Annotated in this window: 37 protein-coding genes and 30 pseudogenes (1 of these 67 running past the window's edge); 33 read left to right on the top strand and 34 right to left on the bottom strand. The window is 70.2% G+C overall.

The window, feature by feature from the left end; all coding sequences use genetic code 11:
• The 3 genes and pseudogenes from FF86_RS51830 to FF86_RS51845 form a co-directional block, all read left to right on the top strand.
• Positions 1 to 507 (top strand): DDE-type integrase/transposase/recombinase (locus FF86_RS51830; protein ID WP_242419025.1); only part of this gene is annotated, 507 nt, incomplete at both ends.
• Between the two features lie 39 nt (positions 508 to 546).
• Positions 547 to 663, top strand: a pseudogene (locus tag FF86_RS51840) (IS3 family transposase); the annotation flags it as partial.
• Position 664: 1 nt separating this feature from the next.
• A pseudogene (locus FF86_RS51845) lies at positions 665 to 1,032 on the top strand (integrase core domain-containing protein); the annotation flags it as partial.
• Here FF86_RS51845 and FF86_RS62720 read toward each other — a convergent pair.
• The 3 genes and pseudogenes from FF86_RS62720 to FF86_RS51855 form a co-directional block, all read right to left on the bottom strand.
• A partial coding sequence (locus FF86_RS62720) for a hypothetical protein (protein ID WP_255355841.1) occupies positions 1,029 to 1,113 on the bottom strand: 85 nt, incomplete at its 5' end. The pseudogene FF86_RS51845 and the gene FF86_RS62720 sit on opposite strands and share 4 nt — an antisense overlap.
• A gap of 1 nt (position 1,114) precedes the next feature.
• Positions 1,115 to 1,460: pseudogene (locus tag FF86_RS51850) on the bottom strand (reverse transcriptase domain-containing protein); the annotation flags it as partial.
• Position 1,461: 1 nt separating this feature from the next.
• Positions 1,462 to 1,959 (bottom strand): annotated as a pseudogene (locus FF86_RS51855) (reverse transcriptase domain-containing protein); the annotation flags it as partial.
• Positions 1,960 to 2,757: 798 nt separating this feature from the next.
• On the opposite strand from FF86_RS51855, the gene FF86_RS18495 reads away from it, so the two are divergent.
• From FF86_RS18495 to FF86_RS18515, 7 genes and pseudogenes are all read left to right on the top strand, one after another.
• Positions 2,758 to 4,041, top strand: coding sequence for an IS4 family transposase (locus tag FF86_RS18495; RefSeq protein WP_044886163.1), 1,284 nt, complete (start codon positions 2,758 to 2,760; stop codon positions 4,039 to 4,041).
• Between the two features lie 279 nt (positions 4,042 to 4,320).
• Positions 4,321 to 4,612: pseudogene (locus tag FF86_RS66950) on the top strand (VapC toxin family PIN domain ribonuclease); the annotation flags it as partial.
• Entirely contained in the window at positions 4,598 to 4,942 is a 345-nt protein-coding gene (locus FF86_RS18500) for a hypothetical protein (protein ID WP_236705849.1), read from the top strand. The pseudogene FF86_RS66950 and the gene FF86_RS18500, both read left to right, overlap by 15 nt.
• Positions 4,943 to 6,807: 1,865 nt before the next feature.
• Positions 6,808 to 7,677: pseudogene (locus FF86_RS51860) on the top strand (hypothetical protein); the annotation flags it as partial.
• Between the two features lie 1,545 nt (positions 7,678 to 9,222).
• On the top strand, positions 9,223 to 11,166 hold the full coding sequence (locus FF86_RS66955) for a CHAT domain-containing protein (RefSeq protein WP_396229941.1): 1,944 nt from the start codon (positions 9,223 to 9,225) through the stop codon (positions 11,164 to 11,166).
• Between the two features lie 64 nt (positions 11,167 to 11,230).
• Entirely contained in the window at positions 11,231 to 11,587 is a 357-nt protein-coding gene (locus FF86_RS18510) for a hypothetical protein (RefSeq protein WP_128423332.1), read from the top strand.
• Positions 11,584 to 12,207, top strand: coding sequence for a hypothetical protein (locus FF86_RS18515; RefSeq protein ID WP_044886161.1), 624 nt, complete (start codon positions 11,584 to 11,586; stop codon positions 12,205 to 12,207). The genes FF86_RS18510 and FF86_RS18515 overlap by 4 nt, the downstream gene beginning before the upstream one ends.
• 65 nt (positions 12,208 to 12,272) lie before the next feature.
• Here the strand turns inward: FF86_RS18515 and FF86_RS18520 are convergent, their stop codons facing one another.
• Positions 12,273 to 12,554 carry a hypothetical protein gene (locus FF86_RS18520; protein WP_242419026.1) on the bottom strand — a complete coding sequence of 94 codons (282 nt, stop codon included), beginning with the start codon at positions 12,552 to 12,554 and terminating at the stop codon, positions 12,273 to 12,275.
• Positions 12,555 to 12,710: 156 nt separating this feature from the next.
• Here FF86_RS18520 and FF86_RS18525 point away from each other — a divergent pair, with 156 nt between their 5' ends.
• On the top strand, positions 12,711 to 13,187 hold the full coding sequence (locus FF86_RS18525; RefSeq protein WP_082121999.1) for a MarR family winged helix-turn-helix transcriptional regulator: 477 nt from the start codon (positions 12,711 to 12,713) through the stop codon (positions 13,185 to 13,187).
• A 30-nt stretch (positions 13,188 to 13,217) separates the two neighbouring features.
• On the opposite strand, the gene FF86_RS51865 is transcribed toward FF86_RS18525, so the two are convergent.
• The 6 genes and pseudogenes from FF86_RS51865 to FF86_RS51890 all read right to left on the bottom strand — a co-directional run.
• The coding region (locus FF86_RS51865; protein ID WP_242419027.1) for an MMPL family transporter at positions 13,218 to 14,158 on the bottom strand (941 nt) is incomplete at its 5' end.
• 1 nt (position 14,159) lies between these two features.
• Positions 14,160 to 14,369, bottom strand: a pseudogene (locus FF86_RS51870) (hypothetical protein); the annotation flags it as partial.
• A gap of 1 nt (position 14,370) precedes the next feature.
• A pseudogene (locus FF86_RS51875) lies at positions 14,371 to 14,824 on the bottom strand (MMPL family transporter); the annotation flags it as partial.
• Between the two features lies 1 nt (position 14,825).
• Positions 14,826 to 14,874 (bottom strand): annotated as a pseudogene (locus FF86_RS51880) (hypothetical protein); the annotation flags it as partial.
• Between the two features lies 1 nt (position 14,875).
• Positions 14,876 to 14,930, bottom strand: a pseudogene (locus tag FF86_RS51885) (hypothetical protein); the annotation flags it as partial.
• A 1-nt stretch (position 14,931) separates the two neighbouring features.
• Positions 14,932 to 15,488, bottom strand: a pseudogene (locus FF86_RS51890) (MMPL family transporter); the annotation flags it as partial.
• Positions 15,489 to 16,891: 1,403 nt separating this feature from the next.
• Between FF86_RS51890 and FF86_RS36085 the strand changes: the two are divergent.
• The 8 genes and pseudogenes from FF86_RS36085 to FF86_RS18545 all read left to right on the top strand — a co-directional run.
• Positions 16,892 to 18,118, top strand: a 1,227-nt coding sequence (locus FF86_RS36085) for a DUF4062 domain-containing protein (protein WP_242419029.1), incomplete at its 3' end; no start/stop codon positions are given.
• 1 nt (position 18,119) lies between these two features.
• Positions 18,120 to 18,536: pseudogene (locus tag FF86_RS66960) on the top strand (NACHT domain-containing protein); the annotation flags it as partial.
• Positions 18,537 to 20,062: 1,526 nt separating this feature from the next.
• Positions 20,063 to 20,190: hypothetical protein (locus FF86_RS66965; RefSeq protein WP_396229942.1), on the top strand; the 128-nt coding region annotated here is incomplete at its 3' end.
• Between the two features lies 1 nt (position 20,191).
• Positions 20,192 to 20,926: pseudogene (locus FF86_RS36090) on the top strand (HEAT repeat domain-containing protein); the annotation flags it as partial.
• Between the two features lie 243 nt (positions 20,927 to 21,169).
• The coding region (locus tag FF86_RS66970; protein WP_396229943.1) for a HEAT repeat domain-containing protein at positions 21,170 to 21,638 on the top strand (469 nt) is incomplete at its 3' end.
• A 210-nt stretch (positions 21,639 to 21,848) separates the two neighbouring features.
• Positions 21,849 to 22,031: pseudogene (locus tag FF86_RS66975) on the top strand (HEAT repeat domain-containing protein); the annotation flags it as partial.
• Position 22,032: 1 nt separating this feature from the next.
• Positions 22,033 to 22,391, top strand: a pseudogene (locus FF86_RS66980) (hypothetical protein); the annotation flags it as partial.
• Positions 22,392 to 23,228: 837 nt separating this feature from the next.
• A complete protein-coding gene (locus FF86_RS18545) occupies positions 23,229 to 24,101 on the top strand; it encodes an NYN domain-containing protein (protein ID WP_044886157.1) in 873 nt (290 codons plus the stop codon).
• A 182-nt stretch (positions 24,102 to 24,283) separates the two neighbouring features.
• On the opposite strand, the gene FF86_RS66985 is transcribed toward FF86_RS18545, so the two are convergent.
• From FF86_RS66985 to FF86_RS67000, 4 genes and pseudogenes are all read right to left on the bottom strand, one after another.
• The coding region (locus FF86_RS66985) for a LuxR C-terminal-related transcriptional regulator (protein ID WP_396229944.1) at positions 24,284 to 24,435 on the bottom strand (152 nt) is incomplete at its 5' end.
• Between the two features lies 1 nt (position 24,436).
• Positions 24,437 to 25,057 (bottom strand): annotated as a pseudogene (locus FF86_RS66990) (helix-turn-helix transcriptional regulator); the annotation flags it as partial.
• Positions 25,058 to 25,280: 223 nt separating this feature from the next.
• Positions 25,281 to 26,940: pseudogene (locus tag FF86_RS66995) on the bottom strand (AAA family ATPase); the annotation flags it as partial.
• Between the two features lies 1 nt (position 26,941).
• A pseudogene (locus FF86_RS67000) lies at positions 26,942 to 27,340 on the bottom strand (ATP-binding protein); the annotation flags it as partial.
• A 361-nt stretch (positions 27,341 to 27,701) separates the two neighbouring features.
• Here FF86_RS67000 and FF86_RS34850 point away from each other — a divergent pair.
• The 6 genes and pseudogenes from FF86_RS34850 to FF86_RS67025 form a co-directional block, all read left to right on the top strand.
• Positions 27,702 to 28,310, top strand: coding sequence for a hypothetical protein (locus FF86_RS34850; protein ID WP_199865758.1), 609 nt, complete (start codon positions 27,702 to 27,704; stop codon positions 28,308 to 28,310).
• A 788-nt stretch (positions 28,311 to 29,098) separates the two neighbouring features.
• Positions 29,099 to 29,797: a VWA domain-containing protein gene (locus tag FF86_RS67005; protein ID WP_199865759.1), complete on the top strand. Its 699-nt coding sequence runs from the start codon at positions 29,099 to 29,101 to the stop codon at positions 29,795 to 29,797.
• A 14-nt stretch (positions 29,798 to 29,811) separates the two neighbouring features.
• Positions 29,812 to 29,978 (top strand): protein phosphatase 2C domain-containing protein (locus FF86_RS67010; RefSeq protein WP_396229945.1); only part of this gene is annotated, 167 nt, incomplete at its 3' end.
• A gap of 36 nt (positions 29,979 to 30,014) precedes the next feature.
• Positions 30,015 to 30,222, top strand: a pseudogene (locus FF86_RS67015) (hypothetical protein); the annotation flags it as partial.
• Between the two features lie 22 nt (positions 30,223 to 30,244).
• Positions 30,245 to 30,427: pseudogene (locus FF86_RS67020) on the top strand (protein phosphatase 2C domain-containing protein); the annotation flags it as partial.
• Position 30,428: 1 nt separating this feature from the next.
• Positions 30,429 to 30,870, top strand: a pseudogene (locus FF86_RS67025) (hypothetical protein); the annotation flags it as partial.
• A gap of 2,366 nt (positions 30,871 to 33,236) precedes the next feature.
• Here FF86_RS67025 and FF86_RS18580 read toward each other — a convergent pair.
• Positions 33,237 to 33,410, bottom strand: a pseudogene (locus tag FF86_RS18580) (YciI family protein); the annotation flags it as partial.
• Between the two features lie 388 nt (positions 33,411 to 33,798).
• Here FF86_RS18580 and FF86_RS18585 point away from each other — a divergent pair.
• The 4 genes and pseudogenes from FF86_RS18585 (at position 33,799) to FF86_RS67030 (ending at position 37,310) form a co-directional block, all read left to right on the top strand.
• Positions 33,799 to 34,917 (top strand): NADH:flavin oxidoreductase, encoded by a 1,119-nt coding sequence (locus tag FF86_RS18585; protein ID WP_044886183.1) that lies wholly within the window; start codon positions 33,799 to 33,801, stop codon positions 34,915 to 34,917.
• Positions 34,918 to 35,235: 318 nt separating this feature from the next.
• The coding region (locus FF86_RS51895) for a TauD/TfdA family dioxygenase (protein ID WP_242419030.1) at positions 35,236 to 35,517 on the top strand (282 nt) is incomplete at its 3' end.
• A gap of 1 nt (position 35,518) precedes the next feature.
• Positions 35,519 to 36,024 (top strand): annotated as a pseudogene (locus tag FF86_RS51900) (TauD/TfdA dioxygenase family protein); the annotation flags it as partial.
• A 797-nt stretch (positions 36,025 to 36,821) separates the two neighbouring features.
• Positions 36,822 to 37,310, top strand: coding sequence for a hypothetical protein (locus FF86_RS67030; RefSeq protein ID WP_396229946.1), 489 nt, complete (start codon positions 36,822 to 36,824; stop codon positions 37,308 to 37,310).
• Positions 37,311 to 38,374: 1,064 nt separating this feature from the next.
• Here the strand turns inward: FF86_RS67030 and FF86_RS18600 are convergent.
• Both FF86_RS18600 and FF86_RS18605 read right to left on the bottom strand, forming a co-directional pair.
• Complete coding sequence (locus FF86_RS18600) at positions 38,375 to 38,899, bottom strand: GNAT family N-acetyltransferase (RefSeq protein WP_082121995.1); 525 nt, start codon at positions 38,897 to 38,899, stop codon at positions 38,375 to 38,377.
• A gap of 238 nt (positions 38,900 to 39,137) precedes the next feature.
• Entirely contained in the window at positions 39,138 to 40,037 is a 900-nt protein-coding gene (locus FF86_RS18605; RefSeq protein WP_044886149.1) for a class I SAM-dependent methyltransferase, read from the bottom strand.
• Positions 40,038 to 40,170: 133 nt separating this feature from the next.
• Between FF86_RS18605 and FF86_RS18610 the strand changes: the two genes are divergently transcribed.
• Positions 40,171 to 40,746 (top strand): nucleotidyltransferase domain-containing protein, encoded by a 576-nt coding sequence (locus FF86_RS18610; protein ID WP_055867844.1) that lies wholly within the window; start codon positions 40,171 to 40,173, stop codon positions 40,744 to 40,746.
• A 362-nt stretch (positions 40,747 to 41,108) separates the two neighbouring features.
• On the opposite strand, the pseudogene FF86_RS51905 reads toward FF86_RS18610, so the two are convergent.
• Together FF86_RS51905 and FF86_RS51910 are read right to left on the bottom strand one after the other, a co-directional pair.
• Positions 41,109 to 41,560, bottom strand: a pseudogene (locus tag FF86_RS51905) (bifunctional 5,10-methylene-tetrahydrofolate dehydrogenase/5,10-methylene-tetrahydrofolate cyclohydrolase); the annotation flags it as partial.
• A 1-nt stretch (position 41,561) separates the two neighbouring features.
• Positions 41,562 to 41,975, bottom strand: a pseudogene (locus tag FF86_RS51910) (tetrahydrofolate dehydrogenase/cyclohydrolase catalytic domain-containing protein); the annotation flags it as partial.
• A 201-nt stretch (positions 41,976 to 42,176) separates the two neighbouring features.
• Here FF86_RS51910 and FF86_RS18620 point away from each other — a divergent pair.
• Positions 42,177 to 42,950: a class I SAM-dependent methyltransferase gene (locus FF86_RS18620; RefSeq protein WP_313954357.1), complete on the top strand. Its 774-nt coding sequence runs from the start codon at positions 42,177 to 42,179 to the stop codon at positions 42,948 to 42,950.
• Between the two features lie 86 nt (positions 42,951 to 43,036).
• On the opposite strand, the gene FF86_RS18625 is transcribed toward FF86_RS18620, so the two are convergent.
• From FF86_RS18625 to FF86_RS18635, 3 genes are all read right to left on the bottom strand, one after another.
• Positions 43,037 to 43,606 carry an adenylate kinase gene (locus tag FF86_RS18625; protein WP_044886145.1) on the bottom strand — a complete coding sequence of 190 codons (570 nt, stop codon included), beginning with the start codon at positions 43,604 to 43,606 and terminating at the stop codon, positions 43,037 to 43,039.
• Positions 43,607 to 43,742: 136 nt separating this feature from the next.
• Entirely contained in the window at positions 43,743 to 44,870 is a 1,128-nt protein-coding gene (locus FF86_RS18630) for a PHB depolymerase family esterase (RefSeq protein WP_236705844.1), read from the bottom strand.
• A gap of 222 nt (positions 44,871 to 45,092) precedes the next feature.
• Positions 45,093 to 45,995, bottom strand: coding sequence for a phospholipid scramblase-related protein (locus tag FF86_RS18635; RefSeq protein ID WP_044886144.1), 903 nt, complete (start codon positions 45,993 to 45,995; stop codon positions 45,093 to 45,095).
• A 364-nt stretch (positions 45,996 to 46,359) separates the two neighbouring features.
• On the opposite strand from FF86_RS18635, the gene FF86_RS18640 reads away from it, so the two are divergent.
• Complete coding sequence (locus tag FF86_RS18640; RefSeq protein WP_044886143.1) at positions 46,360 to 47,568, top strand: RNA-guided endonuclease TnpB family protein; 1,209 nt, start codon at positions 46,360 to 46,362, stop codon at positions 47,566 to 47,568.
• A 36-nt stretch (positions 47,569 to 47,604) separates the two neighbouring features.
• On the opposite strand, the gene FF86_RS18645 is transcribed toward FF86_RS18640, so the two are convergent.
• Positions 47,605 to 49,183, bottom strand: a 1,579-nt coding sequence (locus FF86_RS18645) for an ABC-F family ATP-binding cassette domain-containing protein (protein ID WP_242419032.1), incomplete at its 5' end; no start/stop codon positions are given.
• A 147-nt stretch (positions 49,184 to 49,330) separates the two neighbouring features.
• Positions 49,331 to 50,431, bottom strand: coding sequence for an Rv2578c family radical SAM protein (locus FF86_RS18650; RefSeq protein ID WP_044886142.1), 1,101 nt, complete (start codon positions 50,429 to 50,431; stop codon positions 49,331 to 49,333).
• Positions 50,432 to 50,592: 161 nt separating this feature from the next.
• On the opposite strand from FF86_RS18650, the gene FF86_RS18655 reads away from it, so the two are divergent.
• Entirely contained in the window at positions 50,593 to 51,084 is a 492-nt protein-coding gene (locus FF86_RS18655; RefSeq protein WP_044886141.1) for a TIGR03668 family PPOX class F420-dependent oxidoreductase, read from the top strand.
• A gap of 85 nt (positions 51,085 to 51,169) precedes the next feature.
• Here FF86_RS18655 and FF86_RS67035 read toward each other — a convergent pair.
• The 10 genes and pseudogenes from FF86_RS67035 to FF86_RS67055 form a co-directional block, all read right to left on the bottom strand.
• Positions 51,170 to 51,242: pseudogene (locus FF86_RS67035) on the bottom strand (DUF402 domain-containing protein); the annotation flags it as partial.
• A 1-nt stretch (position 51,243) separates the two neighbouring features.
• Positions 51,244 to 51,994: pseudogene (locus FF86_RS64210) on the bottom strand (DUF402 domain-containing protein); the annotation flags it as partial.
• Positions 51,995 to 52,030: 36 nt separating this feature from the next.
• Complete coding sequence (locus FF86_RS18665) at positions 52,031 to 52,669, bottom strand: dephospho-CoA kinase (protein ID WP_236705841.1); 639 nt, start codon at positions 52,667 to 52,669, stop codon at positions 52,031 to 52,033.
• Positions 52,670 to 52,761: 92 nt separating this feature from the next.
• The gene (locus FF86_RS18670) at positions 52,762 to 53,301 is read right to left on the bottom strand and encodes a GNAT family N-acetyltransferase (RefSeq protein WP_044886178.1); all 540 of its coding nucleotides are present in this window, start codon (positions 53,299 to 53,301) and stop codon (positions 52,762 to 52,764) included.
• A gap of 24 nt (positions 53,302 to 53,325) precedes the next feature.
• Positions 53,326 to 53,829: a hypothetical protein gene (locus FF86_RS18675; protein ID WP_044886140.1), complete on the bottom strand. Its 504-nt coding sequence runs from the start codon at positions 53,827 to 53,829 to the stop codon at positions 53,326 to 53,328.
• 78 nt (positions 53,830 to 53,907) lie between these two features.
• Positions 53,908 to 54,258 (bottom strand): hypothetical protein (locus FF86_RS31185; protein WP_242419033.1); only part of this gene is annotated, 351 nt, incomplete at its 5' end.
• A 1,297-nt stretch (positions 54,259 to 55,555) separates the two neighbouring features.
• Positions 55,556 to 55,914 (bottom strand): annotated as a pseudogene (locus FF86_RS67040) (hypothetical protein); the annotation flags it as partial.
• A 1-nt stretch (position 55,915) separates the two neighbouring features.
• Positions 55,916 to 56,420, bottom strand: a pseudogene (locus FF86_RS67045) (DUF7008 domain-containing protein); the annotation flags it as partial.
• Between the two features lies 1 nt (position 56,421).
• Positions 56,422 to 56,980, bottom strand: a pseudogene (locus tag FF86_RS67050) (DUF7008 domain-containing protein); the annotation flags it as partial.
• Between the two features lie 246 nt (positions 56,981 to 57,226).
• The coding region annotated (locus FF86_RS67055) for a rhomboid-like protein (RefSeq protein ID WP_396229939.1) crosses the window boundary (this coding region is incomplete at its 5' end): on the bottom strand, positions 57,227 to 57,671 show 445 of its 734 nt. Its footprint extends 289 nt past the window's final position.

Below are 57,671 nucleotides of genomic sequence, written 5' to 3' on the forward strand. Positions count from 1 at the left end.
CAGGTGACCGAGGAAGCGCTCGAACAGCTGATCCCGAAAGTCGGGGCCGTCGCGGCGTGCCGGGCGGTGGGCCGGTCCCGGGCGACGCATTACCGGCGGCACCGGAAAAGCCCTGCTCCGCCGCGGCCGGCACCGATTCCGCACAAGCAGCGCCGCCAGCCCGCGGCCCTGACGGCCGAGGAGCGGGCGAGGGTGCTGGAGCTGTTGCACTCGGAGCGGTTCGTGGACGCCTCCCCGGACCAGGTCTGGGCGGCGCTGCTGGACGAGGGGATCTACCTGGCGTCTCCCCGCACGATGTACCGGATCCTCGCCGAGCACGGAGAGACCGGGGAACGCCGCCGCCAGGCCACCCACCCGGCTCATGTCAAACCCGAACTCGTCGCCGAAAAGCCCAACACCGTCTGGTCGTGGGATATCACAAAACTCCGCGGCCCGAAGAAATGGACTTACTACTACCTGTACGTCATCATCGACGTGTACAGCCGCTATGTTGTCGGGTGGATGGTCNCCGACGCCGAATCCGCGGCCCTCGCCGACGATCTACTNCGCGCCACCTGCGAGAAACAGGCCGTCAACCCTGACCAGCTCACGATCCACGCGGACCGCGGCACGTCCATGACCTCGAAAACCGTCGCACTGCTCCTCGCCGATCTCGGGGTCACCNGTTCCCATTCCCGCCCGCGGGTCTCCAACGACAACCCGTATTCAGAGGCCCACTTCAAAACGTTGAAGTACCGGCCCGACTTCCCGGCGTCGTTCGAGACCCTGCAGACGGCTCGCGCCTGGTGCCGACAATTTTTCGACCACTACAACAACCAGCACCGCCATTCCGGGATCGGCCTGCTGACCCCGGCGGTCGTGCACCACGGCCAGGCCGACACCGTCCACCAGGCCCGCGCCAGCGTGCTCGACGCCGCCTACGCCGCACACCCCGAACGGTTCGTCCGCCGACCCCCGACCCCACCCGAGCTCCCCAAGCCCGCGTGGATCAACCGGCCCGACGACCAGGACACCGATCAGCAGGCCAACTAATTTTCTGAAGCGCCTGACTCAAACAGCTTGACGGATTCCGCCACGCCCCCCATCTTCTTGAGGGCGTCCCGACTCACTGCCNGCAGGAAGCTGGAGAACATCTGCCCGTCCTTTCTGCGGGCACCTCTCATCCGGAACGTGTACCCGAGGAACGTGAACGACGTGTTGTCATATTCCTCACGCCTGTTTCCGTTCTTGCAGTCCACTATCCTGGTCTTGTCGGGATGCAGGCGCAGCCCGACCTCCCTCATCCGCTCCGCGAGTTTTGCCCTTACATACCGGGCCTGCTTCTCGCTCGCACAGTGCACGACCGCGTCGTCGGCAAAACGCTCGAACGGCAGGGTTGGAAACTGCCTCTCCATCCAGGCGTCGAAGGCATAATGCAAGAACAAGTTAGCCAGCACGGGTGAAACCGCGGACCCTTGATGNGTACCCCGATCCCGCTCGACCATCCTGCCATCGGGCCATTGCATCGGAGCTTTCAGCCACCGCTGGACGTAGAGCACCACCCATTTCTGCTCAGGGGTAGTGTTCGCCTCGACCGCCTTGACTACAAGGTCGTGATCGACGGAGTCGAAGAACTGGGAGATATCAAACTCAAGTACCCAGCTCATTCGCCAGCACCTTTCGCGGCACTTTCCGAGCGCCATCAACGGCGACCGCCCCGGCCGGTACCCGTACGAGTCGTCATGAAAGATCGACTCGGTGCGGGGTTGCAGCGCAAGGGCGACCACGGTCTGGGCGACCCGGTCAGCCACGGTGGGCACACCTAAGATCCTCGTCCCTGGGCCGTGTGGCTTCGGTATCTCCACAGCCCGCACCGGGGGCGGGAAGTAGCTCCCCGAGGACATCCGCACCCAGACCTTGTACAGATTGTTCTTCAGGTCCTTCTCGAAGTCCTCGATGGACTGCCCGTCGACCCCGGCGNCACCCTTGTTCCGCCGGACCTGCTGATACGCCTCCCACANAAGCGTCTTGGAAATCACATACGGTCTCTGTTTCGGACCTGAATTGTCCACTCGACTCCTCCCGGGTTTACACCCGGTTGCTCGGCGAACTCCTCTGGATGAGCCGGCCCCTTCGCTCCACCCCCATTACAGGGGCTTCAACACTAGTACGAGCCGGTCCGCCGGCGTTGCCGCATCGGTACTCCCGCCTCCCGGTTTCAGCCGCTCGGCGCACTCCCTCTCGCCCGGCCACAGGGGCCGGGGCAGTATCGGCGAACNCCTTCCCCCGTTCCGCACGGACGCCGCAGCCCAGGCTCGCGCCACCTGCATGCCGGACACCACCAGGCCAATAGACGGGCACCCGCCTGGCTCATCCCGGAGCAGCATTGATACCCCGGTTCCGGTGTCACCTCATAAAGTAACGGCACTTCAGCGGTGGTTCACTTTCGTTCGCCTTCCTGGACCCTGTCTGACGACTCTTACGCCGCCTTTTCTCCGACGCTCAGCACGACAGGCTTCAACTAACGCACCTCGGAGTGACTTGACGCCTCCCCCCGCAGGGCGACGCCGGGGAGCCGGACGGAACCCTTACCACGGGGCNCCGCCTCCCCCATCGTCCGTGCAGCACGCACGTGTCAAGAACTGACCTGCCTACCTTCAGACAGCTCCCTTCCTCGCGCTCGGGGCGCAACAATGCCACTTCCACTAGTTGGATCTTGGGGGTCGTTGGTGTGTTGGTTGTGGTGGTTCTGTGCGGGTAGCGGCATGATCGAACGCTGTGGCGGACACTCGGGTGGTGGCGGACCGCCGGCTGACGGACTGGATCTCGCTGGGAGTCCTGACGTCGTTCGTCCCGCGTGACGCGGTCGACGAGGCCATCGCGGCGACCGGGAGAGGCGCCCGGCGTAGCGACGTGACGATCCCGCCGCATGTCGTGGCCTACTTCGTGATGGCGCTGGCACTGTTCGCCGAGGACGACTACGAGGCGGTCGCGCGCCGGCTCGCCGGGACGTTGGACGATCTCGATGTCACCGGGCCGGTGTGGGACCCGAGTTCGGGTGGGCTGACCAAGGGCCGCCAGCGGCTCGGCGCGGCGCCGATGGCCGCACTGTTCTCCCAGGTCGCGGCGCCGGTCGCGGACCTGGACACGGTCGGGGCGTTCCGCGGGCCGTGGCGGCTGATGAGCATCGACGGGCTGGAGTGGGACGTGGCGGCGTCCAAGGAGAACATTGCCGCGTTCGGCCTGCCGGCCGGCCGCGCCGACGCGCCGGGAGTGTTACCGAAGGTCCGGGCGGTCACCGTGTCGGAGTGCGCGTCGCACGCGGCGGTGCTCGCGGCCCTCGGCCCGGCCGGCGGGGCGAAGGTCGCCAGCGAGCAGGCCCTCGCCCGCCAGCTTTACCCACGTCTCGAGTCCGGCTGGTTGTTGCTGGCAGACCGGAACTTCTACTCCTGGGCGGACTGGTGCACGGCCGCGGACACCGGCGCGGCGCTGCTGTGGCGGGCGAAAGCGAACCTGCGGCCCCCGCCGCTGCGGGCACTGCCGGACGGTTCCTACCTGACGGTGCTGGTCAACCCGAAGGTCACCGGCGCGGCGCGTGAGGCGCTGCTCGCCGCCGCGCGGGCTGGCACGCCGCTGGACCCGGCGAAGGCCCGCTACGCCCGCCTCGTCGAGTACGACGTCCCGGACCGTGAGGGCGACGGGAAACACGAGATCATCGGACTGATCACCACGATCTGTGACCCGCGGGAGGCGACCGCCACCGCCCTGGCCGGGGCGTACCAGCAGCGGTGGGAACACGAGACCGGGAACAGGCAGCTCAAAACCTACCTACGCGGTCCGGGCCGGGTCCTGCGCTCGAAGCATCCCGACACCGTCTACCAGGAGATCTGGGGCTACCTGCTCACCCACCACGCGATCAGTGCCCTGACCTGCCAGGCCGCGACCGCCGCCGGGATCGACCCCGACCGGATCAAGTGCAAGCGCACCGTCAGGATCATCCGCGACCGGGTCACCGACCCGGCTTTTCCCCCCCTGACCAGCGCCGCCGGACCCTCGACCTGATCGCCGCCGACATCACCCGGCCGACCAGGCTCAACACCCGCCGCGAACGCACCTACCCCCGCGCCGTCCGCCGCGCCCGCCACAACCAGTACCCCGTCAAGAAACCCGGCCAGCACGGCGTCCGCCACAACACCCCAGCCACGATCAGACTCGCCAACCCCCTGAAATCCCAGGTCGCAGCTTGATCCAACTAGCGGAAGTGGCATTGGGCTATGACCTGACCGACAGGCGTGTTCAACAGCACCGCCGCGCGTCTCTGGGCCCGTTATTAGTCTCCGTAGCGGCCTGGTCGCCGCGGGGACCTACTCGGTGCTCACCAGGCTGCCGGGCGACGCGCGGCTGTCCGCGCCGGACGCCGCACACCTGCTCGACGCGAGGTGGCGCCGCTGACGCTGAGCGGCCCGCCCGCCAGGAGGTCCAGACCACCCTGAGTCAGCTCGGCATCGCCGGCAGCGCCGGGTACGACGGGCTGGTCGCGCTCGCCGCCAAGGAGCACGGCCTCGCCCTCGCGACGAAGGACGCACGCACGCGCGGGACCTACGACGCGGTAAGTGTCATGATCCTGGCCGGGGTGAAGTACCTCGGGTCAGCAGCACCGGACCGGACGGCCACCGGTGCTGACCCGGGACAGCACCCCACCGCTACGCGGAGCGACCAGCGTCCCCGCCGGCTTGTCGCCTGCGCGCGGACCTTCACCCTCGTCTCCTACACACGGGCCGGCGCCATGCTCGCCGAGGCCAGACTTCCCACGAAGAAACGGCCCGACGTCATCGACGCCCTGGTCGTCATCGCCGCCGCACTGCACGGCCCCGCGCAGATTCTCACCAGCGATCCCGACGACATCACCGCCTACGCCGCCACCCTCGACCGCGCCGACATCGTCGCCGAACCCATCTCATGAGAGATCAGTAGCTATCCCAGGGATCTGNGCTGGGTCGAGCCGTTGGGTGCCGTCGACGGCCACATCGATGCCGGTGATTGCGGTTCGTTGTTCCCCGATCGGCTGATCGATAGCATCAGTGACGAGGTGTGCCGGTGTCGATACNGGGGTGGACGNCTCTCCGCTGTCCCCTGCCTGGCCCGAGGGGGTGGCACGCGCAAATGGCACTGTTCGGTCGTCGGCGCGCCCGACGCCGTGCGTCTGGTGCTTCGGCCGCCCCCGAGGTGGTCGAGGCCGGGGACTCGCCGCTGGATCCGCAGCAGGCGGCCGCGGAGGGCCGCCGGCTGCTGCAGACCGTTCCGGTGGGCGCGGCCGACGAGCGAGCCAGGTTGTCCGTGATCGGCGGGCTCGCGGTCGACCTGGAAGTCCTCTCTGGCCGCACGGGTGCGCCCGGCCTGCTCAACGAGGCCATCGACCTGGGCCGGGCGCTGACCGGGCGCTGCGCCGGCTGGCCCGAGGAGGCCGCGATCCGGTCGAACCTCGCGGGTGCGCTGCTGCGGCGGTTCCAGACCGCGGATACACCCGCCGACCTCGACGAGGCGTTCGCTCAGGCCTGCGCGGCGGTGGCGGCGGGCCCACCAGGCCATCCCGACCGGGCCCGCAGCCTGTCGAACCTCAGCTACGCCCTGCGGATGCGGTCCGACCGGGACGATTCGGCGGGGGATCTCGACACGTCGATCCACGCGCTACGGGAGGCACTCGCCGCGACCGCCTTGACGGACCCGGACCGGCTGGGGCGGCTCGTCAACCTGGGCGCCACCCTGCACAGACGGTTCGACCGTTCGGGCGGCCACGACGATCTCGACGAGTCCATCGAGACCAGCCGGGCCGCCAGCAGGATCGCCGTCGGCGACCAGCGGCTCAACGCGCTCACCAACCTCTGGTCCGCGCTGGTCGACCGAGTGCAGGCGAACGGCCGCGCGGACGACCTCGACGAGAGCGTGGAGGTGGGGCGGGAGCGGGCGCGTCTGCTGACCACCCGTCCGCCCGGTGCGCCGCCAGCGTCGCAGCGAGCGATGTTCCTGTCTCTGCACGCGAGGATGCTGCGGACCCGCTTCACCCACGACGGGGATGTGTCCGACCTCGACGAGGCGATCTCGACGCAACGTCAGGCCGTCGAGCTCGCCACGGCCGCCCATGATGATCTCTCCGGATACCATCGCAGCCTGGCGGAGCTGCTGCGGTTACGGGCACACCCGCCGGCCGCGGCGGACGCGGAGCCCCCACGCCACCGGCGAGACCGGCTGGACGCCCGCGCCCAGCGCAGTGGCAGCCTCGACGACCTGGACGAGGCCGTTCGGGTCGCCCGCGAGATCGTCGATCAGGCCGGCGGCGACCCGGCGGACCCGGCGGACCCACAGCGCTGGTCGGACCACCAGCAGCTCGCCGAGCTGCTTCGCCGCCGCTACGAGCGGACGGGAGACCTCGACGATCTCAGCCGGGCGATCGACCTGTGGCGGGCGACGCTCGCCGCCACGCCGAACGACCACCCCGGCCGGGTCTCCTGGCAGGGGAACCTGGCGGTGGCGCTAGAAATCCGGGCCGAGCGCACGGGGGACGTCCGCGATCTGCACGCGGCGATACCTCTGCAGCAGGCCGTCGTCGAGTCCAGCCNGGCCGACCTGCGCGCGCGGGGCCTGATGCACCTCGCGGACCTGCTTGCGGCGCGTTACCAACATGACGGCGTGTCCGCCGACCTGGACCGGGCCATCGAATTCGGCCGCGCCGCGCTGGCGGCGTCCGGTGCGAACGACAGCGGCTTTGTCCGGACGAACCTGGCGGGGATACTCCTGCAGGACCATGAACGAGGCGGTGCTCCGGGGGCGGTGACGGAGGCCGTCGGGATGCTGCGCACGACGGTGGCGGAGACACCGGCGTTCAGTCCGCGGCTCGCCACCCGACGGGCGGCTCTCGCCAGGGCGCTGCTTATCCAGGCCGACCGGACCGACGACGCCACGGCGCTGGACGAGGCGATCGGTCTGCTGCGAGCCGCCGTCGACGAGCTGTCGGACGGCGATGAGTCCAGGCGGCCGCAGCTGTTGGCGAACCTCGCGGGCGGGCTGTGGCGACGCCACGAACGGACCGTCGCCACCGGATCCCAGGCGAACGGGGCCGTCGGCAACGACCAGCTCGCCGATTTCGGCGATCTCGACGAGGCGGCGCGGTTGTGGGAGCAGGCCCTCGGCCTGCTGCCCTGGGAGCATCCCGACCGGCAGACACTGCAGGGCAATCTCCACCGGGCGAGGGAAGCTCGCGCCCGGAACTCCCATCAGGATGAGCCCCGCACGGCGCCTGCACCGGACGGTGCGGAGCCGGCCAGCGCGGAGCCGGCCAGCGCGGAGCCGGCCAGCGCGGAGCGCCCCTCCGCTGGTGCGGTGCCATCCCGGCCGGCCGACGGGAGCGACGGGAGCGACGCCAGCGGCGAGAATCTGCGCCTGCTCACGCAGGGGCTGGTGCGTACCGACGTGCACGAGTCGTGGATCGATCTTGTCCAGCCTGGATCCGGGCTGGATCTGACCGCCGCGATCGAGCAGTTCGCGACGATGGCGGCGCACTACCGCGGCGAGCGGGACTACCGAGGCGCGATCATCGCGGAGCAGAACCACGACTTCCTGGTACGGGCGGCGCAGGTGGGCGGGCCCGCGGCTGCCCGGGAGACTCTTCGCCGCGCGGACCTGACGGTGCTGCGGGCCGCCNCCCCCGCCTTCTACAGGATCAGAGATCCCGCCGTCGAACGTCTCCTGCTCACCGCGTTCCCCGCCATTCCCCGGTTGGCCTCCCCTCCCCACCGCGAGGACACCGGCGCGAGTCCCGGTTCGGCGGACGAGCCGGCCTGGTATGTCGCGAAGGTGGCGGCGTTCGACGCGCACGCGGCCTTGGGTGTCGTGGTCGCCACGGACGACGCGCTGTGGCGGACGGGGGCTGCGGCCGCCTTCGACCTGGCGCGGGCCTACAACCGCCGCGACGAGTCCGGTCGACCCGACGCGGGCCCGCCGGACGGCGAACTCGCCGAACTGCCCCCCGTCGAGGTGGCGTTCGCGCTGGCTGTGGCCGCGCTGACCGTGCTTCCGCCCGACGTGTCCGAGGACGACCTGCACACGCTGCTCGCGCTTACCGCGAGTCTCGCGCAGCGCCTCCACGATCAGATCGGCACCGAGCTCATCGAAGCACGGCACGCCGAGGAGCCGTCCGACGTGATGCGCTGGGACGTCGACCACCTCATGGGGGCCGCCGACTGGGTGGCCATCCTGGGGGAACGGCTGCTCACCCTCGGGTTGACCGACGCCGAACGCATCGAGGCCCTGCGCTGCCTGGCCATCGCCCTGGTCGAACGCCATGACTGCGACGGCCACGCGGCGGACCTCGACCGACTGATCGACGTGCTGACCGAGCTGACCGAGCTGATCCCCACGGGGGACCCGGAGCGTCTCCGCGTGGGCTTCCAGCTCGCCGTCCAGTACGAACAGCGGTACCTCGACGCTGGCCGGGCCACGGACCTCGATGCCGCGATCGAGGGCTACGCCCGCGTGCTCGGTGCGCTTCCCGCCGGCGAGCAACTCCACTCGATGGTCCGCGGGCGGCTGCGGGATGCCCGACTGCTGCGCTTCCGTGCCAGCCGGCGGATCGCCGACATCGACGCGGTCGTGGATCTGTCCGAGGCGGCCGCCGCGGAGCGGACCACCGGCTCCGATCGGATCCTGCGGTTGATCAACCTCGCCGAGGCCCTGCGGGAACGTCACGACCTCACCCGACGGGTCGCCGACATCGACCGGGCGGTCGCCCTGGGCCGGCAGGCACTGGACGCCAGCGTCGCGGGCGGGCTGCCGCACGCGGAGGTACGCAGCCAGCTCGCCCTGTCGCTGCGCGGACGGTTCATCCAGAACGGCGCGGCCGAGGACGTCGACGAGGCGGTCGAGCAGGGTCGGGCCGCCGCCGCGGCGGCGTCGGAACGCACCGATCATCACCGGTTCCTGGCGGCTCTCGCCAACCTGCTGATGCTGCGGGTCGGTGCCGTCTGGCCGCCCGAGGCCGCAGCGTTGGCACGCGAGCGGGCGCAGGTCGGGTCGGCGGAGCAGCGGCGGCAGGCAGCGGTCGCGCTCGGCCGCTGGTTTCGGACCGACGTCGACCGCCAGGCCGACGTCACGACCGCCATCGGCCTGTACCGGCAGGCTCTCGCAGCCGTCCCCACCGACGATCAGAACCACGCGGGCTACCTCAATGATCTTGCCAGTACCCTGCAGATGAGGCCTGCGCCCGCCGCGGCGTCGCCGACGGCGGACCCCGATGCCGCCGCCGACGCCCCATCGGACGACGACGCCGCGCTCGACGCGCTCATCGCAGCGGCGCGCCTGGTCGGGCCGGGCGATGTCAGTCGGTCGACCATCCTGCGCAACCTCGGGGCGGCGTGGCAGCAACGGGCGGAGCGCAGCGGGTCGCCCCAGGCCTTCGCGGCGGCCGTCGAGTGTCTGCGGGCGGCCGCGACGGACCCGACGGGACCGGCATCGCCGCGGCTGCGGACAGCCATAGAGTGGGGTCAAGCAGCGAGGGCCGCGGGCGACCCGGCTGGCGCCGTCGAGGCGTACGCGTCCGCGCTCGCCCGCCTGCACGAGGTGACCTGGCAGGGCCGCGACCGGCCGCACCAGGAGCGGGAACTGTCAGCCCGGGCCCGGCTCGCCCGCGACGCCGCCGCGGTGGCCCTCGACGCCGGCCAGCCCGAGCGCGCCGTCGAGCTGCTGGAACTGGGCCGCTCGGTGCTGTGGACCCAGCTGTTGGACCTGCGCGGCGACGACAGCGAGCTTGCCGCGCGCGCCCCTGCGCTGCATGCCGAGCTCGGGCAGATTCGCACGACGCTGGACAGCGAGGCCGCGGTGACGCCCGCGCAGCGCATCGCGTTGGCCCAGCGCTGGGATGACCTCGTCGCGCAGGTGCGCGGGCTCGACGGGTTCAGCGACTTTCTGCGTCCGGTGCCGCTGGACCGGCTGCTGCGAGGGGCCGTCGGGGGAACCGTCGTGATCATCAACCTCAGCGCCCTGCGCTGTGACGCGCTGCTCGCCCGCCCCGACGGGGTGCGCGTGGTGCCCCTGCCCGCGCTGTCCGACAAGGACGTGGGCGCGCGGGTCGACGGCTACCTGGGTGCCCTGCGAGCAGCCGAGCAGGCCCGGCAGGCGCAGCAGGCGGCCTGGTCGGCGGTGCCCTCGCCGGCCTCGTCCGGGCCGGGGTTGCAGGCCGCGCTGCAGGCCGCCCAGCGTGCCGAACGCGAGCTGCTCCGGGCGCAGGAGGCGGCCGAGGTCGTCGGCACCGCGACCCTGGAGTGGCTCTGGGACGCCATCGCACAGCCCGTCCTCACGGCGCTCGGCCACCTGCATGCTCCCGCTGCGGACGAACCGTGGCCGCGGGTGTGGTGGTGCCCGACCGGCCCGCTCGCCCTCGTCCCGCTGCACGCGGCCGGTTACCACCGGACTCCCGCCGACGGCCCGGCCCGTGCGGTGCTCGACCTGGTGGTGTCCTCCTACACCCCGACGCTGCGCGCGCTGCTGGCCGCCCGCGCCCCCGACGGGCCGGCCGTGGCCGCTCCCGCCGCCGACGAGAGCGGTCGGCTGCTCGCCGTCGCGCTGCCGGACACCCCCGGGCAGGCCCCTCTCGCGGGCGTCGACGCCGAACTGGCCGTCCTCGCGGACCACTTCGGCGATGACCATCTCACGGTCCTGCGAGCCGACGCCGCGACCCGGCAGGCCGTCCGGCGGGCTCTGGACTCCCACAGCTGGGTGCACTTCAGCTGCCACGGCACGCAGGACCTCGCCGACCCGAGCAGCGGCGGTCTGGTCCTGCACGACGGGGTCCTGGCCGTCGCCGACGTCGCGCGTCTGCGACGTCGAGGCGAGTTCGCGGCGCTGTCCGCCTGCAAGACCGCCACCGGCGGCGTCGAGCTCGCCGACGAGACGATCACCCTTGCCGCGGCGCTGCAGCACTCCGGCTACCGCCATGTCGTCGCGACGCTGTGGTCGGTATACGACGGACCGGCCACCACTGCGGTGTTCCGCGCCGTCTACGGCGAGGTCACCGCCGGAGGCACACCACGTGCCGAGCGCCTCGCGGAGGCACTGCACCGGGCGGTGGTGGCGCTGCGTGAGGATCATCGGGACGAGCCGAGTATCTGGACGCCGTTCGCGCACACCGGGCCATGACGGCCCCACCACACATCGCGACATGCTGCGCCTCGACGACATGTCGCGCCGGAAGGAGCTGCCGATGACCGTGATCCCGCCTCGCGACGAGCCGCCGGCCGCCGCGCGTGTCGTCGGCTACGTGGAGGTGACCGACCCCGGCTTCCGGACGCACGCGGAGGCCACCTTCCGGCAGGACCGTCCATCCCGCGGCGGCCTCCTGCTACGTGGCCACTGCCCGCGCTGCGGCCACTACATGACGTACTACGCGACCGACGTGGTGGTCCGCGGCCTGCTGCCGCTGCGCCGCCCGCGCCCGCCCACGCCCGCTGCCGGCGGTGACCTGACGGTCATCTGCACCTGCGCGGAGGAGCACGCGGGCCGTCCCGAGGACTACGAGGGCTGCGGCGCCTACTGGCTGCACCAGGCCGGTCCGGCATGACCGCGACCGGCGCGGACCGGCGGGCGACCCCGGCGGACGCCCACGCCGCGCAGCTGACCCGGCGCATGCTTCGCGAGGAGCTGCCGCGGGTGCGCGCGGCAGCGCTGTCGTGGCGCAACGCCCTGGCCGGCCTCGTCGCCGGTCTGGTCGGCTTCGGCCTCATCCGTGGCCGCTCGGAGATCGACGATCTCGCCGCCCCGTGGGCGGCGGTCGTCGGAATCCTGCTGCTCGCTGCGCTGATGGCGGGCGGGGCCGGCGCTGTGTGCCTGCTGTCCGCCGCGCACGGACGCCCCTCGATCGTTCCCGTTGACGCCCTGAACAGCGAGGTGGTGCGTACCCATGCCGAGGCACTGCGCGCCGTGCGCGCACTGCGGCTCGGCGTCGTGCTGGTGTTCGCCTGCGCCGGGCTGCTCGTCGCCGCGGTCGGCGTCACCTGGTACGGGCCGCCGGCGAGCGGATCGCTGCTCGACGTGCAGGCACCAGCCGGGCTGGTCTGCGGTGGTGTCGTACGCGTCCACGCCGGGTTGCTCACCCTGCGTACCGCCGTCGGCGACGTGGACGTCGACCTGCGGACGGTCACCGCGATCCAGTCCGTCGCCGCCTGCCCGGCGTCACACTGACCGGCTCCGCGCGCGGCACACCCACACGGGAACCAACCAACACAAAGGAACCAACCAGATCCAGCTCAGGACCGCGCGGGCCCCGCGGGGCAGCGCGAGGCGGTGTGGTCGGCAAGCCGTTCGAGCTCGTGGGCGTCCCGAGGCTGCCCGCAGCTGCGGCAGATGTCCACTCGCGGGGGCACGGGGCGCGGCGGCGCGGCGAGCGAGCCGAGCTGCGCCGGCCCCATGACGCTCAACAGGAAACGGTAGAAGCGGCTGGGCCGCTCCCCCACGCCACTCGCCGCGCCCACCCTGCCCGCCACGCCCGTCCCGCCCGCCGCGCCGACGGTGCTGTCCTGACGCTTCATCCGTCGCCCTCCCTCACCGGCCGCCGCGCGTGTCGCGTCGCCGGCCGACCCCTGGCGCCCGATTATTTTGTGCACACATGAATCGTACGNGATCGCTTCGTCGACGTGCCAGGTATCCTGGACCATGACGCACGCCACGAAGGGAGGGACCAGCCCGTGATCGAGGACGACGCGCGTATCGGCGAGGACCTCGGGGAGGACCCCCTCGCGCTGGACCGGCAGGTGTGCTTCGCCCTGTCCGTCGCGTCCCGGCTGGTGATCGGGGTGTACCGGCCGCTGCTGGAACCCCTCGGTCTCACCCATCCCCAGTACCTGGTGATGCTGGCCCTCTGGGAACGCTCGCCGCGCTCGGTGAAGGACCTCGGCGCCGCCCTGCTCCTGGACTCGGCCACGCTCTCCCCGCTGCTCAAGCGGCTGGAATCGGCCGGCTATGTGTCCCGCCGCCGGGCCGCCACCGACGAGCGCCTGCTGACGCTCGAACTCACCCCGGCCGGCAGCGCGTTGCGCCAGGAGGCACTGAAGATCCCCTCCGCCGTCGTCGATCGGCTGGGCGTCGAGGTCACCGATCTGCAGGAGCTGCACGGCGCACTCACCCGGATCATCGAGGCCGCCCGCCAGGTACCGGCCCGCTGACGCCCCCAGCATGAAGGGAGTCGAGGCGGCTCAGGAGTGGTGGGCCAGTTCCCGTTCGTCCTCGGGCCGGTCGTCGTCCGCGGAGCCGGAGCCGGAGCCGGCGGCGTGGGTGACGGCCTCGTCGGCGGGTTCGACCGAGACGTGCGGGATGATCCGTTCCAGCCACTTCGGGAGGTACCAGTTGGCCTTGCCGACAATGTGCATCACCGACGGTACGAGCATCGTCCTGAGGATGAACGCGTCGAGGAACACGGCGGCGGCAAGGCCGGTACCGAAGATCTTGATCGGCCGGCCCGGGCTGACCAGGAAGCCGAGGAAGACGGCAATCATGATGAGGGCGGCGGCGGTGATGATGCCGCCGGTCTCACCCTGCCCGATCGTCACCGACCGCTTGTTGTCACGGGTGTGCACCCATTCCTCATGCATGCGACTGACCAGGAACACCTGGTAGTCCATCGACAGGCCGAAAAGGATGGCGAACAGCATGACCGGAATCCAGGCGTCGATCGGTCCGCCGGGGCCGGCGCCCATGCTGTCGGAAAGCCAGCCGTACTGGAAGATCGCCACGACTAGACCGAACGAACCGCCCGCGGCCAGCAGGTTCATGACCGCGGCGGTCAACGGGATGACCAGGCTCCGGAACGCGATAAGCAGCAGGATGAACGACAGGCCGACCACGACCGCGATGAACAGCGGCATCTTCCGGGCCAGCACCGAGGCGAAGTCGACGTTGATCGCCGTATCACCGAAGGTGTAGATGTGGTTGGCGGTGCCGTCGTACAGCGGCGGCAGGGTGGTCGAGCGCAGGTGCCGGACCAGCGTGTAGGTCTTCTCCGACTGCGGTGACGTGGTCGTCTTGAACGTCACGAAGGCGATGTTCCTGGCCAGCGGAACCGTGCTCAGGCTGGCCGGGTCGACGCCCGGGACGGCGGCCAGCGTCTTCGTCACGCGCTGCAGGTAGGCCTGGTCCGNGGCGCCAGGCCCGCTCACCACGGCTTCCAGTGCGGAGTTGTAGCCGACGCCGAAGTCGGCGGCGATCAGGTCGTAGCCGGCGCGGGTGGTCGAGCTCGTCGGATCGCTGCCCTGGTCGCTGGCGCCCAGCTTCAGGGAGAAGAACGGCAGGGCGATGGCGACCATCACCGCACCGGAGACGACCGCGACGGCGATGCGGCGCCGGGCGACNAACTGCGACCAGCGGGCCCAGAACCCCACCGGACGGTCATCGATGAACTCGCCGGCCCGCACCGCCGCCCGCTGCCGGCGGGGCAGCACCTTCAGCCCGAACAGGCTGAGCAACGCGGGCAGCAGCGTGAGCGAGGCGATCATGGTGAAACCGACCGCGAGCGCGGTCGCCACCGCCATGCCGTTGAAGAAGCTCACCCCGAGCGCGATGAGGCCGAGGATGGCAATGCACACGGTCGTACCGGCGAACAGTACCGCCCGGCCGGAGGTGTTGATCGCGTTCACGATCGACTCCGCGACGGGCATGCCGCGTCGCAGATTGCGGCGATGTCGCGTGACGATGAACAGCGCGTAGTCGACGCCGACCCCGATCACCATCAGCTCGGCCAGGTACGGGGTGATGTTGGAGACGTTGATGGCGTGACTGAGGATGTAGATCACGCCGAGGCCGCTGANGAGCGCGACCACCGCGCTGGCCAGCGGCAGCACCGTGGCGGCGACGGTGNGGAACACCAGGGCCAGGATGATGAGCGCGGCCCCGAACCCGATGAACACCGACGANCCCGAACCGTCGCTCTGCCCGATGCCGGTGAAGGCGTTACCGGTGAACTCCACCTGCAGCGAGTCGCTGCGCAGGGTCTTGAGCTGGTCGTAGACGTTCTTGAACAGCTCGGCGTCGTAGTGGTCGTTCTCCCAGGTGATGGCGACCAGCGCCGTGGTGGAGCCGTGCGCCCTGTTGAGCAGCCCCGGGTTTCCCGGCGCGGCGGCGGTGCTCTTCGAGCAGTCGATCGACTCCCACGGCGTCGCGATCAGCGCCACATGGTTACCGGAGGTGCACACCTTGACGAGGGCCGGCTTGAGCTGCGGGGGCGGGGCGGTGAACGCCCCGGCCCTGTTCTTGAGAACGACCGTGCCCGGGGCACCGTTCTGATTGTTCAGGCCGGCGTTCTCGAGCAGCTTCGCCACGGACGCGGTCTCGGTGTGCGGGAGGCTGAACGTGTCCTTGTACGAGGCCCCGCCCATCGCCCCGGCGATCCCCTGCGCCGCGACGACGAAGACGATCCAGCCGACGACGACGAGCCATCGGCGACGGACGGCGAGTTCAGCGATCCGCTTCATCAGTTCTCCTGCTCGATGTCTGGCGGCTGGCGACATCCTGGCACCGGCGACCGAATCCGGGTCGCCTGAGCCTCGCACATGCTCCCGAGCAGCCAGTACCCGGTTGGATCAGTGTGACCAGATACTGCGGCGTCATGGCGAGCTCAGCAACGAACTGACCAGTACCCGACGTGACCAGACCGCCGCCCGCCGACTCCCAACAGACGATCATCGCCGGGCACGTCCTGATCCGGAACATCCACCGCAGCTACTACGAAGTGCACAACAACGCCCCCTCGACGGCAGAACGCCCCCCTCGACGGCAGAACGCCCCCCTCGACGGCAGAACGCCCCCTCGACGGCAGGCTGTCGTGATGTGGCCACAACACCCGTGGCCGTCGTGCGCCATGGCAGAGTCCAGCCATGCGCGAGCCTCGCGACGTCGTCGACGACCTCGAACGCCGGACGGAAGATCGGCCAGACCGGACGAAAACGGCGGATCAGCGCGATCCGCGGCAGTCGGCGGGCGAGGACCGGTTCGCGGGCTACGGAATCATGGGNCTACCGTTCCGTTCCGGGCACGTCCTCGGTCTACGCCGGTTTCCGGAGTCCTCGATCGGCCCCGGCTATCGGTCGGTCTGGCATCGCACCCCCGACGACCGCTGGACCTTCTACCAGGATCAGCCCGCCGAGCTGGCCTGTACTCGCTACTTCGGCTCGGCCGTCGCCGAGGTGCGCGAGGGCCCGATCCACATCGACTGGGCAGGTCCACGGACATTCCGGGTCACCGCCGGCGACGGCGATCTCGACTGGACGGTGACGGTCACCGCGACACCGGTGACCCGGCTGTTCAGCGCCCTGGATTCCGCCCTGCCGGATCGCGCCTGGCGTTCCCGCCCGCTGCTCGAGGTCATGTCCCGGCTCGCCGGCCCCGCACTCGGGGCGGGCCGGGTACGGCTGACCGGTCTCGCCCCGGACGGCCAGCGATTCGCGGCCAATCCACTGCGCCTGTGGGTCGTGACCGACAGCACCGCGACGGTCCACGGGGTACCCCTCGGCGAACCGGGACCGATTCCCACCCAGGCATTCCTGCGCGATTTCGCCATTCCGCAACGCGGACTGTTCGTTGTCGGCCGAGCAGTTTTCAACGACCCGGCCGCCAACGTCCCGGGTCATCGACGATACTGACGGTGGACTTCTTCCACAGGGACTGCGCCGTGACCCTGCGGCGCCTGTACTGCTTCTTCGTTCCGGAAGTCAGCTCACGCACCGTCCACATCCTCGGGGTCGTAGATCAGGGCAGACGCGGTGGGCGGTCCATGGCGTCCACCGAAGGCTGCCAACCGCCGATCCGCGCATCGCAGGCACGCACCCCCGGTAACTGGTGGGTCGTCCTGTGGTGCGATGGGTGCTATCGTACGGTCATGGGGGTATGGCGCGTTTTCCTAAGCCACACTTCGGAGCTCGCCAGGTATCCGACGTCCCGACCATATGTCACCGCGGCCAAAGCGGCGGTGAGTCGCGCGGGCGAGGCCGTAGTCGACATGAGTTACTTCACCGCGCGCGACCAGCCGCCCGCCCAGTACTGCCGGGAGTGCTTGGAGACGGCGGACATCTACGTTGCTGTCGTCGGATTCCGCTACGGCTCGCTGGTGCCCGACCTCGACCCCATCTCCTACACCGAACTCGAGTTCGACGTCGCCACTGATCTTGGTGTGCCCCGGCTCGTATTCTGCCTCGACGAGGAGTCGGGTGATCTCCGCCTGCCAGGCAGGGCGTTCACGGACCACGAGACGGGCGCGTTACAGGCCGCCTTTCGCCGCCGACTCGGCGAGTCGGCGGAAGGACTGACGCTGTGCCTGGTGGACAGCGCAGAACATCTTGAGACAACGCTCTACCAGGCGCTCGTCGAGCTACGCCAGTCCAGAGACAGACACGGTCGATCGGCGGCAGGCGGGAACGACGGCGCGGCGGACGCCCGGATTCCCGCCGCCGTCCTGCGGTCGTACTTCACCCGGCTCGACCAGCAGTACCGAAGACTCGACCTCGAGGCGCTCACTCCCGCGCAGCGCGATGAGCAGGTGCCCATAGCCCTGCGCAACGTCTTCGTGGCGCAGGACGTGCGGGAGAACCCACCGCCCGTCGAGCTGCCGAAGGAGATCTGGCGGCAGCTCGAGGCCGGTGGCGAAATCCAGCGAGACGAGCTACCGGAGGGCCTCGACGACGCGACCCTCGCCGCCGCGCGCAGTACCTACAGTTCAAACCCGCGCAGGCCGGTCCTCGACCTGCTTGCCGGTGGTGATCGTCTGTTGGTCCTGCTCGGTGACCCCGGCGCGGGCAAGTCGTCGCTGGCCCGCTACACGGTCCTGCGGATTGCCGACGAGCAGTCCACGGCGGCGCCCACCACGATTCCGGTGCTCATCGAGCTGCGGGCGCTTGCGCAGACCCGCGGCCGTTTCGACACGTTCGTCGAGTACCTCGATCATGTCGCGCGCACCGACGGGCTCGGCGTGCAGGCGGAGTATCTGGTCCCATACCTGCGTTCCGGCGGTGACGCGCTGGTGATCTTCGACGGTCTGGATGAGATCTTCGATCCGGCGGAGCGGGAGGGAATCGCCCGGCGGATCGCCGGCTTCGCTGTGGAGTATCCGNGGGCACGCGTCATCGTCACATCACGGATTATCGGCTACCGGCGGACGATTCTTTCCGATGCCGGGTTCGCGCATTACACTGTCCAAGACCTCGACCGTGCGCAGACCGACGAGTTCCTCCAGAAGTGGTACTCGGTCGCCCTGGGCGGGCACGACGAGAAGGCGGACGAGCGCCGCAGCCGGCTGGCCGCGGCCATCGCCGGCTCCCGGCCGATCGAGGAGCTGGCCTCCAACCCGCTCCTGCTGACGATCCTCGCTATCATCGGCAAGCACCAGGAGCTGCCCAGGGAACGCTGGGAGGTGTACGATCACGCCGCGTCCGTCCTGGTCGAGCACTGGGACGTGAACCGTTACCTGAAGGACCGCCGGGTCGACGCCGATTTTATCGGTAAGGAAGACAAACGAGAGCTCCTGCGGCNCATCGCGAACCGCATGCAGAGCGGCCGGCACGGCCTGATCGGCAACTTCACCCATCATGAGGATCTGGTCGGCGAGATCGAGCAGTATCTACGCGAACGCTACCAGCGTGACCCGGCCAGCTCCAAAATCATCGCCGAGGCGATGATCAACCAGTTTCGGGAACGCAACTTCATCCTCAGCCGCTATGGTGCGGAGGTGTACGGATTCGTGCACCGCGCGTTCCTGGAGTTCTTCTGCGCCGAGCACATCCGCCGCCAGTTTGAACGCACCCGCGAGCTGTCCGTCGAGCAGCTGCGCCGCGACGTGTTCGGACGGCGCTGGGAGGACGATTCGTGGCGCGAGGTCCTGTTGCTGATCGCGGGTATGCTGGACGAGCGTTTCGTCAGCGGCATCATCGAGTATCTGCTGGTTGACACCTACCTACNTTGGCCGCCGGAGTTCGACGACCGGCCCCCACGCAACATCCTGCTCGCCGTGCGGTGCCTGGCGGAGATGCGCAACCGGNGGGTCGGCGCGTCCGTGGCGCGGCTGCTACTGCGACAGATCATCGAACTCATCGAGCGCTCCGCCGGCGCCGACCAGACGACCGACGACTTCCTGGAAAACGAGCTCCTTCCCGCCGTCGGCCTGGTGGGAGCGGACTGGCCGGAACGGGAGCAGGCGCTCGCCTGGTACCTCGCGAGCGGGTCGACCCTCATCACTCGGACGCCGGCCTGCCGCTTCGCCAGCGGCCTCGTCGCCGATCTGTTTCCCGACCGTGCCGACGTCACGGCCCTGCTGCGGGCCAGGGCGGTCTTCCTGGAGGACTGGCGCCTGAGGGACGCGGCCGTGGCCGCGCTTGGCCAGAACTCTCCTGTCGACCCGACGTCGCTGGAGGTGTTACGCGACCGCGCCGAGCGGGACCCGACGGCACTCGTCCGCGGGCGGGCAGTGGACATCATCGCGGATCAGTCGCCGCCCGGTCCCGCGCTCTGGGACTGGCTCGAAGGGCGCGCGGAGCGGGACTCCGCCGACTACGTCCGGGCCAAGGCCGTGCTGAAGCTGATCGACGCGCGGCCCGATTCACCGGCCGTCGAGCCGTGGTTGCGCAGCCTCGCCGAGGATGACCCGGCGACGAACGTGCGCCAGCTCGCCGCCGACGAACTCGCGAAACAGGCGGGACGGAGGCCAGCGACGGCCGCCTGGCTACACGCCCAGCTCGCCGCCGGTGTTCGCTGGGAGATCCGCCGCGCCGCCGTGAGCGTTGTTCCGACGGCAGATCCCGGGCTCACCGAGAGTCTGGTGGCACGCCTGCACGATATCTCCAGGACCGACCTGCAGTGGAAGGTACGCGCTGAGGCGGTCCGGGTAGCCGCCCGGCAGTGGCGCGACCGGCCCGGCATACGGGCGTGGGCACGCGACCGCGCCGAGTGCGACCACAGTCCGTTCGCCCGGGAGACGGCGATCGAGGCGGTCGCCGCCATCTGGCCCGACGATCCGACGACGAACACCTGGCTGCTGGAGCGACTGGAACACGAGCCCGCCGTGCCCGGGCGCCTCGCCGCCGCGCGGGCCCTCATCAAGACGCTCCAGCATGGCCTCGAGCACACGGACGCGTTGCGAGCGGCCGCGGCACGGGACCCCGACTGGCAGGTACGTAACGCGATCGTGCANGGGCTCGCGGACGGCGCCCCCACCGAACCCGCGACCCTTCCATGGTTGCGCCTTCGGGCCGCCGCGGATCCCGACACCGGCGTCCGAGCAGAGATGATCAGGACCATCGCGCGCCGTTGGAAGGATGATCCCACGACGCTCGACTGGCTGATGGACCGCGCCGTCAGCAGCGTGGACGACGGGGTCCGGAGGGCGGCCCTTGCCGCCGTGGCGCGCACCTGGCCGGAAGACCCGCGCGTGGAACCCTGGCTGCGGCGGCGCGCGGAAGCGGACGGCGTATGGTTCGTCCGGCAGTCGGCGATCGTCCACGTGGCACAGCTGCGCCTGTCCGATCCCGAGGACAGCCTTCCCTGGCTGCGGCGGCGCGCGGCCGACGACCCGGACGAGGATGTCCGCGAGACCGCGCTGATCGCCGTCGCGCAGCGGTGGGGCCACACCGCCGACGTCTGTTCCTGGCTGGCGGAACGCGCCATCGACGACCCCGACAAGGACGTCCGGGCGACGGCGCTGACCGCACTCGCGCGTGGCGGCCGAGACCATCCGCGAACGTTGCCGCTGCTACGGGACCAAGCTGGCCGCGACCCGCACTGGACGGTCAAGAAGCGAGCCATCGTCCTGGTCGCGGAGGGCTGGCACGAGGACCCGAAGACGCTGCCCTGGCTGCTGGACTGCGCAGGTCACGACGACTGGTACATCCATTCACCCGCGATCGGCTCGCTCGGCCAGGCGTGGCCGNACCATCCACGAGTGGCATCCCTCCTGCGGGAGATCGCGGTCGGGCACCGTAACGCCGGAGCACGAACGAAGGCCTTGGAATCGATCGCCCTCCATGCGCCGGACCGGGCGGATACTGCCGCGCTGCTCGCGGAACGGGTCACCGCCGACCGCTACGGCGACACCCGCCAATTCGCCCTCTTCGCCTTGGTTCACGGCTGGTCCGCGGATCCGACGTGCGGACGGGTGGTCCGGGAGGCCGTGGTGCGCGAGTTCTCTGGACATGTTCGCCGGCTCGCCGTCACAAGCCTTGGTGTCCTGCCTGCCTCGGCTCGCGTCGGGCGCCTCCTGCGCGAGACCGCCCAGCAGGACGACTCCGCAGACGTGCGGGAGGCGGCCGTTGCCACGTATGCCGGCCGGCGGCCGGCCCCGACACGCCTGCGCAGCTGGCTCTGGCAACGCGTCGACGATCGGTCCTCCGAGGTCGCCACCACTGCGGTGTGGGAACTCGCCCGGTTAGGTAATGATCCGGCGACGTTGCGCCGGCTGCTGGCCGTCGCGCAGAGCGACAGCCGATGGAACGTCCGGCGACAGGCGTTCCTCGTCCTGGACGCGATGCGCCACGACGCCCCGGACAACCTCGTGCTCGCCGTCGGCTCGCGATCCGCCGGTCACGGTCCATCCGGCGGCCCGTCCGGGTCCGCGCCGACCGACGTGACGGCCCTGCCGTGGGNACAGGTCAGCGCACTCCTGCGGAGCAGGAACTGGCGGGAGCGCAGGCAGATCATCCGGACGGTGGCGGCCGCCCGTCGCGACGAGCCTGAGACGGCTCGGCGGCTGGTCGAGCTGGCCAGCGGTGAAGGCGACTGGGCCGTGCAACGCGCCATCATCGACGGCATCGGAGCCGCGGGGCACACCGAGGCGGACATCGCGGTCTGGTTGNAGGAGCGCGCCACCACCGGTCGGAGCGTGTGGGTACGGTCCGCGGCCATCCGGGCCATCGGCCACCAAGGGCGAGACGATCCGGCCGTCCGCTCCTGGATCAGCGACCGGGCGGTCTCGGACCGAGATGCGACCGTACGTAGAGCGGCACTGCGCACCCTCGTGGCCGGGTTTCCTGACTGGGNCGGTCTCACCGCCTGGCTGGAGGAGCGAGCGCTGGCGGACCACGCGGAATTGGTCCGGTGGACCGCCCTGCGATCCCTGGCCACGATCGCGCCTGGAGCTCCCCGCACCTGGTCCCTGCTGAGCCGCGTGGCCGACAGCGACGTGTACACGGAGGTGCAGCGCTTCGCCCTGGCACTCCTGGCCGACCACGCGATGCCGAACGACCCCGCCACGGTGGCTGTGCTTCTCCGGCACGCCGAGGATGATCCAGACCCGGCCACACGGCGCGGCGCCCTCGACGCGCTCGGGAGAAACTTCTCGACTGTCACGGGCCTGGCGGCCTTCGCGCGTCGCCGGGCCGAGGTCGATGTCGCCGGGGNCGTCCGGCGAGCGGCCTGCCGGGTCGTGCTGGCCTGCGCCGACGACGACCTCCACGCGACCTGCGACTGGCTCCGGGAACGGGCCTCCCGAGACACCGACGTGAGGCTCCGAACGATGGCTATCCGCCTGGTCGCGCGTCGGCAGGCCGGCAGGCCGGAGACGCTGCGCTGGTTGCGCGCATGTGCCGAGACCGATCCCTACGAGGGCTGCCGCGCGGAAGCGGTCACCGAGATCGCGCGCGGATGGACCGACGCGCCGGAAACCCGGCCGTGGCTGCATGCGTTGACCAGCGCGGCCCAGTGGGGAGAAGTGCGAAGATCCGCCGCGGCGGCGATCGTCGAACACTGGCCAACCCACCCCGCCACAGTCGGCTTGATCAGGCATCTCGGCTACCATGACAAATCCTCGGATCTGCGCGAGGCGATGGCCTGGCTCCTCGCCCGAAACTGGCCGGACGACGAGGAAACCCTCCCCTGGCTGCGTCTCATCGCCATCCGGGAAGCGACCGCNTCGACCCGCGATGCGCTGGCCTGGGCACTCGGGGGACGTCACGATGTCGCGTACTGGCTGACCTACGCTCTCGACCATCACCGTGAGGATTACGCCGAGCTCGAAGCGTCGTTGTTGTCATCTCGTGGAAGGTGAGACCGTGGACACGTGAGCCTCGATCCAACGACGAGCTTCAGTGATCATCGTTGGATCAACCCAATCCGAAGTAGATCTTCCGCGGATTGGTATCGGTGGCGCTGTTACATGGAAAGAAACCGGGGCATACCGGGAGACTTGCAGTCAGCCACTGGGGTTCACTCAGTGCAACAGCCAGTGAGGAATCAGCGTGGTGGTCGGCAACGCCTCCGCCAGGATCGCGGTGCTCATCGACGCGGAGAACGCGCCGCTCTGGGCGGTCGAGCCGCTGCTCACCGAGATCGCCCGTCACGGGAAGGCGCAGGTGAAGCGCGCCTACGGCGACTGGACGGGCTCGCTGAAGACCTGGAAGAAGACCCTGCTGGAGCACTCCATCCGACCAGTGCAGGTATTCGCCGCCGTCAAGGGAAAGAACGCCTCGGACATGGCACTGGTGATCGACGCGATGGACCTGGTGCACTCCGGGGCCTTCGACGGGTTCTGCCTGGTCTCCTCCGACAGCGACTTCACCCGCCTGGCCGAACGGATCCGCGAGGCCGGCCTGGCCGTCTACGGATTCGGCGAGCGGAAGAAGACGAACCCGGGCCTCATCGCCGCCTACGACAGCTTCGTCTTCGTGGAGACCTTTGTCGCGGGGCCTGCGCTGTCAACCCCGGCCGCACCCGCCGCGGCCGCGTGGGCCGGGCAGCCGCCGACGGACGCGGCTGCGCCGGACGCGGCTGCCGACGCCCCGCAGACCACCCCCGCCGCCCCGCCACCGGCGAAGACAAAAAAGCAGGCGAAGACTGCCACGGTGGCGACTTCTGCGCGCGCAACGACCGCCGAGCTGCGCTCGGACACCGCACTGATCAGCCGGCTCCGCGAGGCCGTCGCGACGAACACCGGCCCGGATGGCTGGACCCATCTCTCGGCGATCGGGGAAGCCATCCGCAGACGTCCCACCATCGTCCTGAAGACCTACCGCTACTCCCGGCTCAAAGACCTGATGGTCGCGACCGACCTGTTCGAGCTACAACAGCGCGGCCCAGGCAAATCCGGCGCCGTGTACGTCCGCGTCAGGTAGCCGCCACGTCCCTGGACCATCGCGACGACCTGGCCGACCGCCGGCCGGCCAGGTTCCGGAGCGAGGGCGAGGTTCGACGCGCTGACGGTACGTCAGGCCGGCCGCGCCTACGTCATGGCGCGGGCAGCGGTTGCCGTGCCCTCCCCGCGTCTGAGCAGCCCAGGACGTCGTCGGAGTGGCGTTCAGGCTTCCCACCGCGGCGCCGCTGTTACAGATCCTTCGGCTGCGAGGGCATCAGCGAGGGCATGGCGGGAGTTGATGCGGAGCTTGCGGTAGGTGTTGGTGAGGTGGAGCTCCACGGCGCGTGTGGTGACGAACAGGGCCTGCGCGATCTNACGGTTGGTGTGTCCGTCGACGGCGAGGAGTGCGACTCGGCGCTCGCCGGCGGTCAGTGCCGCCGGCCCGGTGCGCTGGACCCTGCGGGTGCGGATTCCCAGGGCGAGCAGCTCCTGGCGCGCTTGCGCGACCAGCGGCTGCGCGGAGCAATGGGCGGCGAGATCCAGTCCGCGGCGAAGCTGCTCTTCAGCTTCTCTCCGCGCACCGGTGCGCTGCAGCGCGGCACCGTATGCGATCTGGGAGCGGGCGCGCTCCATCTGGGCCTGCGAGGTTTCCAGCGCTGCCACGGATTCGCGGAGCTGCTCCAGTCTGAGGTGGCGATCGTCGGTGACGAGGGCGGCGATCCGCAGCGCGATGCCGATGGCGCGGGCGGCGCCGAAGTGCCGGCTGCGTTCGAGTTCTTCGTCCGCGAGCCCGCGAGCGTGGTCGTGGTGGCCGAGTGCGAGGTGCGCGCGGGCGGCGTCGGCCCGCCACGGCGCGAAGGCGGGGTTGGTGTATCCGGCGGCCTCCAGCGCGTCACCACAGGTACGTAGATCGATCAGAGCGTCCTGGGGGCGGCGCTGGCGCAGGCGCAGCCGTCCGCGGGCGACGTGGAAGAAATGTGCCGCGAGCATGTTCATCGGAACCGGTCCGTCAAGCTGCCGGGAGGACAGCAGAGCTTGCGCGTCCTCGATCTCGCCCTTGTCGACGAGCGCGTCGATCAGGACCGCGACGGCGAGCGGAGGTTCCTCGTTATGGTCGGCGTAGGTGTCCAGGGCGATCCGCGCGTCGGTCTCGGCGTCGAGCAGCCGGCCCGCGTACAGCGCGGTGTGGGAGCGCAGCACCGACAGGTAGGCGAACTCNGCCGCGTTGCCGTCCCGCTGCGCGGCCTCGATACCGGCGGAGAGCAGCGCCAACGCGGGATCGAGATGGTCGGCGATGGCCAGCGCCGGGCCGGCGAGGTTCACGATGAGAAACCGGTCGCGCGCGTGCTGCCGGCCGGCCGGTAGCGGCCCGGCAGCGGCCTGCCTTGCCAGCTCCGCCACATCCGCCGCGCTGCGGTCCGCGATGGCGGCCGCGGCGAAGGCGGCTGTTGCCCGGGCCACCCGCTCCTCGGTCTCTCCGGTGGTGCCACGGGAGGTGAGCTGATCGAGCCGGCCCAGCCACGACTCGACCGGCTGACCCGCGATCAGGTCGGCGAGTGCGATCCCGGCGAGCAGACGACGCGACAGGTCGGGATCGTCGCGGGCTGCACTCGAGCGGACCGGTTCCAGGATCGTCACCGCTTCGTCACTCCGGCCGAGCATCGTCATCAGAGCCCCGAGGCTGAACGCGATCTCGGCCTGAGCGGAGGGGTCTGTGGTGAGGTCGAGTGCCTCACGCAGCACGGTCGCCGCGCGGTCGGGCCGGTTTGCCATCCCCAAGGCCAGCCCCGCCTCCAGCAACAGCCCGCTACGAGCCTCGGCCGCAGGAGGTTCGCCGAGCGCTCGTTCCAGCAGCGCGGCGGCCGATTCGGGCGCGCCGCGGGCCAGGGCCTCCGACGCTGCCGCGCGCAGCCCGGCGACGACCCACTGATCGTTCGCGGGCTCGCAGTTGAGCAGGTGCGAGCCGAGTCGTTCGGCCGGGGCATCGCTGGCCTGAAGCAGCCGCGCGGCACGCTTGTGAACAAGGCCCCGTTGGGCACTGTCCGTGTCCGAGTAGATAGCGGTCCGGATAAGGGGGTGGCCGATTGTCAGCGGCTGGCCGGGAACGAGGATGCCCTCGTGGATGAGCGCGTCGATCGCGCTCGCCGCGCGGGTCTCCTCGAGGTCGGCGAGGCTCGCGGCGTGCCAGGCCATCGCGTCCGGGCCGAGCACGGCGACCGCGCGCGCCAATCGGGCCGCGTCCGGACCGAGCCGGGCCAGCCGGACCAGCAGGGCACGCGAGACATTGTCGGCGTGCAAGGTGTCGAGCCGGCCCACTTCGGCTGCCACCGGGTGGACGTCATCGGCCCGCAGCGCGATGAGTGCCTCGGCGAGGAGGAACGGGTTTCCTCCGCTGGCGCGGGCGCACGCCAGACAGAACTCATCGTCGGCATCGGACGACAACCGCTCACGGACGAGTTCGCCCACAGCATCGGCGCTCAGCACATTCAGTTTGAGAGTTTCCAGCCGCAGACCGGCCAAAGTGCCCGCAATCAGGCCGGAATCGGCGCTATTGATGGGGCGGCCTGCGAGCAGCAGCAGAACGGGCAGATCGGCCGAACGCCGGGCCAGGTAGGCGATAAAGCGCAGGGAGGCATCGTCCGCCCAGTGCACGTCGTCGACGGTCAGCAGGAGTGGGCCATGGTCGGCCAGGTTGGCGCATGCCCAGAACAGGCCGTGCAGACTGCTGCCCAGCGTGTCTCCGGTGCCGGCCGCATGTTCCACGAGGACCGGCTCGGCCAGCGCTGCCGCGCCCTCGAACAGCTCCGCGCGCTGCCGGCGGTCTGCCCGCAGCAAGACTGGTCCCAGAAGCTGCCGGACGATGCCGAACGCATACTCCCNCTCCAGCTCGGCACCCGTCGCGGACAGCACGCGTACACCACGACTGGCAGCGTGGTCACGGGCCGCCGCCAGCAACACGGTCTTACCAATTCCGGCCACGCCCTCCACGAGCAGCGTCGCCCCTCGGCCTGCCACTGCCGTGGTGAGGGCGTCCTCGACGCGCTTCAACTCGCCGTCACGTTCGATCAGACCATTCACGTCGCCCGCGCCTCCCCCGTACCGGCCTGCCGCGAACGCTGGACGCGCAGCGGGCAGAACGGCGAAGCCGAAGGCGGCGAGCCCCCGGCCGCATGATCCCGTAGGGCCACAGCCTACGGCCCTGCCCGGCCGCCGTTGCGAAGACCCTTCGGTGGTCACCACATTGCATAGGCCGGCCACCGGGATCATCGTCAAGGTCATGTCGCCTGACCGAGGGATCCANCAACTGAAAGTCGAGATCGTCCTCGGCACCGAGGCGGTGGGCGGATCCAGCAACGTCCAGAAGGGCTCGCGCACTCCGTTCAGCGGCTGGCTGCGGTTCCCCGAAGCAGCCGAGCTGCTACGGGCAGAGCAACCCAGCCTCGCACCAGCGCCGGAGACAACCCGAGGGAAACGAGGAGGAAAGGCGGAGGTGACCCGGCGAAAGGCAGACCACCATTCGCCACCCAAAACCGTCGAAAGACACCGACCNCCCATCTCGGCGGCGCGAGTTCCCAACCTGCCGGCGAGGTGGCAACGTTTCAGCGCAACTCCAGCACCAGATTCAGGATAAGGAGATCGTATGGCGCAGAATGTCGGGCCCAAGGCTGAATCGGCGCAGTACCAAGGACCAGCCACTCCGGAGAACGGACCAGGCACCTCGGCACGCGATACCGGTCGAGAGATCGGTGGTTACGTGGGAGATGCGATCGGCCAGGGCGTCGGCATGAGAATAGGACTGCAGGAGGGTGCGCAGGGAGGCCTGGGGCAGGTCGGTAGAGAACTCGGTGAGTATATCGGTGAGCATCTCGGTGACGTAGTCGATCAGGTCTTGGCACCCTCGTCACAATCTATCGATCCGCCTCCGGGGTTGCCCGCCGGAATGTCCATGAGCCCCGGAGTGTCGGTAGATCCGGACACCCTGGGCTGGGGCGGAAGTTCCATGGACCATGGGGACCCGCAGATGTCGGTGGACCCGGCATCACACCTCGAACCGCACATGTCGGTCGACCCGGGTTCGCTGGGCTGGGGAGGGTCCTGCCATGCCCCGGATCCGGGTATGTCGGTGGATCCGTCCGCGGCAGAGTGGGGCGGCATGTCACATGCGGCAGATCCAGGAGTTTCCGCAGACCCGTCCCTGCACCATTCGGACGCCACCACTTCCACCGACGTCATTTTCAATAATCACTGAATCCGCGCGACCTTTTCAAGCTACAACCGGGCGGCTCTCCGCACCACGGTCATCGAGAGGACCACCATTGTCCAGAGATAGCCATCCGACCGTCCCGAACGGCGACCTCCAGCACTCGATCGACAATGCCCATTTCAGCCAGTCGCTGGCCGTGTCGGCAGCCGGCGGGTTTCTCCACGCCCTGGCGGCGGAACATCACGACAGCCCTCCAGTTGATCCGAGCATGTCAACGGATGTCCACCATACNCAGGACCCGCAAGCCTCCAGCATTGGACATGAGCACGACCCGAGCGGGCCGCAGGAGCACGGTGCGCCCTGGCACGTCGATCCGGTGCCCGACCTCCACCACCACTGAGAAGCAGATCGAGGATCAGATTCATGACTCAGTACGGTGGAACCGTTTCCGGGTTCGCGCCCCGAGTCGAGGGTCCAGTCATCCGGAAGCGTTCGACTATCGTCTGGAGTTTTCGCATCGAGCGGCCCGNCCAGCGCCGTATCGCGGTAGAGATGCGGGCGAAATACTACAGCGGCGGCTCGATCAACAACGGGGACACCGTCGAGCTGACGGGATCGCAGCGACGAAACGGCGTGGTCCGGGTAACGGAGGTGAAGAACCTGACGGCTGGAACGATGGTTCGCGCCCACCAGTACAATGCACTGCCAATCATTCTGAACATCATTGCCCTNATGATATTCATTGCGATAGTCGCGATCTTTGGCGCCTTTTTCCTGTCAAATTCTTCCGGCTTCGCTTCGCCTTGACAGGCGCTGGAATCCAGGAGTCCATCATGTCAGAAAAGAGCTGGGCTGTCGACCTCAACGAGGACAACCCGGACCCGCGGGTGGCCTGCGTGGTGCTCACCGATGTCTCCACGTCGATGGCCGGCGCACCCATTGCCGAGCTGGAAAAAGGGTTCGCGGAGTTCGTTCACTATCTCAACAACGACAAGCTGGCCAGCAAGCGCACGGAAGTCGCACTCGTGACGTTTGGATCGGACGCCACGGTCCTGGTCCCGATGCAGGAAGGGCGAACCCTGCAGCCCGCGGAATTCGTCTGCGACGGATCGACCAACATGGCGGCCGGGATCAATCTTGCACTGGACATCATCGAAAAGCGCAAGAAGTCCTACCGAGAAGCCGGCATTGCGTATTTTCGACCATGGCTGATCGTCATGACCGACGGCGCACCGAACCGCGACGGGTTCGACGCCGCCGTGCGGCGACTCAACGAGATGGAGGGCAAGAACGGGGTGACCGTGTTCGCCATCGGAGTGGGACCGTCCGTCAACTTCGAGACTCTCGGCAGGCTCTCCGTCGTCCGGACTCCAGCTCCGCTGGCCGGGCTGAAGTTCTCGGAGTTCTTCACCTGGCTCTCCGCGTCCCTTAGCAATGTATCGAACTCCACTCCGTTCAACGGCAACGACGCCGAGGCCAGCGGCGTGGACCAGGTCCCACTCCCACCGCTCTCGGGCTGGACGGCCGCTTGACCACTCAGGCGCAGATGCCCCCAGAGCAGCAGGCGGACTACTGGATCGTCCGTGGTGCGTCGGTCGTCGGGCACAGCCATCTGGAGGAGGACCTGGGCTGCGACGATGCTTACGCCTACGGGACCAACGGCACGTTCGTCGTCGCGGCCGTCGCGGACGGCGCGGGAAGCGTCACCGGGACNTCTGCATGGGGATCGTTCGTCGCCTGCACATCGGNCGTACAGGACGCTCTTACACCCGAGTTCACAAGAGCCTTCGACGCAGCCTCGACCGAGGAGGCTCGCGACCTGATCCGCGGCCTGTTCGCATCTGCTCTCGGGCGTATCACGGCGCAGGCACGCTCGATGGAGCTCCCCAGGTCCCGGCTTTCGACGACACTCGCAGTAGCCATCGCCCGGCCTGACCTGGCGGTGTTCGCCCAGATCNGCGACGGGATCATCGCGGTGNAAGCTGGTGGAGAGGTCCGTACGATCCTGGCCGAGGAGAAGGAGGAGTACGCGAACACCACCTGGTTTGTTCAATCCCCGGGCGCCTTCCGCACCGCCTATCGCTCGGCCGTGGTCGGCGACGTGGCTGCGTTCGCGCTCAGCACAGACGGCATGAGTTACAAGATCACCCATGCGAGCAACGNCACCGCCTACGTTCCCTTCTTCCAAACATCATGGCGGAATGTCCGAGAGGGTCGGGGAAACGACCAGCTCGCCACGATGATGCGCGACATCGTCGAGGATCAGACCGGCGACGACAAGACGCTGGTGCTCGCGACGACGGGGCGTGCCGCACTCGCCTCCCCGCCGCCCGCCGGCTCGACGACGACCGTCGCATCAAGCTGGCCGCCGTCGGACCCCACCGCGTGGCGGCCGGCCCGGCCCGCAGATGGTCCGGCCGTCGACACGCCGACGGAACCCGACACCACTGCCCTGACGGTCCGGGCCCCGACGACCGGCAAACCCGAGCGCAGCGACTCGGTCGTGGCCGGGACAGGGACCGGGAGAAAGGCGAAGACGGTTCCGAACGGCGCGTGGCGGATGCATCTGATTCTCCGCAAACTGGTCACCCCATGGCGCACATGACGCTGCAGAACGGCACCCCCATCCAGCTCGGGGAGCGACTGGCCAGGGCAGGCGAGGGAACCGTTTGGGACGTCGTTGGTCGTCCGGAGTGGGTCGCGAAGATTTTCCATCCGGATCTGAAGGGGCTCGTGGCCAAGCGGGAGAAGGTCACGGCGATGACGCGGGTGAAGCCCGCGGGCACGGTCAGCCGGGACGGGTCGATCGTACTGACCTGGCCACAGCATCTTGTGCTGGAGGGTGGCGTGGTGCGCGGCTATGTCATNCTCAAGGTCGATACAAGAACAACAGTCGAGATCCACAGCGTCAGTAATCCGACGGACCGGCGCGGGCCACTGCCGAACCAGCCGCAATGGCCGAGGCGGGCGGACTGGGCTTTTTTGCTGAACACAGCAGCCAACCTCTGTATCGCCGTCGAGGCGGCACACAGAGTAGGTGCGGTCATCGGCGACTTTCAGGAGCGCAACATCCTCGTCTCCGACACCAGCCGGGTGACGCTGGTCGACTGCGACTCGATGCAGTTCACCGCGGCGTCCGGGCGCAGGTATCTCTGCGATGTCGGCCGGCCCGAGTTCACCGCCCCGGAACTGCGCAACGTCGACCTGAAAAAGACTCCCCGAGACCGATCGTCGGACCTGTTCGCCCTGGCCGTGCATCTTCACCTGCTACTCATGAACGGCAATCACCCGTTCTCGAGGGGAGTGTGGACCGGCCCCGGAGAGCAGCCGGGTGCGTCCGTTCTGGCCGCAGACGGCCACTGGGCGGGCGGCCCACGATCGCTGCTCAGAACGCACCGACTGGCACCACCGCCATCGATCCTCCCCGACCCGATCCAGGAACTCTTCGCCCAGGCCTTCACCTACGGTGCCGCATACCCCACGTCACGTCCACCGGCCAGCGAGTGGCGGCAGGCACTGCGGGCGATCACCACCGTCAGGTGCAGACTCAATCCAAGCCACCGCTATCCCTCCCATAATCAGATATGCCCGTGGTGCACATTGGAACAAGCGCGGGCGACGCGACGGTCTGCGCTCCGGAGGCGGTCCACACCCACCCTCCGCCCCGCGCCGGCCGCGGCGGCAACGCAGCACCGGCCGCTCCTCTCCCAGCAGGCACCACTACCGCCCACTCTTGTTCTGGGCCTCCCCTCGGCACCGGCCTTGGGCCAGCCGGCCCCAGCATCCCGGCCCGGCTGGTGGCAGCGGCTGCGGGCGTGGTGGACGCAGAAATTCTGAGCCGAACAGAAGGGTACCGAACATGGCCGGCTACGACTGGAGCATCACCCTACGCATCGATACATCATTCGCGAGCGCCAACCGCTCCTACCCGGTCATGGACCCTTTCCATATGGGTCACGCCTGGATCACGGTCGCCGCGCCCAATGGCGAGCGCGTCGACTTCGGCTACTACCCTAGGAACGGCGGCCTCGCCGGTCCAGGAGAACTGCGAACTGGCGACACCACACACCAGCCACGTCAGGATGCGGCGTACACCTACCACATCACCCCGGACCAGGCGGCGCATGTTCTCGCCGCAACGCAACATGTCCAGTCCGACCCCGGTTATTATAACGGTCTCACCCACAACTGTCTCACCGTGGCGAGGGACCTGATGGGCGTCGCAGGCATTGCAATGCCGGGGGTGGCGTCGGATCCTCTGCATATCCTGATAGGCGTCGGTGCCGCCGCGGTACTCGATCTTCCCTTGGTGGGAGCCGCCGGAATAGCCATCGCGATCGCTCATGATCCTGCCGGTTTCAACACCGTTCTTCGATCCACGCCGGAGGGGCGAGCGGCAGAGATGCTCTACAACAGATCGTCGGAGCTGGCCGGAATGAGGTCGACGGGCGATCTGCACACCATGGCCGACCATGCAACCCAGGAGGCACTGCACAGCATTGGGTCTGAGCCGCACGCCGAGCTGCTCCACCCGGCCGAGGATGCATCAGCCCAGGCTGGCGCCTCGCANGCGCCGGATCCGCAGATGTCAGTCGACCCCGGTCCGCTGGACTGGGGAGGGTCGTCCCACGTCCCGGACCCGGCGGGCATGTCCGTGGATCCGTCCTCGTCGGAGTAGGGCGCCGTGTCACACGCCACTGATGCAGGAATGTCTGTCGACCCATCCCTGTACCATTTGGACGAGACCATCTCCACTGACCCTACTTTTCATGGGCATTGAATCCTGCCCAGTATTCGTGCTGCCATCACCGCACTCCGTCCGTCCGCGATAGCTGGTTACCGGCGTGGTTAAGCCGGACCTCGTCCACCCGCCGAAGTCCCTTCACCGCCGAAGTCCGTTTACCGCCGAAGTCCGTTTACCGCCGAGGTCCGTTTACCGCCGAGGGCCCGCTCACCGCAGAGTCACTGCGGGTCGACGTCGATCACCATCCAGCCGGCGATGAGGTCCTTGGTCTCCGCGAACGAGCCGTCAGTGACCGGCGGGCGACCCTCGCCGCCGTACCGGACGAACGTCCCGGAGGGCGCGAGCGCCTGGCTGTCGACGAACTCGCCGGTCCCCTCGAGCCAGCCCGCGAAGTCGTTCATGTACCACACATGGGCCGAAATCTCCGCCGGGACGGAACCAGCCACCGGTTCTCGACATCGTCGTCCGAAGTCCTCGATTGATCGACGCCTCCGGGTTGCCGACGCCTCCGGGTTGCCGATACCTGCGGCTGGGCACCGCCGCTGCGCAGTGACGTGGCACCGCGATGCGGCTGCGGGGCGACGGGGTCCGGCCCGAGGCTTCGGCTACCGGGCTCGCGCCGAGGCGCCTGTTCGACAGCGCGAACAACACAGGCCGAGGCGGAACATCCGCGAAGGCGCCGGGATTGAACGCCATATGACTGTGTCTTCAAGCGATACGGCGTCGTCGAATGGTGCGGCATCGTCTGGCGTTGCGGGGTCTTCGGGTGTCGCGGTGGCTGCGTCCCCGTTGAGCAGCGAGCGCCTGCTGGACGGCACGGACGCGGCGCCGCTGTTCACGCCGTTCTCCCTGTCCGGCGTCGAGCTCGCCAACCGCTTCGTGATGGCGCCGATGACCCGCCAGTTCTCCCCTGACGGCGTGCCGGGCGAGGACGTGGCCGGCTACTACGCGCGGCGGGCGGCGCACGTCGGCCTGATCGTGACCGAGGGCACCTACGTGGATCATCCCTCCGCCGGGACCAGCGACCGGGTTCCCCGGTTCTACGGCGAACAGCCGCTCGCCGGCTGGCGCCGGGTCGTCGACGCCGTGCACGCGGTGGGCGGGCGGATCGTGCCGCAGCTGTGGCATCTCGGTGCCGGCCGGGCGGCGGGTGCTCCGCCGCACCCGGAGGCGGCGGTGTTCTCCCCGTCGGGCCGGCGGGGCGACGGAACGGTGGTCGGCGACGAGGCCAGCACCAAGGAGATCGACGAGGTGATCGCCTCCTTCGCGCGCGCCGCGGCCGACGCGCGCCGAGCCGGGTTCGACGGCGTCGAGCTGCACGGGGCGCACGGCTACCTGCTCGACCAGTTCTTCTGGCTGGAGACCAACCGGCGCGCCGACGGCTACGGCGGAAGCCTGGCCAACCGGGCCCGGCTCGGGGCCGAGGTCGTCGCCGCGGTCCGTGGCGAGGTGGGACCGGACCTCCCGGTGATCTACCGGTTCTCCCAGTGGAAGGGCGGCGACTACGACGCCCGGATCGCCGAGACCCCCGACGAGCTCGAGGCGCTGCTCACCCCGCTCGTGGACGCCGGCGTCACCGCGCTGCACGCCTCCACCCGCCGTTACTGGCGGCCGGCCTTCGACGGCTCCCCGCGCACCCTGGCCGGCTGGGCCAGGAACCTCACCGGCCTGCCCACCATCGCGATCGGCTCGATCGGCGTGCCGACGGCCTTCCGCGGCGACGACGAGGGTGCGGCGGCGACGCTCAGCCTCGCCCCGCTGCTGGACCTGTTCAACCGCGGCGAGTTCGACCTCGTCGGCCTCGGCCGCGCCCTGCTCTCCGAACCCGCCTGGACGACCAAACTGCGCGACCGCCGCCTGTCCGAGATCCGGCCCTACGACCAGGCCGACAACTCCCGCCTGACCTGACGCTCGGCGTCCCGGGGCGCCACCATCCGCGAACTCGCGATCACCCGGCGGCTGGCGGCTGGCGGCTGGCGGTGACCTCTACCGCGAAAGTGTTACGCATTCATGGCGGAGAAATGTCTGTAGGGCCGGCATGGATTGCGGTTTTCGGGCGTCAGAGCTAATGTCCGACTGTGCCATGACGGCTCGTACGCAGGAGGTACGGCGGGTGGCATTTCCTGCCCGATCGGCGCACCGGCCGCCCGCCGCGCCCCATTCGAAAACGCGCTCCAGAAAGGCCCGCGAGGCGGCAGCGTCACATTTGATTGCAAGGGAGTCACGGTGACCGCTATCCGCACCGCCACCTACGACATCCGCCCGGCCAGCCCCGTCCTCGGCGCCGAGGTCGTCGGCGTCGATCTGGCCGGTGGCGTCGACGACGCCACCGCCGAGGCCCTGCGCGAGGCGTTCTGGCAGCACAAGGTCCTCGTGTTCCGCGACCAGGACCTCTCGCCCGACGCGCACGTGCAGGCAGTACGGATCTTCGACGAGCCCTTCGACCACCCCAAGTGGCTGTACCGCCACGAGGACAACCGGCTGGTGTACACCTTCAACCTGGAGAAGNCCGGGGGCGCCTCGACGTGGCACATCGGCGGCACGTGGCGGACCCCGCCGTTCCACCTCGAGTCGCTGACCTACCAGGTGGTGCCGGAGATCGGCGGGCGCACGCTGTGGGCCGATCTGCAGGCGGCCTATGACGGCCTGTCCGAGCCGTTCAAGCACCTGCTGGAGTCGGTCAGCGCCGTGTACAACGCCGACCCGGGCGACGGGACCTACAACCGGCCGCCGGTGACCGAGACCGTCGAGCACCCGGTCGTGCGCACCCACCGCCATACCGGTCGCAAGGGGCTCTTCCTCAGCTCGTCGGCGCTGCGGCTGACCGGCGTCGGCGCGGCCGAGGGCGAGGCCCTGCTGCCGTTCCTGCTGGCACACGCATCCTCGCCCAACTACACCGTCAGCTTCGGCTGGAAGCCCGGAGACTTCGTCATCTGGGACAACCTGGCCACCTGGCACTTCGCGGTCAACGACTACGACGGCCCGCGCGTCTATCGCAAGGTCATCGGCGGCTGACCCACGGCGCGGCAGGCCCGCCCCGCCAGCTCCGACGGTCCCCATCCCGTCCGATGGACGAGATCGACGGTTCCGGCACCGCCGACACCGCGCGTGTCGGCGCGTCGCTCCCCTACCTGGGACTCGAAGAGTGATTGCCTGACTTCTCAGAGTGTCCGACGGCATGACGGCGGTCGGCCACCTCTGGGGAGGCGTCGATGGGTGCGGTGCGGGCGATCAGGGTGGCGGCGGCAACGACGGTGATGGCGGCGGTGACCGTGACCGGTACCGTCCTGTCGACCGGGGTGGCGGCGGCGTCACCCGCCGGGCCCGTGCAGCCGGTCGATCTCGGCGCCCTGCCGGGCATCACCCACAACAGCGCCACCTCGATCAACAACCACGGGGACGTCGTCGGCTCCGGCTACAGCTCTTCGTTCGACAGCCATGGATTCCGCTGGTCGCGGGGGACCTTCACCGCGCTGCCCGACACCGCGCGAGCACCCTTCCTGATCAACGATGCCGGGCAGATCGCCGGTGAGCTTCCGGGTCGCTTCTCCTCGCCCGGCTTCGTGATCCGTCCCGACGGAACCGTGATCGACCCCGGGTTCACCCCGGTCGACCAGAACGAGCACGGCCAGGTGGTCGGGACGGGTCCGGTCGCCGGTGGAACGCACGCGATGAGCTGGCGCGACGGCCGGACCGTCGATCTCGNCGCTCCCACGGGCCACACCAGCGAGGCCATCGCGGTCAGCGACAACGGGTGGGTCCTGGGTGAGGTACAGNGCAACGACCACCACGACGACTACTTCGCCCGCTGGATGCACGGCCGCTGGGTGCCGCTGCCCGGCCCGAACGGCCGTGCTGTCGACATCAACGACCGCGGGGACGTCGTCGGCTGGGCCACGAACCCGGCGGGGAACACGCACGCCATGCTGTGGCAGCGGGACCGCGCCATCGACCTGGGCCCCGAGGACGCGGCCCTCAGCGAGGCAGTGGCCATCAACAACGCCGGTCAGATCGTCGGCTCGACGTTCGATCCGGTGACCGACGCAGGGCACGTCCTGCTCTGGGATCCGAGCCACCGGACCGATCTGGGAACCTTCGGTGGCTCCTTCGCCCGGCCGATCGCCCTCAACGACCGGGGCGACATCGTCGTGGCGACCAGCACCGCGTCCTTCCGCCGGCACCACGGCCGGACCGTGCAGCTCGGCGGCTCCGCCGAACCGGTGGCGCTCAACAACCGCGGCCAGGTCGTGGGCGCCGTGCTCCTGCCCGACGGCTCAAGCCACGCCGCCCTGTGGAACTGACCCGCCCGGCCCCGTGCCGCCCCGCCCCTGGATCGCCGATGCCACGCACCGATCTTCGCGATCGGTGACCGGATCCAGCGCTGCAGCCAGTGATGGTGGGGATGGAGGGCCCGGCCTGCTGGGATGCGCGCCGACGTCGCACGTAGAACCGGACCGGGCCCGAGAATGCGGTGTTCTGCCAGTGGGTCCGGATCGGTCCATTCCTGCGCCGATTTCCGCATGCTCCCGGTACGCTTCTACCGCCTCATTAAGGGTTTACCAAGAATCACAGGAGAGCCTTAGAGAAGTCACATGGTAATCACAGAGAACTCGCCACCCAATCTTTCCGGCCGGCGTTGACGCGAACACGCCGGCCGCAATCCGTCCGGTGGGAGCTACGCACGGCTAACCTTCCCGCTGCAGGTAGCCGATCGATAGTCTCGATGACGGGAGAATCATGGGAAGATCCCTGAAAGGGAAAGCAGCGGTCGCCAGCCTTTCCGCCATGGCGGCGGTCTGCGTGACGGTGGGACCGTTGGCTTCAGGCGCCTGGGCCGACGACCGTGTTCCGCCGCGGCCCGCAAACCAGTGGCACGCCACGGACGGTTGGGAGCGGAGCAACCAGAACAGGGAGGGTGCGGAGAGGTCTCGGCAGAGCTGGCCTCGCCAGAGCGGGTCTCGGCAGAGCGGGTCTCGGCAGAGCGGGTCTCGCCAGGGCTCGGATCGTCAGGCCAGATGGCGCCAGAACCAGGGCCGCCAAGACCAGGATCGCCAGAACCGGGGCCGCCAAATCCAGACCCCCAGGGGCGGGTGGCGCCAGGACTGGCGGCGCCAGAACCCGGGTACTGGTCGCCAGGACCCGCAGTGGCGGAGCCAGGGTTACCAACCGGGCGGGATAGTTCGATAGAAGGGGGCGTCGGTCGGCCGGTCCGGCGCCTTTGCGCCGGACCGGCCGGAGCGGGTCGAGGGCTTTCCAACCCTCGGCGGGTAGGCGGCACGCCCCTCGGGGGTGTTGGTGAGCAGGGCGTGAGCATGCGTGAGCACGATCGGTACGACCCCAGGTTGCAGATGTCCGCAAAGAGGGACTACTGGATCGTCGCTGTCCCGGGCTCACGGAGACCGACCGCGTCGTGCCGCCAGAACAGTTCCGAGTAAACCAGCGTCCCCGTCATCCACGGCTGATAGCCGGGAAGCGTGACGACCTGGAAGGCCGCGTCCGGAATACGCAGCGACGGCTTGCGGAAGCTCAGGTCCCCGCCGGGCACGAAGCCAAAGCGGCGGTAGTAGTCGGGGTCGCCTTCGAGGAAGACGAGTGGCACCGAGGACTCGGCGAGGATGTCGAGGCCGCGGTGCACGAGAGCCGAGCCGACCCCGTGCTTCTGGTATTTGCGTACGACCGCCAACGGGCTGAGGACCTGGACCTCGACCAGCCGCCGAGGCGCGTCGAGCAGGCTGCGAGTGAACATCGCGTGGCCGATGACCTCGCCATCGTGCTCGGCGACAAGCGAGAGGCCAGCAACAGGCGTGATGGTGGCGCGAAGGTCGTCCACAAGGTCTGCCACGACCGCTCCGTGCTCTCCACCGAACGCCTGCGTGACGACGTCCCGCACCGATTCCCGATCACAGGCCAGTTCGCGGCGAAGATTCACGCACCGGACGGTAGGGGCGCCCGGTGACGATGGCAACCCGTTTTGTCCAGTGCGAACGGGAGCACGACCGCGCCCGGTCGATGGGCGACCGCAAGGAGCACCACCCCTTGGTCGCACATGGCGAGGGATGGCGACCGCNGACGGGACTTACGACACCACGATCATCGTCGTGATCAAAGCCCCGGCATTGATGGTGGTGTCACGATTCAGCCAACTGGAAATGCCAGATGACCAGCGCCGGCACACCGGCCCTGGCGGCTCGTGCTGCTTCGGGCACCATGTCGTCCAGACACCACGGCCACAGCTCCCACGGTCCTACCGCTCCGAACGTGTCTTTTCGGTCGGCCGGCCCCGGCGGTTCGTTGGTCGGCGCGGAAGGTTCCTCGCAGCGACGCACGCGCAGTCCCACCGCCAGCGCGGCCCGCAGATAATCCCCGATCAGGTGCCGGTAGGCACTCAGATGTCCAGGTCGGCCATCAGCATCGCGGACGGAGGGAATCGAGCCCAGCGCCACGGTCTCGGGGTGCATGTCGGAGATCACCAGATGACCGCCCGGACGCAGGACCCGGGCGAACTCCGCCATGACCGGCTTGAGCGCCCCGATGTGGGTCAGCGCCAGGGCGCACACGACCAAGTCAACCTCGGCGTCGGCCACGGGGAGCTGGTGCAGATCACCGAGCAGGAACTCGCCCTGCGGCACCCGAGGACGCGCGCGGGCGAGCATGTCGGGCGAGCGGTCCACGCCGATAACCCGATGGCCACGCCCGGCCAGAAACTCGGCGTAGCGACCGGTCCCGCACGCGGCATCCAGAGCAACACCCACGGGCAGCGAGTCCACGATCTCCTTGACCACGGGTTCGTCGACGTCGAACGCCCCGTTGGGCCCGTCATACGTCGCTGACCACAGCCGATAGCCCGTAACCGTGTCCACCCGGTCGACTTCCACTGCTGCGTGTGCCAACGCCTCGTCAGCGAGCACTCTGCGAATCTCCGCGATCCGGGCTTCCACGAAATCACGGTCCGACGCTCCGGTGAACGCTCGCAACAACGCAACGCCCTCAAGCCCGAGCAGGTACGCACGCGGGTCCTCGTACATCACTCGACGGAGGTTATCGATCCGCCTCCAGACAGGCCACCGAATTATGTGGCGTCGAGGGGCTTCGCGGGTACACGGTTACCACCGGTGGACGCCGGCCGACCTTCCCCTCGACGAGCTCTGGAAGGATCAGGCCATGGATCAGAGGGCCGAAGGACAACTGCGCGTCATTCGCAAGGTCCTGTCGGTGCTGCCGGCAGTCAGCATCCCGGCCTGGCTGTTCGGAGGTTGGGGACTGGACGCGAGGATCGGGCGGATCACTCGCGAGCACGGTGACGTCGAGTTCTGGGTCGAGCGCCGCCACGCCGAGCGATCGAAGGTGGCGCTCGCGGACGCTGGGGCCATGGCTCTGGCGACCCAGCCGCCAGCGGAATCCTGCGAGTTCACCTGGGGCGATGTTCCGTTCAGCACCGCGTACTTCGACAGGTGGCCAGACGGGTCATTCAGTCAGCCCATGGGCCGATGGTCTGACTGGCTATTCCCACCGGGGTCCTTCGGTGAAGAGCGTGTGACGCTCGATGGCACGGCGATGTTAGTCATGAGTGCCGCTGGCATGCTCGCCATGAAGGAGCAGTTTCCGCGCCTGCGCCATGGCCGGCCATGGCGGCCGAAGGATGTTGCCGATATCGAGACACTCCGAATACTGGTCGCCCAGGAGAGGGCGGCACATCGGATACAGGTCGAGACGCGGGAGACGCGGGAGACGCCGTAGCGTGCCGGCGCGGGCACGATCGGGCCGTTGTCCGTGTAGACCACCCGAACCTCTGGCGCTTGGGGTGCCGGGGCAGTCCTTCGTCGGGCTCCGTTCCCATCAGCCGGTGGAGCCCGACGTCGGCGGCGGCTGCNCTTCCGACGCCGATACTGGATCGGTCGCGCGGGATCTCGCAGAAGATCGGGGGCCGGTCTTGCTGCCAGCGGAGGACGCTCCGCCTGGGCTTCACCGCAAAGCCGGATCTCCGCATTATCCGATCTTCGCCGGGCGACAAGCCCGCGCGATCAGCCCAGGAGGTGCCGTGCCGAGGGCGATTCTGACGCACCTCTCCGACAGAATCTGCCCAGCGGACCCGGGGCGGCTCAGACGAGACTGCCCACCTCGGCCGCGGCCCGCGCGGCGAGCAGGGTGTTGCGCAGCAGCATGGCGATGGTCATCGGCCCGACACCGCCGGGGACCGGGGTGAGCCGGCCGGCGACCTCGCGCACGGCGTCGAAGTCGACGTCGCCGCGCAGGCCCTGCTCGGTGCGGTGCATGCCGACGTCGATGACGGTCGCTCCGGGCTTCACCGCATCCGGGCCGATGATCGCCTGCTTGCCGGCGGCGACGACCAGCACGTCCGCGCCGCGGCAGACGGCGGCCAGGTCCCGGGTGCGGGAGTGGCAGATCGTGACGGTCGCGTTGCGTCCGACCAGAAGCTGGGCGACCGGGCGGCCGACCAGCTCGGAACGGCCGACGACGACGGTGGGGGCACCGCTGAGCTCCACGTCGTAGGCGTCGAGCAGCTCGATGATCCCCGACGGGGTGCAGGGCCNCAGGCCGGGCAGGCCGCGGGCGAGCAGGCCGACGCTGGCCGTCGTCAGGCCGTCGACGTCCTTCTCCGGCGGAATCCGGCCGACCAGGGCCGCTCCGTCGAGTCCCTCGGGGACGGGAAGCTGCAGCAGGATCCCGGAGACGGCCGGGTCCGCGGCGAGGGAGTCCAGCAGCGCGGCGATCTCGTCCTGGGGGGTGTCGGCGGGCAGGTGCTGGTGCAGGTCGGCCATGCCCGCCTCGACGCAGGACCGACGCTTGCCGCCGATGTAGACGGCGGACGCCGGGTCGTCGCCCACCAGGACCGTCGCGAGACCCGGCTGGCGGCCCGTGGCCGCACGGAACTCGGCGACGTCCCGGGCCACGTCCGCCCGCACCCGGGCGGCAACGGCCTTACCATCGATGATCACTGCGCTCATGTCGGCCTTTCGCCCTCACGATGTCCGGTCGGATCCGCCGTCGCGACCCCGAGCGCCGCCGTGCACCGCGACACGCGGCCGGCGTCGGCGACGGCCCGACCGAGCACGCTACGCCATTGCGCCCCGGCGTGACCTGCGGGCGTCACCGCCACCCGTCGAGGGGGCGCCGAGGGGGCTTAGCCTCGACGGGTGGCGGATTCCGTGAGCTTCGACCGCATCGCCGACCGGTACGACGCAACCCGGGGCGGTGACGAGCGGGGCCGGCTCGTCGCCGAGGCGGTCGCCCCGCGCCTGCCCGGGCAGCGGTTGCTGGAGATCGGCGTGGGCACGGGGCTGATCTCGCACGCCTTCGCCGAGCGGGGCCGGTCGGTGCTCGGCGTCGACCTGTCGGCCCGCATGCTCGCCCAGGCCCGCGGGCGCCTGCCCGGGCGGATCGTCCGCGCCGACGCGGCGGCCCTGCCGTTGCGCACCGCGACCGTGGATGCCTGCCTCGCCGTGCACGTTCTGCATCTCGTCGGGGATCCCGATCGGGTCCTCGCCGAGGTCGCCCGGGTGCTGCGGCCCGGTGGCCGGCTCGCGGTCGTCGGCGCGGGGCAGCACGCGGGACGCAGCGACGTCACCGCCGTGCTACGGGACCTCAACGAGGCGCTGCGAGCCGAGCGACCCCGCCGGGACCGGCCGGAGCTCCTGCTGCCGGCCGCGGAGCGCTGCGGGCTGCGGCTGGTCGAGGAGTTCTCCTTCGCCCGGGAGGAGCGCGAGACGCTCACCCCGGCCGAGGCCTGCGCGCAGATCGAGAGCCGGGTGTGGTCGACCCTGTGGGACCTCTCGGATCGGCAGTGGGCGACGATCGTCGAGCCGGCCATGGCCGCGCTGCGCCGGCTGCCCGACCCGAACCGTCCCCGGCCGGCCGGCCGGGGTTCCCACGCGATGATCCTGCGGTTGGTGGACGCCGCTGGCGCGCCACCACAGCGCTGACCACGCCCTTGGCCGGCGACGGCCACCTGCTGCCGGCCACCTGCTTCCGGCCACCTGCTTCCGGACAGCCGCCGCCGAACGACGGATCAGGTGCCGAGCGGGCCCGCGGACAGCGACCGCACCATCGGCAGGCTCGGGGCAGCCACGGCCCCGAGCCACAGCCGCACCTCCCGGGCGGTGCACAGCCGCACCACCCGAGCGGCGGCACCGTGCGCGTCGAGGGCCCGCAGCAGGCGGACCCGGCTGTCCCGCGGGTAGTTCCACAGCCAGCGCAGGAATGCCAGGTCCAGCTTCTCCGGGCATCCGGGGGCGGCGTCGGGACGGTTGCGGCCACGCCACCGGGCCCAACGGCGCAGCACCCGGGTCATCGTGATCCGCCGTGGCAGGTCGAGGAAGACGATGAGCTCGGCGGCGGGGATGCGCAGGTCCAGTGTGCCGCTGTAGTTGCCGTCCATCACCCACGCGGGCTTCGCGACGAGGCTGGCGACGATCGCGCGCCACTCCTCCACCGGCGTCGCAACCCAGCCGGGCCGCCAGAAGTGCCGGTCGAGATGCACCACCGGCAGGCCCGCCTGCCGCGCGAGCTCGCGGGCGAGGGTGCTCTTGCCGGCGCCGCCGCTGCCGACGACGAGGACCCGCTGGACGTCGGAGGTCATCGACGGCGGGCCCTGCGGGCCCCTCCCGAGCGCATTCACGATGCCAGTGTCCCACCGGGGCGATCGTTCCGCGTGCGGAACGTGCCGCTTCGACCCACCCGTGCCCACCCGGATCGGGCGCGCCCGGTGGCTCCCCTCAGCCGGCGAGGGTGTGGTGGGTGAAGAACTCCCACATAACGACGGAGGCGTTCGGTGCGGGCGGCGGCGGATCGGCCTGCTCGCGTGGTCTGCTGCCCCCCGGCCAGGCGTGCCCGGCGCCGGTGATGCTGTACAGCTCGACCGCGCCGCCGGGCGCGCACGGGCCGTAGACGTCGTGGACGACGGCGCCCTGCCGGGAGCGGACCGGGGTCGCCGGGCAGCCGTCGCGGCGGGTCCAGTAGGCCATCGCCTCGGCCACGGACCGGTCGGCGCGCTCATCGCCCTCGCGCAGCCCGATGGACGACTCGCCACCGTCGTAGCGGACCTTGTCGTCGGCGGTGCCGTGAAAGGCGATGACCGGCACGGGCCGGCTCGGCGTGCAGGAGGTCGTGTTCAGGGCACCGGAGACGGGGGCGATCGCCGCGATGCGCCCGGCGAGTTCGCAGCCCAGCCGGTAGGACATCATGGCGCCGTTGGACATGCCCGTGACGTAGATCCGCGCCGGATCCACCGGGTAGTCCCGCGGCAGCCGGTCGAGAAGGGCGGCGATGAAGCCGACGTCGTCGACGCCGTTGCCGTGGGCGTACCCGCAGCAGGTGCCCGCGTTCCAGGTCAGCAACGCCGTCTGGCGCCGGCCGGTGCCGTCAGGGTAGACGGCGAGAAAGCCCGCCCGGTCGGCGACGGCGCTCATCCCGGTCTGCTGCTCGGCCTGGCGGGCCGATCCGCCGCCACCGTGCAGGACGAGCACGACCGGCAGCCCGTGTCCGACCGCGGTCCCCGTTGCTGTGGCGGTCCCCGTTGCTGTGGCGGTCGCCGACGCCGTAGCGGCCAGAGTCGTGGTGCCGGGAGAGCGCGGCGTGCCGGCCGCGGTGGCGACCGAGGGCGGCACGTGGACGAGGTAGGTACGCTGCCGGCCGTCGGGGGTGGTCAGCGTGTGGCCCGTGGTGCCGGGGCGCAGTGCCGGCCCGCCGGCGCCCCCGGCCGTCCCTGGCGAGGTCGACCTCGGCGTGGCGTCGGGTACGGTCGGCCCCGAGCGGCCTGCGGCCTCCCCCGCGCCGGCCGACGCGCCGCCCCCGCACGCGGCGAGGGCCGCAAGCAGCACGGCGCCGACGGCGAGTCCGGCCACCGCGGTCCGTGTCGGACCCGGGAACCGCCGACGCCACCGCCGGCCACGCGCCGTCCCGACCGGTCTCTCGCGGTACGTCCCGGACCAGTTCCCCGGACGACCCCGCCTGGTTGCGCCGGCGGTGTCCCGCCGCATCGACGACCTCACGGGGCGACGGTAGGTCCGCCGGATGTGAAGCGGATGAGACCGGATGTGAGGGAGGTGAGCGGTCGCCCGGACGGCTCAGCCGAGGCCGCGGGAGTCCTGCTTGAGCGCCGTGTCGATGGTGAGGGCGGCGGCGACGACCATGCTGTGCAGTGGCTGCGGCAGCGGCCGGTGGAGCTGGACGACGTAGTTGTCGGCCGTGGTGAACATCGTCCGCATGAGGCCCTCCCAGGTCTTGGTGACCCGGGCGACCTCGACGTCGGTGTGGTCGACGATCGAGAAGTTCCACGCCCGCCAGTTCTCGGCCTTGATCGCGCCGATCGTCGTGCCGCCCGCCTGCAGGTCGAACCGGATCCGGCCGAAGACGTTCTGCTGTGCGATGACGCCGAGTTCGGACCCGTCCGGCAGCGAGACGATCACCTTGGACTTGAACACCTTCGCCGGGCGGTGCAGGAGCAACTGGACGGTGCCGGCGGCGTCGCGGACCTCCAGGCGGTGGGAGAGGAACTGGTCCCACGAGGTGAGCACCCGCGCGGCCTTCTTCAGCGCGCTCTGGCCGACCTCGACGACCGAGCCGATCTGGTGGCCGCCCTGATCGAAGACGGCGTACTCGTTCGTCACCTCGATGATCTTGGCTTTTTGGTTGACCACGAGCACGGGCTCGCTGAACAGCGTCCCGCCACCCGGACCCGTCGGCTGCACCCCGGCCCGCTCCTGGACCTGCCGCTGCACCTGCTCGGCGCTGTGGTTGGTGTGCACCGCACCCGGCTGCACCCCCAGCGGCGTGCCCCACGTCTGCCCCGGCACGGCCGCGACCTGGCCCTGGCCGTACTGCCCGCCCTCGCCGTACTGGGCAGCCCCGCCGCGCTGGGCAAGCGGCGCCGGCTGGGTGTGCTCGGTCCACTGGTTTCCGTCCCACCATCGGGAACCGTGCTGCCCGCTCGGATCGGTGTACCAGCCTGGCGGGACGGTCTGCGTCATGACGCCACTCTGGCATCTTCCGCCCGCGCCGGGCCAGACCGTCACCGCTGCGACACCAACCGGACTCTCCGTCCCGGCGACGCGAGGCCNGAGCCCCGCGTCACCGAGAATTCCGGAGGATGCTCCGGCCTTCAGGCCGGGGAGGAATCCGGCTCCCCGCACCCGCACCCGCGGAGCGGGGTAGGGATAGGCGATGCACCATCAGGTGAACTGCCGTGCGAACGCATCCTGTAACAGGTGGATGATTTCCCTGTTCGGTGAATAGTCGTCTTCTTTGATGGTTTCGGTGATGTGGGATCGCGGGTAGTCCGGGAATCTTGGGCCCGTCTTCTTCGCGGCCCTGGTGGTGGGTTAGGATCGGTTTATGTCGAGGTTCCGGCTGTATCCTGACGTGGCACAGGAAGAGGCTCTTCTTGTGCATTGCGGGCATGCGCGGTTCGTGTGGAATCTGTGTGTGGAGCAGCAGTCGTGGTGGAACCCGTGGCGTGGTCCCGCCCCCGGCTACGCCGAGTGGAACCGGCAGTTGACCGCGGCGCGCGGCGCGTGCGACTGGCTTGCTGCTGGGAGTGTGATCGTGCAGCAGCAGGCGTTGCGGGACTTCGCCACCGCGAGGGCGAACTTCTTCGGGGGGTCGCATCGGCGACCGACGTGGCGCCGACGCGGGCGGGGTGAGGGTTTCCGGATCGTCGCGGTCAGGTCGGGTGATGTGCGGCAGGTCACCCGCCGCTGGTCCCAGGTGCGGATACCCAAGGTGGGCTGGGTCCGGTTCCGCCGCAGCCGCACCGTCCCGGACGCCAGGTCCTATCGGGTGACGCGAGATCGTGCGGGTCGCTGGCATGTCGCGTTCGCCACCGTGCCCGACCCGATTCCCGCCCCGGGTACCGGTGGGATCGTCGGGGTGGACCGGGGTGTGGCAGTGTCGGCGGCGTTGAGCACCGGGGAGTTGCTGCGCTGCCCCGGGCTGCGCCCCGGTGAGGCGACCCGACTGGTCCGGTTGCAGCGTCGCCTTGCCCGAGCGAAGCGGGGATCGCACCGGCGGGCCCGACTGGTCGGGCAGATCGCCCGAGTGAAAGCCAGAGAAGCCGCCCGGCGTAAGGACTGGGTCGAGAAAACCAGCACCAGTCTTGCCCGCCGGTACGACCTGATCCGGGTCGAGGCATTGCCGGTCGGGGCCATGACCCGCTCGGCGAAAGGTACCGTCGCCGAGCCGGGGCGCAACGTGCGGCAGAAAGCCGGCCTGAACCGAAGCATTCTCGCCCACGGCTGGGGGCTGCTCGTCGCCCGGTTGGAGCAGAAGGCCCCCGGCCGGGTCGAGAAGATCAACCCTGCGCGGACGTCGCAGACCTGTAACACCTGCGGGACCCGGGATGGGGAGGCGCGCGAGAGCCAAGCCGTCTTCCGGTGCCGGGCCTGCGGGCAGCAGGCGAACGCGGACGTGAACGCGGCACGCAACATCGCCCTGGGACATCAGTGGGAAACCACGTGGGTGACTGCGCGGGGAGGCGACGCCGGTAGGCGGCCTGCGAACCGCGAACCTCAACACTGCACACCCCCTCTCCTGGTGGACGGGTAGATGTTGGAATCCTCCGCGTTCACGCGGAGGAGGATGTCAAAGCGCCTTCTCGGTGACGAGACCGCCGTCGACTTGCAGGCGGCGGTTGACCGCGACGGTGTCGAGCATGCGGCGGTCGTGGGTGACGAGCAGCAGCGTGCCGGTGTAGCCGGCGAGCGCCTGTTCGAGCTGTTCGATGGCGGGCAGGTCGAGGTGGTTGGTGGGCTCGTCGAGAACCAGGCAGTTCACCCCGACGGCCTGCAGCAGCGCGAGACCGGCCCGGGTCCGCTCCCCCGGCGACAGCGAGGCGGCGGGGCGGGTCACCTGGTCCGGGCCGAGGCCGAACTTGGCGAACAGGGTGCGGACCTCCGCCGCGGGCCATGTCGTCGCCCGCTCGGCGACGGCGAGGGCGGTGGTCTCGCCCCGGAACAGGCCCCGGACCTGGTCGATCTCGCCGAGCCGCACACCGGCGCCGAGGGACTGGCTCCCCGCGTCGAGCGGAAGCCGGCCGAGCAGGGCTGAGAGCAGGGTTGTCTTGCCGCCGCCGTTCGGTCCGGTGATGACGATCCGGTCGGCCCAGGCGACGGTGAGGTCGACCGGGCCGAACGTGAAGGCGGGTCGGCGCACGACCGCACCGGTGAGGGTCGCGACGACGTCGCCGGAGCGGGGGGCGGCCGCGATCGACATGCGTAGCTGCCACTCTTTGCGTGGCTCCTCGACCTCCTCCAACCGGTCGAGGCGGGACTCGATCGACCGGACCCGCGCGGCGCTCTTCGTCGCCGCCTCGATGCGCGCGCCCCGGGCGGCCCGGTCGTTGTCGGACATCCGCCGCTTGGCTCGCACCGAGCCGCGTACGGACTGCTCCCGCTGGCGCTGCGCCTGCGCGGTGAGACCGTCACGCTGGTCGGCGTAGTCCTCGTAGCGGTCGCGGGCCTGCCGCCGGGCGACCTCGCGGGCCTGCAGGTAGGCCGCCCACCCCCCGGCGAACAGGGTGAGGCCGTGCTTGTGCGGGTCGATCTCGGCGACGGTGTCGATGGTGCGGTCGAGGAACTCGCGATCGTGGCTGACGACGACGAGCGCGCCGGACACGCCACGGACGAAGCGTTCGAGCCGGTCCAGCCCGTCGAAGTCAAGATCGTTGGTGGGCTCGTCGAGCAGGGTGATGTCGAACCGGGACAGCAGAACGCTCGCGAGCGAGCCGCGGGCGGCCTGCCCACCGGACAAGGCGGTCGTGGGGCTGTCGAGGGCATCGGCGGGCAGGCCCAACTCGGCGCAGACCTCCTCGGCGCGAACGTCGAGGTCGGCGGCGCCGAGGGCGAGCCAGCGCTCCAACGCGACGCTGTACCGGTCGTCAGCGCCGGGGACGCCCGCCGACAGCGCCTCCCCGGCGTCGTCGAGTTCCCGCTGCGCGGCGCCGACCCCGGTGCGGCGGGCGAGGAACGCCCGCAGGGTCTCGCCGGGCAGCCGGTCGGGTTCCTGGGGCAGCAGGCCGACGCCCGCGGTCGGCGGCGCGAGATCGACCCGCCCCTCGTCGAGGGGGACCAGGCCGGCGAGGGCCCGTAGCAACGTCGACTTACCGACGCCGTTCGGCCCCACCACCCCGAGCCGGTCGCCGGGTGCGACGGTGAGCGAGATGNCGTCGAGAACGGTCGCCCCACCGCGGGTGACGGTGAGGCCGGAGGCGACGAGAGTTGCGGACACCTGGCCAGTCTCGCGCATAACCGGCGCGCGTCGGCCGCCCGCCCGCGTACCGCGGCCGCGAGGGCAGCCAGGCCACGCATGATCATCCCCCGAACCCGGGCAGGGCGAGCTGCTCGTCGCGGCGGCCCGGCCCGGCGGGGTCGGCCGGCACTGCCCGCTCGGCCGCTCCGTCGGGCTGCGGCGCGGACGCCGCGAAGCGCCCACCCGGACGCGGCACCGCGGCTCCGATGCGGGCCCGTTCGGCGAGCTCCCGCACCTGCGCCGCAATCCGATCCCGATAGACGCGCGGCGCGTATGCCCCGGACCCGTAGAGCCGGCGGTACGGGCCGACCAGCGCGGGATGGTGCTCGGCAAGCCAGGCCAGGTACCACTCCCGGGCGCCGGGCCGCAGGTGCAGCACCAGCGGCGTGACCGACGACGCGCCGGCCTGTGCGATCTGCTCCACCGCCCGGGCGAGCGCCGCAGGGGAGTCGGTGAGATACGGCAGGATCGGCGCCATGAGAACCCCGGTGGGGACCCCGCGCTCGCCCAGCGCCGCGCACGCCTCCAGCCGCCGCCGGGGATGTGGGGTCCCGGGCTCGACGAGCCGCCACAGCTCGTCGTCGACGAAGCCGACGGACAGCGCGACGCCGACCTGCGTCACCTCCGCGGCAGCGGCAAGCAGATCGAGATCGCGCACGATGAGCGAGCCCTTCGTGAGCACCGAGAAGGGGTTGCGGGCGTCGCGCAGGGCGGCGAGGACCCCCGGCATGAGCCGGTAACGACCTTCGGCCCGCTGGTAGGGATCGACGTTCGTGCCCATCGCCACGTGTTCGCCGCGCCAGCGGGGCGCGGCGAGCTCCGAGCGCAGCCGCTCGGCGACGTTGACCTTGACGACGATCTGGGTGTCGAAGTCGCGCCCGGTGTCGAGATCGAGGTAGGCATGGGTGCCCCGGGCGAAGCAGTACCGGCAGGCGTGGGAACAGCCACGGTAGGGGTTCACCGTCCAGCGGAACGCCATTCGCGACGCCGGCGGAACCCGGTTGAGCACGGACCGGGCGTGGATCTCGTAGAAGGTCAGACCGGCGAACCCAGGGGTGTTGAACGTACGGGTGACGGCGCCCCGGGCGAGCAGCGACGGCGCACTCGCGCCGGCCGCGACGGGCTGCTCGGTGGCGGCGAGCCGGAGGTTGTCCCAACGCATGCCTTATGGGAACATGTGTTCGACAGATTGTCCAGTCCGAGCGAGGTCCCGCCCGCAAGCAGGCCGCAGCCCGCAAGGCTGCCGGCCTGCGACGGGCGCTGACCTCGGGCAGGCGGACTTGGGGCAGGCGGACTTGGGGAGGCTGCGGGGATAGTGAAGGGATGCGGCTCAGTGGGCTCGAGGCCCGGAAGCGGTTCGCGGCGGCCCGGGTGGCCCGGCTGGCCACCGCCGGCGCGGACGGTCAGCCGCTCGTGGTGCCCGTGACCTTCGCCGTCGAAACGGGGGGCGCCGGCGGCGACCGCGGCGACGCTCGCGGCGGTGCGGACCCACCCGCGACGATCGTGACCATCGTCGACCACAAACCGAAAAGCACCCGCACCGAGCTGCGACGCCTGCGCGACATCCGCGCCAACCCGCTGGTCAGCCTGCTGGTCGACCACTATGACGACGAGTGGGCGCGGCTGTGGTGGGCCCGGGCCGACGGGCTGGCCCGCATCGTCGAGGCCGGGGATCCACGGCACGCCGCGGCCGCTGCGGCCCTGACCGCGCGCTACCGCCAGTACCGGCAGGTCCCACCGACCGGTCCGGCCATCGTCGTGGCCGTGACCCGCTGGTCCGGCTGGGCCTACTCCGAATCCCCCACGGCCCCGTGAACCGCGCCGGGTTCGTCCGCCCAGGCCCCGGGATCAGGCCCCGGGATCAGGCCCCGGGATCAGGCCCCGGGATCAGGCCCCGGGATCAGACGCGGGGACGGTCCCAGCCGGTGGGCAGCGCGTCGGGGGTCTGCCAGGATGGTTCCGGGCGGAAGTCGNTCCAGGTGCCGTCGAAGGGGAACGCGCCGGCCTCCACCAGCCGCAGCAGCCGCTCCCCCTCGGCCCGCACCGCGTCCGGATCGGGCACCCAGTAGTGCTCGGGGAAGGCGAGGCGTTCCTCCAGCTCGTGCTCGTCCTTCCACTCCCAGGTCCGCTCCGGCGTGACCCACAGGTCGAGGTCATGATCGGTGGTGTCGACACCGACGAGGCCGTCGTGGCGCCAGGCGACGGCGGGCTCCTCCAGGTTGATGTACCAGCGGACGAACCGGCCCTGCCAGTCCCAGAACCACCACACCGAGTTGGCTCCCTGCGGCGGGACCAGCATGAAGATGTTCGGCCCGCGCCAGACGGTCGTCGTCATCACCGTCGGCTGGCGGACCCACTCGGCAAAGGGCATGTCCCGCAGCCCGCGGCCGTCCGCGCTGAGCTCGACGGCCATCGGGCAGCCGTGCGGAATCCACAGCCGCAGGCCGCGCTCGTCATGGCCGACGACATGGCCGGTACGGACGAACACCAGCCGCTTCGTGGTGAACGACCGGTGCACGACCACCTCACCGGGCGTGTACGGTGCGGCCGCCGTCAGGCTCCTGGCGGCTCCCGGCGCCGCCGCGTCGGCGGCGAGGCGGGAGACCGGGTCGGTCGGGGATCTCCCCGCAGACGAGACCCCCGCCAGCGGGGGCGGCGGGGAGGCGGGACCGTTGACCGCGGCACTCTCCGGCACTGTCACCGCCTGACTGTACGGCGATGCCATCCCTGGCTGTGAAGTGCGCGGCCACCTGACAGCTGATCAGGCGTCGGTCGTCCCGTCCACTGCCGAACCATCTCCTGCGGGCGCGCCGTTGACGAGGATATCGGCCCGGCCGGCGACGTCCTCGTCGGCGAAGTACCGGTCCTCGTGGCGGGCCCAGCGTTCCCAGTGCGGGGCGAAGATGTCCCCGTCCCGGGCAAGCGCGCGCCGCCGCCGCACCTGCACCGGCGCCGCGACACAGACCAGCCCGCCGAGCAGGGGCGCCGCGGCCCGCGCACCGGCGCCGACACCCTCAACGACGAGGATCGCGGTCGACGGGTCCAGGATCTGGTCGGGGCCATAGCATCCCTGGTGCCAGTCGTAGCGACGCCAGGACGCCCGCTCCCCGCGAGCCAACGGCCGCAGGACCCGCGCGACGAACTGGTCGATACCGGCGGCGAGTCCGTCCCACCCGTCGTACAGGTCGTCCATCCGCAACACGGGCGCGTCGAGGCGTGCTGCGACGGCCTGTGCGAGCGTCGTCTTACCCGCGCCGGAACGACCGTCGACGGCGAGCACCCGGGTGTCCCCCGCCCTCGGCCGTCGACCGGCCACCCACAGCGCGATGTTCACAGCCGCCGCCGGAGTCGCCCCGACGCCCCTTCCCGCGCCGCTGTCCACCACACCGCTGTCCACCACGCCGCAGCTCCCCTCGCCGATCGCCTCCCCGCCGACCCACCCCGTTCCTGACGAGGTTCCCCTCAACGCTGGGGCCGTGCCGGCAGATCGGGTCACGAGCCGGCGCCGGATCGACGGGACCAGTCGGCGCGGCTGACGGCATAGATGGCGTGCGTCTCCTCGTGGAGATACTCGGCGCCCGTCCGGTGCATCCCGAGGCGCTGCGCGACCCGGACCGATCGGATGTTCGCCGGGACGATGGCCGCACACACTCGGTCGAGTTCGGGCCGCACCCGGAGCACCCAGGTGATCGCCGCGGCGGCCGCCTCCGCCGCATAGCCACGTCCCCACCAGGGCCGACCGATGTACCAGAGCGCCTCCACGCCCGGCCAGCCCGGTTCGTCCCATAATCCCGCCCGCCCGACGAGCGTCCCGCTCTCCCGCTCCACCACGGACCAGGGTCCGACCCCGGTGAGCAGCCAACACCCGATGCACCCCGCCATCTGGTGCCACACGGCATCCGGCGACGTGACCGGCCCGCCGACATGGCGGGCGAACTCGGGGTCGGACCAGATCCGGGTGAACCCGTCGACGTCACCGTTCTCGATCGGCCGCAGGATCAGCCGCGCCGTCGTCAGCGTAGGAATGGCCATCTCCACAACACTGCCATCCCGCCATCAGTGAACGACGAAGCGGACGGGTTCGCTCAGGACGGCGGCGGCGCCATCGAGGTCGGCGAGGCGGGCGGCGAGCGTGGCTTCGGCGAGGCGCGGGGGCAGAGCCGCGTTGAACTTCAGGCCGGCCAGGGCCTCCCTGTCCACCTCGGGCAGGCAGAGCCGTTCGGCGAGGTCCCCCGTGGCCGCACGCCACGATGCTGCGGTCAGGTCGGAGCGCAGCCGAATCCGGTCGTCCGCCGCCCGACCACGAGGGTCGACAAGATCACCCAGGGTAGCGATGAGCGTCGCGTTGGCGCGACTGCCGGCCCAGGTCCACCAGTGCACATCGCCGGTCCGCTTCCGCTGGATGACCGTGCCACCGAGATGTGCGCGGTCCAGGTACTCCTCGCGTAGCCGCGCGAGGCGCTCGGCGGCGCGCGATGTCGTCTTCACCGGTGGGTCGGCGCCAAGCAGCACGTCGCGTACGGCGCCCACCGCACCCGGCCAGGCACGTGCCCGGAACACCCGACGGCCGATCCGCGGTCAGTCTTCCCCGAGCGCCCGAGACGCGGCANCGACCCGCTCCTCGGACGGCTCGGCATGTCACCGCAACTGCCGGCCGTTGATCCTTTCCTGGAGGACGTCGCCCGCGAGGCCAATCTGTTCCTCCACCGGCCGCACGTAACGGTATTCACGATCGCGGATGTGCGCCAGAAATTCGGGCTGGGGCGCCAAGCCGTACGCTTCGAGATAGTAGGCGATCGAGTCCGTCCAGATCCAGTTCCCATCCGTCCGGAAACTAATCGGAACCACCTTTCCACGCGAAGGATCTACAACATCCTCGGTGCGGCCGGTGGTTCGCAGCAGAAACTCTCCGGAATTCAAATAGCCGAGAACCGCGATTCTTTCCTCCCCAACGGGAAGCGTTTCACGATCACCGAAGTCGGGACGACCNTCGACCGTGCCGTAAACCCCAGCGATCTTCGGCGCTGGAAAATTCGATGTCATTGCTCTTCCTCACCGGGGCTAAATCTAATCCAAGATCCATCATAGGGTACCGATGGATACACGAGTCCATCTGGGTCCACGTCACCGGAGGTCGTATATACTTCGCCGGTTCTCCGATCGACCCAGGCCAGCTCAGTCGGAGCGAGCACGTCGACGTCAAGCTCTCGCGCAACCTCTCTCGCCACAGGATCCTCCCCCTGACCCGTCTCGCACGAGAGCAGCCGGACCGGCTGGCTGGCCCATCGGNCATCCGCGCGGATCAGCCGGCTGAGATCGCGCGCGTCCAGCGTCTGATCGCCGACGTGGAAGGACGACGGACTACCGTGAAGGTCGACGGTGTAGTAGCCGGATTCTGGCCTCGCCCTGAGCGACGACACGATGATTGAATCGCCCTTCTCGAAGAAGGCGCGGCCGGCCGGAGTCGNCACGCTCGTCTCGTAGACTGCGGCCAGTCTCGCGTCAAGAGGTTCGGGGCTGTCCGACGGGCCCGAATCGTAGTCGGCCGGCGCGNCCTTCTCCTNGGCTCTTTCTTCCGGTGCATGATTATCGGAAGGTTCAGGATTCGGAGGGGCGTCCGCCGAGGTCTCGTCTGTTTCCGCCTCCTGTGCGGATTCCCCTTCTCGCCCGTCGGCCAGCGGCGTCTCGGACGTGTCCGCCCCCGGAACGGAGTGGGTCTTCNCCGGTACTGTGTCGCGAACCGGAGCGGTCGGCTCGCCCCAGGTCTGCACCCGTCGCTGCGCCGAGCCGAGGTCTGTCCGTTCCGCCGCGCGGTCGAGGAGCGCGAGTGTGCGGTCCATGGCCGTCGGCGCCACGGCGGTGGCCTCGGCGGCGCCGCGTTCGGGGGGCGACGTGGTCTGGTCTCGTCCAAATGCCCGCCGTTCGAGCGCATCGAGCTTCGCCTCCACCGACGTTCGTTCTGGCCGGACGGCGCCCGGTTCGCGACCGGCTCCCTGGTCGTGGCCGGCTCCCTGGTCGTGGCCGGTAACGCGGTCGGCTCCGGCGGCACGATCGGCTCCGGCGACGCGGCCGTCCCGCTCGGCCTTGCCGTTCCCGGTGAGATCGCCGCTCCCGCTGGGATCGTCGTCTGCGGCACGGCGGTCCAGCAGCCGAAGCTTCGCCTCGACCGCGGACGAGGGGGAACGTTCGACCGGGGAGCCTGCGGACTCGGGCAGGTCAGAACTGCCCGTGGGGAGATCACGGGCCATCAGCGCTCACCGTGACATTATGGTCACTCTCGCGCAGCTCACGCCACGCATATCGCACTTTTTCCTCGGGACCTGAGCAGGCAAGTGGCGGGCGGCGGCCTCAGATTTCCGCGGAGGGCGGCCGCACGTCGCCGGGCGGCGACCGCAGCCCGGCAGTGCGGCGGCCAGGAGCTGCGGTAACGGGTTTCAGGTGGCCGAGGGCGCCTTCTTGCGGCGTCCTCGGGCCGCCGTGGTGGGGCGCCGGGTGGTGAGGGCGTCGTCGGTGAGCTGGAAGCGGTTGGTGTAGTCGGCGAGGAGTGGAGTCGTACACCTCGACGGGGCTGCCGTCGTAAGTCAGGGTCGAACTCGCCGTGCCACTGGTACACCCACGGCAGGAGTTCGCGCAGGCCCGCGAGCANCGGCGTGAGCCACTGCGCCCCCCAGCCGTCGGTCTGCTCCCGCTCGGTGATCAGCATCGCCAGCGCCTGGGCCTGCTCGCGATGGTCCCAGCCGGCCCAGCCGAGCAGCAGGTGGGGATCGCCGTCGCGGGAGGCCTCCGGGTAGGAGATGAACCGCTCCTTCGGCACGTCGAGCTTGCCCCGCTGGCGCCAGAAGCTGGGTCGGCGGAAGTCCGCCGGGGCATACTTCGGCGGCAGCGGAATCGCCTCGCGGTAGGGCCGGTGCACCTCCTCGGCCCCGGGCAGCTCGTGCTTCAGCCGGATCAGCGTGGCCTCCGCGGCCGCCTTCGCCGCCGCGTCGGCACCGGCGTCCCGTGCGATCGCCTCCGCGGACTTCTTCTCCTCCCGCAGCTCCTCGACCCGGGCGAGATACGGATCCTCGATCCGCTGCAATGCCCAGACGTTCTCCCACACCGCGCGCGTCACCAGCCCGGTATCGGCGTATCGCAGCGCGGCGAGATAGGGGNCGTGCTCGGAGGCGACCAGTTCGGCGATGGTCCGGGTCAGGTCCTGGGTCGGGCGATAGAGCTCGGCGACGGCGACGGCGACGACGTCCCGCAGCAGCTCGTCGGCCAACTGGGCGGTGGTGAGCAGGCGCGGCTGCTCCATCCCGTCGATCTGGTGGAACCACAGCTAGCGGCGTTCACACCGATCGAGCAGCCAGCCCTGGATCGCCCGTTCCTGCAGGATGTCTCAGCCCTCGGTGGACCAGCGCCGCTTGCACTCCGGCCGTTCGATGAGCGCCAGGCTCCGATTCGACTCGATGACGGCGATCCGCTTCTCGACCACCGCCCGGTACTCCGCCGGCCAGTGCTCGGGCAGCTCGGTGATCGGCGTCGACCTGTGCCGGACGAACCATTCCGACTCCGCCTCCCCCGCCGCGATCCGCCGCGCCAGGACGATCTCGAACGCCCGCTCCCCCAGCTTCAGTTCCGGCACGACCTCGGCCGGCGCGGTCAACTCGTCGGCCAGCAGGTCGTAGAGCCGGTAGACCTGCCAGTCCAGCTCCTCCTGCAATGCGATCATCCGCGCTCTGGTCGCCTGCCACTCCCCCGCGCCGACGCCAGCCCCGCCCGCGTCGGCACCTCCCGCTCCGCCACCGTGGCCGGCAGGCGGCCAGGAATTGCAGGAGCTTGATGCCGGTTTGTCGCCCCACGATCGGCATCGGCCTCCAGCAATTCGCCGTGCAACCAGGTGCCGCGTCACTCCGGCGGCACGGTCCGATCGAGACCGGCGCTGCCGACGCGGCGGCCCGGACTACGGACACGTCAGCTAGTGGTGCAGGCCGCGCGGGCTGGACCACCAGATCTGGTGCCGGCCCAGGGCTGTCTCGGCAGTGCCGGTCAGAGCGGCCGGCGTTGTACGCCGCGCCTTCTGCGCCCAGCGCAACAAGCTCGGTCGTGACGGTGACGGTGGCACGGGCGTCGCAGACGAAGGCGCCGCGGGCGACGACGCGACGGGCGGCGGCATGCGGGCCGGGGAATCGGCGGACGCGGAAGCCGCCGACGACACCACAACCGGCACTACCAGCCCGACCGCGTCTGCCGAGCGTGCCCGAGGCGCCGGCCGCCGGAGGGCGACGCTTCGGGCGAACCGGGATGAACGAGCGGCGAGGGACGGGGCCGGGCGGGCGGCGCGGCGGCGCAGGGCGGGGATGGTGGCGGCGAGCGCGCCGAGGGCGAGGGCTGCGGTATGGCCGATCCCGTCAAGCTCGCCG

Source organism: Frankia sp. CpI1-P (assembly GCF_001421075.1).
Classification (GTDB): Bacteria; Actinomycetota; Actinomycetes; order Frankiales; family Frankiaceae; genus Frankia; species Frankia torreyi.

Bases quoted from the DNA above. Each gene is read 5' to 3' on its own strand.
- FF86_RS18640 (WP_044886143.1), top strand. From the start codon at position 46,360: ATGTCGAGGTTCCGGCTGTATCCTGACGTGGCACAGGAAGAGGCTCTT.
- FF86_RS18655 (WP_044886141.1), top strand. From the start codon at position 50,593: ATGCGGCTCAGTGGGCTCGAGGCCCGGAAGCGGTTCGCGGCGGCCCGG.
- FF86_RS18635 (WP_044886144.1), bottom strand. From the start codon at position 45,995: ATGACGCAGACCGTCCCGCCAGGCTGGTACACCGATCCGAGCGGGCAG.
- FF86_RS18520 (WP_242419026.1), bottom strand. From the start codon at position 12,554: ATGAAGCGTCAGGACAGCACCGTCGGCGCGGCGGGCGGGACGGGCGTG.
- FF86_RS67030 (WP_396229946.1), top strand. From the start codon at position 36,822: ATGCACGGCCGCTGGGTGCCGCTGCCCGGCCCGAACGGCCGTGCTGTC.
- FF86_RS18500 (WP_236705849.1), top strand. From the start codon at position 4,598: ATGATCCTGGCCGGGGTGAAGTACCTCGGGTCAGCAGCACCGGACCGG.
- FF86_RS34850 (WP_199865758.1), top strand. From the start codon at position 27,702: ATGGCGCAGAATGTCGGGCCCAAGGCTGAATCGGCGCAGTACCAAGGA.
- FF86_RS18625 (WP_044886145.1), bottom strand. From the start codon at position 43,606: ATGACCTCCGACGTCCAGCGGGTCCTCGTCGTCGGCAGCGGCGGCGCC.
- FF86_RS67005 (WP_199865759.1), top strand. From the start codon at position 29,099: ATGTCAGAAAAGAGCTGGGCTGTCGACCTCAACGAGGACAACCCGGAC.
- FF86_RS18610 (WP_055867844.1), top strand. From the start codon at position 40,171: ATGGATCAGAGGGCCGAAGGACAACTGCGCGTCATTCGCAAGGTCCTG.
- FF86_RS18670 (WP_044886178.1), bottom strand. From the start codon at position 53,301: ATGGCCATTCCTACGCTGACGACGGCGCGGCTGATCCTGCGGCCGATC.
- FF86_RS18510 (WP_128423332.1), top strand. From the start codon at position 11,231: ATGACCGTGATCCCGCCTCGCGACGAGCCGCCGGCCGCCGCGCGTGTC.
- FF86_RS18515 (WP_044886161.1), top strand. From the start codon at position 11,584: ATGACCGCGACCGGCGCGGACCGGCGGGCGACCCCGGCGGACGCCCAC.
- FF86_RS66955 (WP_396229941.1), top strand. From the start codon at position 9,223: ATGAGGCCTGCGCCCGCCGCGGCGTCGCCGACGGCGGACCCCGATGCC.
- FF86_RS18650 (WP_044886142.1), bottom strand. From the start codon at position 50,431: ATGCGTTGGGACAACCTCCGGCTCGCCGCCACCGAGCAGCCCGTCGCG.